The following is a 57,671-nucleotide window of genomic DNA, read 5'->3' on the forward strand; positions in this document are numbered from 1 at the left end:
ACTATGAGTTTGTGTGGCTTGGTGGACATGCCATGGGATGCGCCGCACTAAATTTATTTTTTCAAAGATGTAACGTAAATGTCAAATGGTGCGGATATTTAAATGGTTTTGATAGGTTTGTTTTTAATTATCATCTGCTAGTTTCAAATTCGAGCTCTTATAACGCTTTACAAATTTTTGAATATAGAACATTTACAAATAAATTTGAGGAAGAGAAATTTTTTTCTAGCTTCTCAAGTAAAAAGAAAATTTTAATAAGCTATAAAGATCCTTTTACTATGATTAAAACAATCTTAAATGCTAATATCGTAAAATCTGAATATTATATACAGGATAAAAAATTAAATGCTTCCAATATAACTAAAAATACAATAGATATTCTTCAAAGATATAAAAGAAAATATAATAAATATAATATCAAAGATTTTGATCCGTATTTACTTCAACATCAAATGCTAATACAAGAATTTCTCTTAAAATACTTTAAAAATTCAAAAAAATACTTTTTAGATATGAATGACATCCAGCCAGAAAATGCTTTCATAACATTAGAAAAACTTGCTACATATTTTAATTTTACCAAACCATCAATTCTTGATAAACAATTTTATCAAGAAAAAAAATCACTAGCAACTACATTTTTGCTTCATTACTTTCCTTTGATTCTTGATTTTGATGAGTTTGAAATAGAAATTAATGCTAAGGAATTAAATTATAGTAAAAAAGACGACATAAGTGATTTATTTTTTAAGAAAAAAATATATATTGATAACCATCAAATTCATTTTTACATCAATAAAAATTTAGATTTCGACAAAAAACTTTATATAAAGATAAAAAAGATAATCTTACAATTAATTTATATAATTAAAAAATATATAAATCTCAATCAACCATTGTGTGAAAAAGATATTTTACATTATTTAAGCTTAGATAAAAAATATAGAGATATTTATTTAAAAATTATTAATTATAATTTAACAACATTAAAACAACATCGTCCGGATATAGTAGCTTCTTGGAAATACTATCAAGAATTTGAAAAAATGTGTAAGGAGTTAGATGGATAAAATTACTTGTGTAACTTTTTCTAAAGAATTTGCCTTAGGGGTTAAAAAATTATTTTTAAAACTATAGTTTTGTAGCTTCATTTTTAATTCATATAATAGATTATCTATATCTAAAACTACAGTTCCAAATCCATCTTTATTATAATCAAAATAACCTTGAGTATATATATGCCTAGAAAATAATTCATTTTTATCAAATTGATAATAAATCACGGGCTTTTTTAAAACAGCCATCTCAAAAGCCACACTTGAATAATCCGTTATCATTAAAGATGATTCACAAAAAAGCTTTTGCATACTCATTTCAACAGAAGGTATTATAATATAATTTGGCAACTTAAAACCTTCCAAATAAGGTTTAATTTGTGGATGAGGATTAAAAACTATTTTGTAATTATATTTTTCATGCAATTCTTGTAATTTTTTACTATGTAAAAAAGAACCCCATCTATAAAAATACTCACTCTCATAAAATTTTGGATTAAATCTTCTTTTCATTAATTTTTTACTATAAGAACCTACTATATATTCTCTCCAAGTAGGCATAATAATAATTTGTTTAGTGTTTATTTGATTATTTTTAAGCAAAGCATCCCATCTAGGAAATCCTGTTAATTTTACCTCTTTGGGGGTAAATTTATAACGATTAAAATCTCCTGCTATAGAGTCATACTCATCTTGCATTCCAGTAATAAATAAATCAATTTTTCTTTGATTCAACCAAGAAGATAAATCATCTTTTGTGATCCCATGTTGTAAAAATATGAAATCTTTAGTCTTTAAAGTATTTTCCCCCAAAGCTTCAAAAAAATACCTATCAATATGTGATGAAATGAGTTTATCAGCCTTAAAAACCAAATATTTAAATTTAAAACTTTTCGGATCAACCAGTTTAAAACCTTCTTTTTTTAGCCTTTTATAATCATGAGAATTTTTTCTAAGGACAAAGGTGATATTTTTCTCAGGATGATTTTTCATAACATAACGATATAAATGTTCAGCATTGTCATCAGCCCTAAAAGACATATCAGCAAAAAGCCATAATGATTTATTTTTAGCTCTTCTTTTTTTTAATTTTTTAATCTCATAAAAAATATCATAAAAAGTGCACTTTTTTTCTTGATAGATTATGTCAATCTTTTTATCATTAATAAAACAAATCATATTTTTAGCATTTATAAAAAATTTAAGCCAAATTCTTCTTTCATAAATAAAAACTCGGTTTAAAAAATCATATTGTCTGATTTTTGAACAAATGATTTTAGCCAACCTATCATCAAAAAGCATTTTAACTTCATCGTTAACATCTGCAGTATAAAATTTAATCAAAATTTCATCATTTTTATCATCTATTTGTTCAATAAAAACTTTATCTATGGGTACTTTTTCTTTTTTAAAACAATGTAAAAATCCCATTTTGTATAAAAACAAAAAAGGATTAAAATTAAATTTTATTAAACTCTGCTTATCAATAAAATAAAAAATTTGATCAAGTAAATCAAGATATTTATGAATTTTAGCTTGATTCATAAAAGATAATTTTTCAGGATGATTAACCAGTTCTTGCACCTGCCAAAATAGTTCATACAAAATAACATTTTGTATGAAAATAGGAATTTTATCTTGCTTTGCTACGAAATTTAAAAGCTCCAAATATCCTTTTTCTAAAATTTCCAAATAGTAAAATTTATTTTCATTTTTTTTATCTAAAGTGGAACTTTTATCAAATCTTTTTCTATAAAAATATCTTGCATTTTTTAAAAATACAGATTTTAGATTTAAATTTTTAAATAAATAAATATTAATAAATTTTCCATCTTCAAAATTTAAGATCAAATTTTCATCAAAAAAAGTATCTTTAAGATAATCACATCTTAGAAAACATGATGCAACAGAAAGTTGAATATTTTCATTTAATTTTATATTATCATAAACACTTTTTTGTCTTTTGAATTTAAAATTTAAAGCATGAGTATCTTTATATAAAATCTTTCTTTTTTCTCTATAAAAAATAATATTTGTAGCCACCATAGCTATATTATTTTGTTTTTTTAAAAAACTATCTACCTCATAAAAATAATCCCTATCTAAAAAATCATCAGGATCAGTAAAGGTTACCCAAAGAATATTTAAATCATTTTCTTTTAAATATTTTAAACCTAAATTCCTCGCACTTGCCTGACCGCCATTTTCTTTGTATAGATAGATAATATTTTTTGGGTATTTTTTTTGATATTTTTTAATGATATTAGCTGAATTATCAGTAGAACCATCATCAACGCAAATTAGATGAATATTACTTTTAAAATCCAATTTTTGATTAATTATAGACTTAAAAAAATCATCTAAGTACTTTTCCACATTATAAACCGCTGAAACTATGATATATTTATTATAGGCTTTGTATTTTTTAGGTTTAAATTGTTTTAGAAAATTTTGCAGGGAAATTAGCAAACTTTTAAAGAAGAAAGATATATTTTTTTTATGCTTTGCTTTTAACAACATATCAATTTCTAGCCTTTTTAGCTCTTAAATCCTCAAAAAATCCCTTAGGATTAAAAAACAATTTTCTTGCCAAGCGATAAAATTTAGTATGTGAAATCATAGCACCAAGATACTCTAAACCTAAAATTTTCATCAAAAATGAAAAAGGTCTTACACTCTTAAGCTCATGCAAATAAGGTTTATAAACAAAAGATCTTAAAGGATAAAAGCTTTTATCATGTTTTTGTGCAATCAGCATTTTTTCTTTATCAATGATGATTTGATAAAAAATCCCATCATGCTCAAAACTATAAAGCTCGTTAATCAAATAATAAAGCATTTTATACAAATCATACTTATCATCATTGTTTTGGCTTAAAAAATCCAAGATAACTTTTTTTTCATCCTCCTTTAAAGTTAAGAAATATTCTTTCACTTGATAAAGTTTTTGCTCACTTAAATTTAAATCTTGTTTATAATCTAAATCTAATTTTTTTGCAAAAAACCAAGAATGAGGTAAAATTCCTTTTTGAAAATAAAAAATATCACAATAATCTATACCATTAAATTGTAGTTTTATACTTGCATCCAAAAATATTTTAGTGATTTTTTCTTGTTGTAAAAAATCCAACAAAAGTTCATATTTTAACTCTTTAGCTATAAAAAAATCACTTATATTTTTATAGATAATTTCTCCCACATAAACACTAATATCCTTAAAATCATAATTTTGATCTTTAAAAAGCATTAAAACTTTTTCACCTTTGGCTTTAAAAACTTGCAAAGGCTTTAAATCGTGTTTTTTGATATTTTTTAAATGCTTATAAAAAAGCTGATGATTCTTATCTTTATTTTGCATATAAGCATTTTGATTGGGCTCTATATGATAAAAATGATACATATAAATTCCATAAAAACAAGCCTCATAACCAAGTAATGAAAACCAAGATCTAAAACCTTTAAAGTTAAAAAAATTCCAATTTCTAGCATCATAGCTTAAATTAGTAGGCATTTTTTCAAAACTCACACAAGCTTTTAAAATTCTAGCAAAAAGATCAAAATCTTCATAACCGTGTCCGATAAAATTTTCATCATTTCCACCCAATCTTAAAAACTGATATTTATTTATCACAATACTTGAAGTAGAACTTGGGGCAAAAAATTTTACCCAAGTATTTTTTGCTGTAAATAAATCCTCTTGTATCAAAATATCCCAAAATTTATCATCGTATTGTTTTAATTTTTCATTAGCTTCTTTATTAAGATACACTACGGGTAAAACTATCAAAGCATTGATATTTTGAGAAATATTTTTAATTTGAATTAGTTTTAAAATTTTTCCAAAATTATCCAAAGAAATATAACAATCCACATCCAAAAATAAAAGAACATTTGAATGCGCACAACTTGCTCCTAAATTTCTGCATTCTCCTTGAGAAAAAGCTTTTTGCTCCATATCTTTAAGATAAATATGATGGTTTGCTTGGATAAAATTTTTAAGCTCATGATTTTTAGATGAATATCCTTCAACAAAAATAAATTCTATATTCTCATCACTTTTAAAATATTTTGCTTTCTCAATAACCCTTTCTTCTATATAAGGACGCTCCTTGCTTAAACCAAAAGGGATAATAACAGATAAAAGAGCCATTAAACATTTCCTATGGCATAAAGTTGGATAATCCCTACAACTCTTTCTTCTTTCCCTACTATAATTTCTTTGATTTTATGTTTTAACATGATCTCCTCTGCTTCACTTGCCATAGCATCAGCATCGACTACTTTAGGATTTGTACTCATGATTTCTTTGGCCTTAAAATCAAACCTTGGTTTATCACTTGCTTTTAAAGCACGACGCAAATCCCCATCAGTGATAATACCAACTAATTTTTCATTTTTAAGTACCACACAAAGCCCTAGTTTTCCACTAGTCATCACATCAACAAGATCGTTAAATTCGGTATCAGGATGCACTATAGGAAGGTTACTTGAAACCATAAGATCTTTTACCTTGGTTAAAAGCTTACGCCCCAAACTCCCCCCTGGATGAAAAAGGGCAAAATCATCAGGCTTGAAATTTCTTACCTTCATCAAAGCAGCAGCTAAAGCATCTCCCATAACCAAAGTTGCCGTTGTCGAAGACATAGGAGCAAGCTGCAAAGGACAAGCTTCTTTTTCCACAGCTATATTTAAAAATATATCGCCTTGCTTTACAAGGGTAGAATTTTTTTTACCACACATTACTATAAGTGGAATTTTACGCTTTTTTATAGCTGGAATGATTTTTAAAATTTCTTCAGTTTCTCCTGAATTTGAAATAGCAATTAAAACATCTTCGGGAGTTAACATTCCAAGATCTCCATGCAAAGCCTCTCCTGGATGGATGAAAAAGCTTGGTGTTCCTGTGCTTGCTAAAGTAGCTGCTATCTTAGCACCTATATGACCTGATTTGCCTATACCACTAACTATGCAACGCCCTTTAGTATTTAGCATCAAATTCACAGCTTGATTAAAATTTTCATCTAAATTTTTAGCCAAATCCAAAATAGCTTGCGCTTCTTTTTCAAAAACTTCTTTGGCTATTTCAAGAGTATTCATTTTTAAACCTTAAAGATTAAGCACAACATTGGTTGCGATAGCAATCTGATAAAGAATTTGAGTTAACATTGAAAAAATTTGCAAATTCTCACTATCCACTTTTGGCAATACCAACACAGAATCGCCTGGTTTCATATCTATACCACTATGATATTTTTCAGCTTTTCCATTGCTTCGTATCACCAAAACTTTTGAAGTGTCTGCTCTTTCTCCATAACCTCCTGCAAGATTGATATAATATCTTAAATCTTTTCCCTTATCATACACAAAAGCCCCAGGTAAAGAAACCTCGCCTTGAACTATAACAAGATTATTCTTACTTGGTACATTAATAGTATCACCATCTTCTAAAATAACCGAACTATAAGACTTTGGATTATCGATGACAATTTGGCCTTTTGGTTGTACTTGCTTAGCTCTTTGGATAAATTCTAAAATCGTTTTTGCTTGTTGAGCTCTTATAGCTGCGCCTTGAGCTGTAACAGAACTGCTAGTTAAAGCTAGAGTTTCAAGCTCTTTAAGCTGAGCATTGATAAGCTCTTTTTGAGTTCTAGCTACACTTTTTCTAAATACTTGCAAAGCTTGCATGTTTGATTGTGGATTAGCCTTGATTAGTTTAGAAATATCTTCCAAAGTTGTTCCTTTACCTACAACTAAAGTTTTTAAACCATTATGCTCGCCATTTACACTTATAGTTATATTTTCAGAAACATACTCAGGGTGAAATTCTACCTCATCTCCTGTTCTAAGTAAAACTTTTGAAAATTGCATTTTATTATAAGCACTAACATCAAGTTTATGGTCTTCACCATAACTCTTTACGATAGCATTAGTCACGATAGGTTTAGCACCTGATACTCTAGCTAAGTCAGCTAAAGTTTTAATATCATTTGAAAGTTCAAAACGAAAAGGTCTTTGCACATCACCGTTAACAAAAGCGTAATTTTGAACATTTCCTACTAAGATAACATCTCCACTTCTAAAAGGAAAAAGATCCATTTGCCCCTTTAGTAAAAAATCATATAAATCGATATTTTTTATCACGCTATTATTGCGCAAAATTTGAATATCTCTAAAACTTCCATATTCTAAATTTATACCCCCTGCTTTATCAAGATACTGTATCACTGAATCCGAACTAAGTCCTTGGTAAAGTCCTGGAGCATTAACGCTTCCTGTTACAAAAACACTGACATTTTGATAAGCATTCATATCTGCATAAACAAAAACATTGCTTTTATAGATTTTATTAACACGTGCTTTTATAACACTTACAAGGGCACTATTTTTCACACCTAGTAAATTTACAGCTCCTACTTTAGGGATAAAAATATTTCCTTGAGAATCCACCACTAAAACTTGCGAAAACTCAACAGCTCCCCAAATTTTAAGACTGATTTGATCACCAACTGCGATCTTATAATCTGGGTTATAAACTCTTTGATTGTAATTTTTAAAATTTCCATTAAAAAGATGAGCGCCAAATACTAAAATTTGATGAATTTTTGTAAGATTATTTTCTTTATTTGCTATATCATAATTTGAGCTTAAATTTTGATCTATGCTAGTTGCAGCAGAACCTTGATCCTCTGCTGAAATGATTTGTGAAACATCCACGGCTCCAAAACATAAAATACAACTAAAAAATAAAATTAATATTTTTTTCATTTTAATACTTATGCTCCTCTATTATCATTTTAATAAATTTAACAATCCCAAAAATCAAAGATAATACAATAAATGCTGTTAAAATATCATAAATTCTTTCAGGATATTTTGCGCTTTCTGGAATATCTGGACTTTGAATGATGACAAGTTGTTTTATTTTTCTTAATGCTTCTATTCTAGCACTTTCATAAGCTTTTAAAGCTGCTTCATAAGCTTTTTGCGCAAAAGTAGCTTCTATAGTTAAATCCTGAAATTTAGCAGCCAAATCATTAAGCTTTTGAGAAGAATTGTTAGCTGAAATTTTAGATTTTTCCCTTAAAAGTTGTTTTTTGATTGCTTCAATTTCTGCTTTAAGTGCTACTACTTCAGGTGCTGCATCATTCATATAGCTTTGTAAAGTTAAAAGTTTAGCTTCTTTTTGAGCTAAATTAGCCTCAATTTGCGCAACCAAACTTGCTTTAGTTTCAGCTTGCTTTAAAGGATCAAAAACTCCATATTTATTTTGAAAAGCAATCAAATCATTTTGTGCTTTTTGATATCGTTCTTTGTATTTTTGTACTTCATTTTCAGCAAAAGCCATTTGCTCTCTAGCTGCTTTATGAGAGATTTCATTGATAAATTTTTCGCTTTCTTGCATAATAGTTTGAGCAATCAAATGAGCTGATTTGGGTGTAAAACCCTCTACTTCAACTTTTAAAAGTTTAGTGGTTTCATCCGTATGAACCTTAACTCTTGCTTGGTAGTATTTAAGATAAGATTCTATCGAGCTTGAATCCCAAATTTTAAAAGGCAAATCTATATATTGTTCTTGATAAAGATTTTTAAGTTTGATTTTTTCATCCAAAATCTTTAACATATCACTTGATTCTATATAACCTTTTAGATAATTTAAATCTTCGCTTGCTGTAGAAGTACTACTAAGCAAAGACAAGATTCCAGTTGTTTGAGCACTTTCTCCACTTGTTGATCTAACATCTAAAATCATCGTGCTTACATATCTTGGTGCTGCAATCAATGTATAATAAATCACAACAAAAATCATTATAAACCAAACAATTTTAAAAGAATCAAATATGCTTAAATCTTTGATTTTTTCTAATAAAGTTTTATTTTCTTCCATTAAGCTTTTCCTTGATATACAGCTATTCCTTCATCTACATTATCATAAACCGTAATTTGTCCATTTTTCATATAAATTATTTTATCACACCATTCTTTAATTTCAGCTACATTATGAGATACCATAATTACTTTTGATTTGCTTAATCTTTCTCTATATAATTTCACACTTTTTTCTCTAAAAGCAGGATCTCCAACAGCTCCTGCTTCATCGATCAAATAATAATCAAAATCAAAAGCCATACTAAGTCCAAAAGCTATCCTAGCACTCATTCCCGAAGAATAAGTCTTCATAGGTTCATCAAAAAATTTTCCAAGCTCTGCAAAATCTTCTACGAATTTTACTTTTTCTTGAAGTTCTTTACCCTTATAACCATATACTCTAGCTACAAATTTAGCATTATCTCTAGCAGTTAAAGAACCTTGAAAAGCTCCGTTTAAACCCAAAGGCCAAGATAATTTTTTATTAGTAATTATCTTGCCACTATCAGGAAGCTCTGCCCCGCTTAAAAGTCTCATGAGAGTGGACTTACCTGCACCATTACCCCCCATCAATCCTATACTACAATCTTCAGGAAATTCAAAAGTAAAATTTTTAAAAACATAATGCCTCCCACCGCTAAATAAAGGATAAGATTTAGTTAGATTAATTAGCTTTATCATTCTTTTTTTGCCGCCGTTAAAGCTTGTCTGTTATAGTAATAGACAAAAAGTCCTATAAATAAAACAAGTAAAATCCAAAATATAGCATAAAAATAACTATATTCATCTTGCAAAGGATAATTCTCAAAAAAATTAAATCTTAAAAGCTCCATTATGTGAAGCAAAGGATTATAATAAAATATATCAAGTAAAGGTCTTGGCATAAGCCAAGTAGGAAATATAATCCCAGAACTCCAATAAAACACTATGCTAAAATAAGCTAATAAAGTTCTTAAAGGCTCTACAAAATGCCAAATAATAGCAAAACAAATCCCCAAAGCAAAAGCTGAGCACATAAGTAAAAAAATACAAAATAAAACTCCGAGTAAATGAACTGGGAATACATCAAATCTAAAAAACCATCCTGCAAAAAAAAGCACAGTGATAAAAATCACAAAATAAATACAAAATTCAAGCAAAGTTCTAGCAATAAATACATGTATAGGCTTTACAGGTTTATAAGCAAAAAGAGCCAAATTTGCCTGAGTACCATTCATAAGCTGAGTTACTATACTTCTAAACATAAAATAAGGCATAATACCTGAAATTAAAAACATAAAAATAGAAATTCCTTCAGGCATAACTTGATGATGATATTCTCTTATAATGGTAACAATTACTGTAATAGCAAGTGTTATTGACATTGGCTCTCCAACTACCCAAAGATAACCTAAATGCCTATTAGCACCAAATCTAGTTTTTAACTCCCTAAAAAATAAAGCGTGAATTACATTTAACATTTATTTTCTATACCTAACAATTTACATAAACTATAATCATAACTCATTTTTTTAAATAAAATCATAAAAATTTATTTTTTACAAAATTCAAGCTTTTTACTAAGTCCTAAAGCATTGTTAGTAAATTTAAGCCAAAAAAGCTCTAAAGCATAAATTTTTGCACTTTTATCAAGCTTAGCAAAGGGAAATTTAGAAAAATAAATTTTCATTTGTTCCTTGTTTGCGATTTTAAACTCGGCCTTAGCTTGCACACCTTTTAAAAAAGCTATTTTATTTTCTTTAGTTATATTAAGTGCTATACTTGAATTTTCACTGGCCAATCTTATATGCTTAGTGTCTTCATGAGAAGCAATAATAAAAGCTAAATTCTTTTCATCAAAAGCATAAAAAGCACTAGCCGTATAAACACCTTTTTCATCAATCATAGCCCAAGATAAAAGCTGCTCATTTTTTATAAATTCTAAAATTCTTTCATCCATATTGTAAAAATTATACTAAAATATTTTTAAAAATAACCGATTTTTGATTTAAACTATAAATATAAGGGGAAGAAATGCAAATTGATGCTAGTAAAAACCAAAGTTTTTCGATGGATTATACAACAAAAAGTGGCAAACACTTAGCCTTATCTATGTATGACAATCAAAGCATAAGTTATGCAAATAATGAAGAAGGTAAAACTCTTAATCTTAAGCGTCAGTATGGTTTTAGCTTTACTTTTGAAGGCTCTAAACTCACACAAAATGATCTTGATGAGATTAAAAATGCTATGAAAGAAGTTGAACCTATGATCAAAGATTTTTTAGCAAATTCTAAAGTTGGAAAGTTAAAGCCAAAGGAAATTATCGAATCAGCTATGCAAATGGCAAATGTTCTACCAACTCCAAATGATGAAAACCATCAAAATGCTATTATGAATAATTTTACAAATAAACTCAGTGATTTGCTAAAACAAAATCAAACAAATGATAAAGATATCAATACTTCTATGCTTGAAGATAGCAAAAAACTTCTTGATGAAGTTTTAGAACAAATGAAAAAACAACTTGAAAAACAACAAGAAAAAGCCAAGGAAAATCAAGATAAGACAGATGATAGTTTAAATCTTTACGCTTAAATCATATAATATTAAAAATTATCAAGGAGTTTTAAATGACAAATATCGAAATTTTAGAAAATATGCTCAAACTCCAACAAAAACTTAACGACGAAACAAACGGCTTAAATTGGGAAAATGGCTACACCAAAGAAGGAAAACTGATCAGTTGGAGACGCTGTATTTATATGGAATGTGCAGAACTTATAGACTCTTTTGCATGGAAACATTGGAAAAACATTTCAAGTCCGACAAATTGGGAAAATGTGCGTATAGAGATTGTCGATATTTGGCATTTTATTTTAAGTCTTTTGCTTGAAGAGTATCGCGATAAAAATGGAAAAGATTTGAAAGCTATAGCCACAGAAGTTAATGCTGTAAGTGTGTTTCAGGATTTTTGCAAAGAAGAAGAGCATCCTAATGAGAGTGATATTTATGGTATTTTAAATGATATAGAGCTTATTATCCATAAATGCAGTGGCTTTGGATTTAATCTTGGAGAATTGCTTTCAACCTATTTTACCCTAGCTATTAAATGTGGACTTAATCTTGAAATTCTTTATAAAACCTATATAGGTAAAAATGTTTTAAATATCTTTAGACAAAACAATGGTTACAAAGATGGTAGCTATAAAAAAACTTGGAATGGCAAAGAAGACAATGAAGTTTTAGCTCAAATTTTAGAACAAAATCTTGATTTTGATACTATTTATAAAAAACTAGAAGAATGCTACAAAAAGGCATAATTTGGATATTTTAAAACTTGCAATCAAAGATTTTTTAAGTCTTAAATTTTTAAAATTTGCCTTAATTCCTTTGATTTTTAGCCTTGTGCTGATGCTTTTTTTAGGAGTGCTTGGCTTTTCGGCCTTGCTTGATTATTTCAATTCTTTATTTAGCGTTGGAGAGGATTCGTTTTGGGCGTGGTTTTATGCCCTTCATTTTGTACAAATTTTAATCACCATCATAAGTTTTTTATTTTCAGGTTTTATTGTTGTTTTTGCTTCGGTTTTTTTAGCCCTTTTTATCACTTCTTTTCTTACTCCTTTTATCGCTAAAGAAATCAACCAAAAATATTACCATTATGATAATACAAACGAAGTTTCAACCCTAAAAACTATCTTTGAAATTTTTAAAATATTTATAAAATTTATAGGGATTTTATTGCTTTGCACCTTGGCTTTATTTTTACCTTTTATCAATATTTTTGTATATTATCTTGCTTTTTATTATCTCTTTCACAAACTTTTAATGATTGATGTTACAAGCACGATTTTAGACAAAGAAAGTTTTAAAAATTTTCATTCTGATTTTTCGCCTTTAGAGTTTAAATTTAGCACTCTTTGTTTTTATCTACTCTCATCAGTGCCACTTTTAGGACTTTTTTTGCAAGTATTTTTTGTGATTTTTCTCACACATTTAGGCTATCAAAGAATTTTAAAACTAAAAGCTAAGGCTTGAAATATCGATTTTGTGATTATATAAATAAGCTCTTAAAAGTCTTGGAATTTTAGCTATTCTACACTCTTCTTTAAAATTTTTAGGTAATTTTTGACAAGTTTCATATTCAAAAACAATAGCTTGTTCGTTTTTATATACAAGTGCTATTTTACCACCTAAAACACAATCACCCTTTAAAAACTCTTTTCTTTGCGCTGTGCTTAAAAGTAAACCTTTCATTTTCACCACTCTAGCAATCAAACTTTCATTTTTAGGACAAATAAGAAGTCCTTGAATTTCTTTGATATTTTCAAAATCATAAAGTTTTTTCCTATCTTCACCAAGATAAGAAAAGCTTCTTTTTAAACCCTGGTGAAATTTACCCACAAAGGCATTAGAGAAATTTTTTCTTATATAATTTCTAAAATATTTTTCATTTTCATTGCTTTCATCATGGAAATAAAAAATATCTTTTTCTTTTAAAAAAGATGAAATTTCATCTTTACTTATAAAGAGTAAAGGACGTAAAAGTGTATAATTTGATCGTTTTTCACACTCTTGCATACCTAAAATTTCAGCCAAACCTGCGCCACGAGAAAGTTGCATCAAAAACCATTCAAATTGATCGTTTAAATGATGGGCTAAGATAAGATGATCATAATCTTGCTCAAGACAAATTTTTTCAAAAAAATCATAGCGAAAATCTCTGGCTTTTTTTTCAAAATTACTTTGAAATTTAGGAGCCTGTTTTATGAAAATTTTTTTATGAAATTTCAAAGCAAGTTCTTTGGCTTTTAACTCTTCTAAATCACTATTTTTTCTAGTTTTATAATTTATCATCACAAGATCAAAGTCGATCTTTTCTTGCATTAAAAGATAAAAAAGCGCACTAGAATCACTTCCATAAGAAAAAGCAAGTAAATTCTTGCCCCTTTTTAAAAGGGCTAAAATTTCATCTTTAATTTGCATCTACTTTTCTTAAAGCCTTAGCAAGGAGCTTTTTATCAAGGTTTTGTAAAATTTCACATTCATAAATTTGCCCCATTTCTAAATTTCCACATTCACTTTCATTGATAAGAATTTCTCCATCAATCTCTCTATCCCATCTTAAATCTTTAGCTGCGATAAAAAACTCTCCCTCGCTACTTTCTCCCGTGCAAACTACTAAACGCTTTTGCCCTACTTCTTTTTCAAAACTTTTTTCTATCACTTCATCAACAATTTTTTCTATGATTTTAAGTCTTTTATTGATCACTTTAAAAGGCACTTGCTCCATATCAAAAGCGGCCGTATCTTCTTCCTTAGAATACGCAAAAACGCTTATCCTATCAAAACCAAAGTCTTTAACAAATGCACAAAGTTCTTCAAAATCCGCCTCACTCTCACCTGGATGTCCTACGATAAAGCCCGTGCGCAAAAAGCTATTTGGCGCACTTTTCATTAAATTTAGCATTTCTTTAAGTCTTGTGCTATTTGCCCCACGCTTCATGATTTTAAGCATATTATCACTTATGTGCTGCAAAGGCATATCAAAATAATTTACAAAAATTTCAGAAGCTATAATGCGTTTGATCAAAGCTTCACTCGCACTCGTAGGATAAAGATATAAAATTCTAGCCGCTCTTATACCTTTGATTTTTTCGACCTCATCGATTAAGCGTATAAGTCCATCTTTTTCACCCTTATCAAACAAATAAGAACTCGTATCTTGTGCAATAAAAGAAAAGTCCTTATAACCTCTAGCTACCAAATCTTTAAGCTCAGCTATAATGCTACTTATTTCGCGAGATTTTAACTTGCCTTTAAAACTTGGAATAGCACAAAAAGAGCATTTTTGATTACAACCTTCGGCAATTTTTATAAAAGCATGGGAATTTGAACCTGTGATAATGCGTTTGGAATTTTCACTCTGTAAATAAGTCGAATTTGAAAATAAATTTGTTTTTTTAAGTATCATTTCGTCGATTCTTTCATAATCACCCACACCTGTAAAAAGATCAACCTCAGGAAGTTCTTTCATAAGTTCTTCGCGGTAACGCTGCATCAAACAACCCGTAACCACCAAAAGAGAATCTTTTTTTCTTTGTTCGTGCAAATCCAAAATCGCATTAATACTTTCTTTTTTTGCACTATCGATAAAACCACAGGTATTTACGATTAAAACATCAGCTTTGCTTGGTTCATCGCAAAGCTCATAAGCACTAAGACGTCCTAGCATAATCTCACTATCGACTAAATTTTTATTACAACCTAAAGACGTAAGATAAAGTTTTGACATTTTTTTCCTATATTAAAGTTTTCTTTTGATATAATTTTTGATTTTAAAAATATAATTATAGCAAAGAAATTTTATGGATAATTACGAATTTAGCGAACTTTTAAAAACTTTAAAAAACAAAGTCGGCAACATAGCCTCCATCATCAAGCCTGAAAATATACAAACAAGGCTTAAAGAAATCGAAGAGCTTGAAAATTCTCCTTCTTTTTGGAGCGATGTAAAACAAGCAGGGATCATAGGCAAAGAAAAAACCAAAATCACCAATCTACTTAAAAACTATGAAAATGCTTTTAACGCTCTAAATGACGCAAGCGAACTTTTCGATCTGGCCAATAGCGAAAACGATACAGAAACGCTTGAAGCTTTATTTAATGACGCGCCAAAACTTGAAGATACTATCACAAGTCTTGAAATTTCCATGCTTTTAAGCGGGGAAAATGATGGTAAAAATGCCATTGTTTCCATTCACCCAGGTGCAGGTGGAACGGAAAGTAATGACTGGGCAAGCATGCTTTATAGGATGTATTTAAGATTTTGCGAAAGAGAAGGTTTTAAAGTCGAAACTCTAGACTTTCAAGAAGGCGAAGAAGCAGGACTTAAAGATGTGAGCTTTTTGGTTAAAGGCGAAAATGCTTATGGTTATTTAAAAGCTGAAAATGGCATTCACCGTTTGGTAAGAACTTCTCCTTTTGATAGTGCAGGACGCCGTCATACAAGCTTTTCAAGTGTTATGGTAAGCCCTGAACTTGATGATGATATAGAAATTGAAATCGAAGAAAAAGACATAAGAATAGATTATTACAGAGCAAGCGGTGCAGGCGGACAACATGTCAATAAAACAGAATCAGCTGTAAGAATCACACATTTTCCAACTGGTATAGTTGTACAATGCCAAAATGACAGAAGTCAGCACAAAAACAAAGCCACTGCTTTTAAAATGCTAAAATCTCGCCTTTATGAACTTGAACTCATGAAACAACAAGATAGTGCTAATGTTGGAGAAAAAAGCGAGATAGGCTGGGGGCATCAAATCCGCTCTTATGTGCTTTTCCCTTATCAGCAAGTCAAAGACAATCGCAGTGGAGAAGCTTTTTCTCAAGTGGATAATATCCTTGATGGAGATATTAAGAAAATGATAGAAGGCATTTTGATCGCTTTAAAAGCGGAGTAACAGGCTTAAAAATAAGTAATTTCTGCAAAATGTCGGTATAAAAAATTAGAAAGATAGCGGGATTTTCCCGCTTGTTTTATTATCTTGCATAAAACCTAAGAGCATCCAATAAACTCTTTTCTTAAAATCTTTATCACAATAAACACTCACAACTTTATAGTCTTTTTATCGTTTGGATTTAATAAGAAAACATAGCTTGAGTATGGAGTTTTATCTATTTCTAAATCACGCTTCATTTCTTTAATTTTGCCTTCTGGATTGTTAATATCACTAATTGTTCTGACTGAAGTATAATCATAAAGTTTATGATTTGGATATTTTTTCATAATCTCTTGATTACCTAAATCAAACATAGCTTGATCGTTGCCATTGTTTTTTAACTCGACTAAATCGCCATCGCCACAACCTACAATCAAAGTCATAGCTCCTAAAGCCAAAGCGCTTGTTAAAATCTTTTTCATTATTTTTGCTCCTAGTTTTAAAATTAAATTAATATAACTATACCTAAATTTAAAATTTAAATATCATTTTTGCAATAAATTCTAAAGTAAAAATCACGTAAAAATTTAACTCATAATTATTTCATTCAAACAAATTTTTATGCAAAATTTCTTCTAAAACCACAGTAGCATAAGAGCCTTTTTGCAAGAAAAACTCTATACAAAAATGAGCTTTTTCTTCATCATAACGCCATTTTAACTCTTCTAAATATCCCCACATAAAGCGTCTTGAACCTTGCATTTTGGATTTAAACTCCAAAGCATCTTTAAAAATTTCATTTTCTAAATTTAAAGCCAAACCTTCTCCTGTTTCATAAGCCTTAGCACCGATTAAAAGTCCCATAGCGCTAATGTCTCTTGCTCTAAAACGCTCAAGCTCAGCATTTAAATCCTCGCATAAAAAACACTTTCCAAAAGGATAATGCCCTAAAACCTCGCCTTTTAAAAGTTTAAAAAATTGCTCTTGTTTTTTAAGTTCCTTGGCTTCTTCTTTAGAAATTTTATAAATTTGGATCAATTCTTTTTCGCTAAAATCATTTGCAAAATGTGATAACTCCACTCTTTTACTTAAACAGCGATTAAAAAGCTCACTTTGAAAAGCTGAAATTAAAAACTCTTTCATTTTTACATTTTTCATCTTTTTGCCACGCAAAATTTCAAGCCCTTCTTTATAATTATCCCCAAATTTTCCAAAACGCTGATAACCAAAATAATTCGCAAAACCTTGTTTATCCAAATTCATCAAAGCTTGTTCTAGTTTTAAAGCATCGCTTGGTAAAACTTTTTTTAAGCGTATGAAAAAAGAATTTCCTTTTAAATGCCCTATTCTTAGCTTGTTTTCATGGGTAAAAATTTCTAAAATTTTAAGTTTAGGATGAGAAAAATTTGACAAAAAACTCTCAAATTTTTTAGGCATAGAAAGGTATTGAAAGGTTGATCCTTGCTTGTCTTTAAGCCCTGCATAACCAAAATCTTTTATTTTAACCCCGCTTGCTTCACTTAAAATTTTTAAAGTTTCATTTGTGGTTAAATCTTTTTTATTGATATGTAAAATAAGATGCTCACCCTTACCGCTAAATTCATACAAAGGCTTTTCACGCACTACAAAATCATCGCTATTTTTACTAAAATACGCATTAATAGGACTGTGTTTTAAACTATACAAAGGCTTAAAAATGGTGTTCTCTTCCTCTAAATTCATATTTTCCTTTCACTGCTTTTCCAAAGATATTTAATTTCACGCCGTGTTTTTTGGCTATTGTTTCTATATTTTGCCGTTCTTTTTCATCAAAAGCAAATAAAATTTCATATTCTTCTCCGCTATAAAGCGTATAATCATCAAGTTTTTTAAACCAAGAAATACCACATTTATTTAAAGCTAAAAGCCTTGATAAATCCTTGCTTAAACCATCTGAAATATCCATAGCACAAGAAATTAAAGGTGCGATTTCATAAAAAAAACTAGCTCTTAATTTTGGCTTTATAAATACATGATTTGGTTTTAAAGTGCCCCCATTTTGTAGAATTTCAAGCCCTTTTAAACTTCGTCCTAATTTTCCTGTATAAGCAAGTAAATGTCCCTTTTTTAAACCTTTTCTAAAAACGGCTTTATTATTAATCTTTGAAATGATAGTAAGACTAATGTCTATTTTATCATTGTTTATAGTATCGCCGCCTATGATTTTTATATTAAATTTCCTAGCTGTTTTTAAAAAACCTTTTTGCAAGGCTTTGATCTCATTTTCGCTTAAATTTTTTGGTAGGGCAAGTCCTAAAAGTGCGTATTTTGGTACAGCATTCATTGAAATAGCATCCGAGATATTAACAAGCATTGCTTTTGTAGCGATTTGCTCTAAACTAAGCCACTCTCTTTTAAAATGCACATTTTCAAAAAACAAATCCTTGCTAAAACACCAATCATCGATAATAGCTCCATCATCGCCATTTTTTTCATTTAAAAAAGCTTTGATAATAAAATCTTCTTTGTTCATAATGTGTGATTTTATAAAATTTCCTTTTAAATTCTAGTGAATTTTAGAAAAATTTTATATAATATAGAAATATTTAAGGAAAAACCATGAAAAAATTAGAATTAAGAATTTTTAGATTTGATAAAACCAAGGATTATGAGGCTTATTATAAACCTTATGTTTATGATAATTATGAAAATTTTGCAAGTTTTTATGATTTGCTTTTGCAAGTTCAAGATGATGATATTTATTTTGATTTTAATAAAGATGAAGATACTTACATAGTTGTAAATAAGCAAATCATACCACTTTTTACACCTTTAGAAAAAATAGCAAAAGAATTTGATTTTAATCTTTGCATCGAGCCTTTAAGTACAAAAAGAGCTATTAAAGATCTTATCATTGATAAAAATGATTTTTTAGACAAATACAAATATCTTGAAAAATTTGGCGATGAAGAGGATAAAAAGCTTTATGCAAAATATGATTATTTATATTATGCAAGTGAAATTTTAGACTATCTTCCTGAATATATGGGCGATGGAATGTTTTATTTGGCTTCAAAAATGATAGAAAAATATCCTGAAAAAAAGATAGAAATTTTAAAAACTCTAGCAGATAAAGAAAAGGGTATTTTTTATCACCTTGAAAGCAAAAATGAAATTTTAGAAACAACGATTAAAAACCTACAAAATGAAATTTTAAATTTAGGATTTTTTGATAAAAATATTTTACACTTTGATTTACCTAAAACCAATGCTTTTGATAATGAGATCAAAGAACTTAAGGAAATTAAACATAATTTTAAAGATTTCAATATAGCTTTTTACGGTTTTAATGCTTGCGATACTTTAAAATCCAAACTTGAGGCTAAATTTATTTCCTATGAAAACAGTACAAAAAATAATGGCTTTACTTTGCTGAATTTAAATCCTACACTAAGCTATAAAATGGCTGCAGATATTGTTTTGGACGCTTATGATAGCGGGGCTGATTTTATGGTAGTAAAAGAAGAAAAGGATTTTTATCTTTTTGATACTTGTGCTAAAAAACTTATGCAAACAAGCAAAAGAGATTTTGAAGACTTTTATATTTTAAGTCGTTTTGAGTTTTTAGCCCTTATCCAAGGCATACAAGCTCCATCATTAAAAAATCACACTTTAAAGGTTAATTTGATATGAAAATCTCTTTAGAATGTAAAGATCTCATCATAGAAAAAACTTTAGAACTTTTTTTAAAAGATCATTTGGTAATGAAAAAAGATTGTGATTTTATCATTAGTGATGAAAAAATTCACACCGCAAAACCCTTATTTATCATCTCTAAGAACTCTCCATTTTTAAGCGTGCCATTTAGCAAAGAAGCCTTGTTTGAGTCTTTAAATGAATTTGACAATGCCTTAAAAGCAGCAGCTTTGCAACTTGCGCTTGAACAAAAAAGACTGCTTGAAGAAAAAATTGACGCTATTGCTTTGGAATTTAAAAAAGATTATGAAAATAAAATCGATCTTGCCATAAAAGATCTTAAAAACAAACTCGTAAAAGCACTTAATGATGAATGATGAATTTATAAGCGTTAAAGACTTTTTTAATCACAATAAAAAAAGAAAAAAATTTCTTCAAAAACAAGAAATTACTTCTCCTAAAGAAAAAATAAAAAAAATCAAAGAAACAAAGCTTTATACAAATATAGAAAGTGGTAAATACAAAGGAAAAAAACTACTTTTACCTAGTCTTACAACAACAAGAAGCACTAAAAGTATAGTAAAAAGTTGTGTTTTTAATGTAATAAGGGAAGATTTAAGAGATAAAATTTTCATTGAAGCCTTTGGCGGAAGTGCTTTGATGGCGGCCGAAGCACTAAGCAATTATGCTTTAAAAGCTTATGCTATAGAACTTGATGTAAAAGCCTATAAAATTGCTTTAGAAAATGCTAAAAACATAGATCCAAATTTAGAAGTGATCCACGCAAATACTTTTGAAATTTTACCCCAACTCATAGAAAATTCAAAAAATGAAATCATCTTATATCTTGACCCGCCTTTTGATATCAGAGAAGGTTTTAGCGATATTTATGAAAAAATTTATCATTTTTTAGAAAATTTAGATTTAAAGACTTTAAATTTAATCATTTTTGAACACCACTCAACCATAAAAACTCCCGAAAAAATCCAAAATTTTCAAAAAATTAAAGAAAAGAAATTTGGATCAACTAGCTTAAGCTTTTACACTTCTTAACTTACTTGGAACACTTCTTGCTTGATCTATCATCAACAATAGATTAAAGGAAGAATCCATGAGAGTTTTAACGATATTTTTACTCTTTATGACAAGCATTTTTGCAGTGCAAATCAAGGATGTAGCAAACACTGTAGGTGTAAGAGATAACCAACTTATAGGTTATGGACTTGTTGTAGGGCTTAATGGAAGCGGCGATGGAACAAGCTCTAAATTTACACTACAATCCATCTCAAACCTTTTGCAAGGTATGAATATCAAAGTAGATCCTAACGATATCAAATCAAAAAATACCGCAGCTGTTATGGTTACAGCCAAACTTCCGGCCTTTGCAAAAAGCGGAGATAAACTTGATATTACCGTTTCATCTATGGGTGATGCAAAATCTTTACAAGGCGGAACACTTTTACTGACTGCACTTCGTGGGATTGATGGTGAAATTTATGCTATAGCACAAGGCTCTATCTCAACAGGAGGTTTAACACCTAGACCAGGAGGAGCAGGTTCTCACTCAACTGCTGCAACCGTAATGGGCGGAGCTAATGTAGAAAGAGAAATTCCACAAAATTTTAGTCAAAATAATGATCTAACCTTAAGCTTAAAAGTAGCGGACTTTAAAACCGCAAATGATATAGAAAGAGTTTTAAATACTGTCTTTGGCGAAGAAGTGGCTAAAGCCATCGACTCTCGCACAGTAAAACTCAAAAAACCTGAAGATCTTTCAAATGTTGATTTTATGGCAAGAGTTTTAGAACAAGATATAGCCTATAAACCACAAAGCAAAGTTATCATTGATGAAAGAACAGGAACAGTGATTGCTGGAGTTGATGTAGAGGTAGAACCTGTTTTAATCACTCATAAAGATATCACCATAAAAATAGATCCAAACAATAACGCAGTAGCTAATCAAAATGAAATCGATATGAAAGATGGTGGTTTTGTAGATCCAAGTTCAAATACCTTAAGAATCAACAATGCAAAAAGTACAGTTGCAAATATAGCTAGAATGCTTAACAAACTTGGAGCAACCCCAAATGACATTATCGCTATTATGGAAAATTTAAAGCGCGCAGGTGCAATTAACGCGGATTTGGAGATCATCTAATGAAAATCGATAATTTTTTAAATACTTATAGTATGAATAGTGCTTTACTTGATCGTGCAGCTAAAGCAAGAAGTTTAGAATCAAGCATCAAAATAAATGATAATGATATAATTACAAAGAGCAAAGAAGATGAAGCCTTAAAAGAACAAACGGATGCTTTTGAGGCATTTTTTTTAAAGCAAGTTTTAGACGTATCTTTAAAAAGTCAAAATTCACTCTTTGGAAAAGATGCCAGTGATGAAATATACTCTTCCATGTATAACGATACCATGAGTAAAGCTTTAAGTGGAGGTATGGGTTTTTCAAAATTATTATACGATTTTTTAAAAGAAAGGGGTTAAGTTTTTTAAATTTGGGTCGATATGGTTTGTAGAGGATTATAACTAAGATCAAGGAGGCAGAAATGATCAATCCTATACAACAAAGTTATGTGGCAAATACCACATTAAATACAAATAGAATAGATAAAGAAACTAAAACAAACGATACTCAAAAAACGGAAAATGATAAAGCGAGCAAAATCGCAGAGCAGATTAAAAACGGTACTTATAAAATCGATACAAAAGCTACAGCTGCTGCGATTGCTGACTCTTTAATCTAAAACTTTCATTCTCCTTTTTTTGAGAGAGAAAAGGAGAAAATATGCTTAAACAAAGACTTGATGAAGTAAATGCTATCTTAGCAAAACTTATTGCTTTAACCGAAGAAGATATAGAAAATATCAAAGTGGCTAAACATGAGAGTGTAACGCCAAGTGTAGAAGAAAAAAACAAACTTATCGCCGAATTTATTACAGCTAAAAAACAACTTGATGTTGCCTTGGTTGAGCTAAATAATAGCTCTACAAAAGGGCTTAGTGAACTCTTAGATGATGAAGATAAACAAAAACTAGATCTACTTAAAAAAAATCTTCAAAACCTTCATAGTAAAAACAAAGAGTATGCTAAATTTGTTCTTATTGTCAAAGATTTTCTTGATGGCTTAGTAAATAAAATGTTTGATATCAATGATGGAACAAATAATGCTTATGGAGATAAAAAGACAAATCCAGAGTCAATTTTCAAGATCAATGTATAAGGATTTATAATGGGTATTTTTGGAACATTATACACAGGTGTTACAGGCTTAAAGGCAAGCGAAGTTCAAATCGCAACAACTGGAAATAATATCTCAAATGCTAATGCAACTTTTTATACACGCCAAAGAGTAGTGCAAACTACAAATGGGTATATTACCACAGGTGGAGTTCAAGTAGGCACAGGAACTGCTATAGAAAGTATAGTGCGTTTGCATGATGAGTATTCTTACTATAAATTAAAAGGTGCATCAAACCAACTAGAATACACTAAATATATGGCTTCAACCTTACAAGAAATCGCTCAGCGTTTTCCAGACTTACAAAATACAGGGATTTTGCAAGATTTAGAAAATTATAACAAAGCTTGGAATGATTTTGCATCTAACCCCAATGAAAATGCCACAAAAATAGCCCTTGTAAAAGCTTCTCAAACCTTAACAGAAAGCGTTAATAATACCTTTGCAACCTTGGATAAAATCCAAAAAAAAGTAAATGATGATATTAAAAATACGGTTGATGAGATTAATAAAATCGGCGAAGAAATTGCTACTATAAATAAACAAATTTACGGACAAGAAGCTCTACCAACAGAACACGCAAATGAGCTTAGGGATAGAAGAGATGAACTTGAGCTTACTCTTTCAAAGCTAGTTAGCGCAGTTGCAAGCAAAAATGAAATCAATCAAGACAATCGCCTTGATACAACCATCACTGATCCAGGACATCAATACAATCTAAGTATAGAAGGTTTTAGTATAGTAGATGGGATAAATTTTCATCCTTTAAAGCTTGATTATGATGATAAAAATAAATCTTATAGCATTTATTATGAAACTCCTGATGAAAAAGTTCGCGATCTTACTGCAAAGATTAGCGGTGGACAACTAGGTGCCCAACTTGATCTACGCGGTAGAAACTATAGTAAAAGCGAAGGAAAATATAAAGATGGAATTATCCAAGGTTATATGGATTCTTTAGATACTTTTGCTAAAACCATGATCAATGAAACTAACAATCTTTATGCAAGTTCTGCGAAAAGTTCTGTCACTTCTGATTATCTATCTGGGCTTAAGGGAGATATTCCTTTAGTTAATTACGATAGAACCATACAACCAGGAAGTTTTGATATAGTCATTTATGATGATAAAGGCGATAAAAAACTCACCAAAACCATCACCATAGATGTAAATACAACCATGAATGATATCATGCGTCAAATCAATGCTAATACAGATGATAATGACAATAAAAATTCAAACGATGATGTTGATGATCATATCAATGCAAGTTTTAGCTACGATGCAAAAACTGGAGATGGTTTATTTCAAATCAATGCAAAACCAGGTTTTAAGGTAGCCATTGAAGATAAGGGTACAAATTTCGCAGGTGCGTTTAGCATAGGTGGTTTTTTCAGCGGAACTGATGCAAGCGATATGAAAGTAAAAGATTCTATCTTAAATGATCCGAGCACAGTAAGAGCAAGCTCAAATGGGGTTGATAGTGGTAATGACATGGCAAATAAAATCATCCAACTTCAATATGAAAAAGTTAATTTTTATAATGAAGATGGCACCATTGATAATCTTACTATGGAAGAATATTACCGCAAACTTACAGGTAAAATAGCTTCAGATGGCGAGAATAATAATATTGTAAACGCAAGCAATGAAACTCTTTATAATTCTGTTTATAGTGAGTACCAATCTAAAAGTGGTGTAAATACAAATGAAGAATTAGCCGCTCTTATACAATATCAATCAAGTTACGGTGCTGCAGCAAAAATCGTCTCAACCGTAGATCAAATGCTTGATACCTTACTAGGACTTAAATCTTAAGCTCTAGTAATATCAAGTGAAAAATTTTATCCATCTTAAAGCTAAGCTTGATTTTTTAGCTAATCAAAAAAATACCAATCATTCCCTTTTTGAAACTCCAGATCCTTTGCAAATTGCTAAAATTCACAATGATGAATTTATTGCCTTAATTTGTGCTTTATTTGCCTATGGAAATGCTAAAAATATAGTAAATTTTCTAAAAAAACTTGATTTTTCTTTATTAAACCTTCAAGAAAAACAAATAAAAAAAGAACTTAAAAATTTAAAATACCGCTTCCAAAACGAAAGAGATATACAAGAAATTTTTATCACTCTTTCAAGACTGAAAAATGAAATTTCACTCTACGAACTTTTTCACCAAGCCTATCAAAAAAGAGAAAATACCACAGATGCCATCTTAGCTTTTATGCAAAAAATCAAAACCTTAAATTCATATTCAAGTTATGGGTATGATTTTTTCTTTGGAAAAATTTGGCAAAGCGTCCCTACTTCACCTCTTAAACGTTATAATATGTATCTAAGATGGATGGTTAGAAAAGATGAACTTGATCTTGGACTTTTTACCAAAATTCACACCAAAGATCTTTTAATCCCACTTGATACACATACACATAAAATTTCCTTGACTTTAGGACTTCTAAAGCGTAAAATATATGATTATAAAAGTGTTTTAGAACTCACGCAAAATTTAAAAAAATTAGATGCAAATGATCCCATAAAATATGACTTTGCACTCTATCGTTTAGGACAAAGTAAAGAAATTGACAAATTTAAGGAGTGAAAATGGGCTTTGAACACTTAGATACGATTTATTATTTCATACTTTTTTTTGTAGCTATTTTTGCTGGTTTTATAGATTCTATTGTAGGTGGAGGGGGACTTATTACTCTACCAGCACTCATAGCCTGTGGAATTCCTGCGCATTTATCCCTAGCAACAAACAAACTCCAAAGTGTTTTTGGTTCTTTTACAGCTACTTTAACTTATTTTAAATCTACCACTCTACCTCATCTTGTTTGGGGTGTTTTTTTTACAGCCTTAGGAGCAGCTATAGGAAGTTATAGCGTTCTTTTTGTAAAAGATGAGCAATTAAAGCTTATTATCTTAATCTTTTTAACTCTTACTTTCTTATATACAGCCTTACGTCCTAACTTAGGCAAACACGAAAGCAAACCTAAAATAAAAAATATCAAAATTTTTCATTTAATTTGTGGCTTAACTTTAGGCTTTTATGATGGATTTTTAGGACCTGGAACGGGTTCATTTTGGATTTTTGCCTGTGTAATGCTACTAGGATTTAACATGAAAAAAGCAAGTATTAATACCAAAATTTTAAATTTTACAAGCAATATCATCGCTCTTATTATATTTTTATGGCAATATGAACTTTTATGGATTTTAGGCTTACTTATGGGTATAGGGCAAGTTTTAGGGGCCTATCTAGGCTCAAAACTTGTATTAAAAACCAATGGAAAATTTATAAAAACTTTATTTTTAATCGTTGTAGGAGCTACTATTATTAAAGTAGCTTGGGATTATTTTTATTAAAAATTTATACCTGAACTAAGCTCCCACATAGGTAAAAATATACCTAAAGCCAAAAACAAAACTAAAAGCGCCACAAATAAAGTCATCATAGGCTCTAAAAAAATCAAAAATCTATCCATTAAATTTTCGCTTTTTTGTTGATAATATTTGGCAATTTCTTCACTTAACACTTCAAGTCTTCCGCTTTTCATCGCAACACTAAGCATAGAAAATACCAAAGAATCAAAAATATCAATCTTTTTAAAAGCCTAACTTAACTCAAGACCAGAATCTATAAAACTAAAAAGTTTTTTATACTGAAAAATTAAAAATTTATTTTCAAGCCCTATAATAGCTAAATCAAAAGCTTTGGATATTGAAATTCCATTTTTTAAAAGCAAAGAAAAAACCATAAAAAAATAATAATTTTGATTATAAATAATCAAACGAGAAATCAAAGGTATTTTTAAAAATAAAAAATCGCAAGAAAAAGCAAAAGAATGAAAATTTTTATAAGCTAAAATAAGCATAACAATAAAAATAACAAACAAAAATATGCAAAAAATTCCATAGTCATCTAAAAAATTATAAATTTCTAACATTACATGCGTGATAAAAGGCAAACTCGTGCCTAAATTTTCAAATAAATCTTTAAAATTAGGCACTACAAAAAGCATTAAAAACAAAAATGCTCCGATAATACTTAAAAAAACCAAAGTAGGATATCTAAAAGCCTTTTTTAATTGTTTTTGACTCTCTAAGCTTTTTTCTCGAAGTTTAGAAATTTGACTAAACACTTCGCTGATTTTTCCTGTCTTTTCAGCCGTTTTAATCAAAGCTAACTCCGCACGATTTAATCCAAAATTAGCATTTTCAAAAGCTTGATTTAGATTTTGAGCTAAAATTAAATTGTCTAATATTTTTTTCATAATCTTGCAAGAATGCATAAGATATAATTCTCTAATCGCTTCTTGAACACTTAATCCAACTTCACACAACAAAGCCAGCTCTTTAAAAAAGAGTATAAAATTTTCATCTTTTAATCTCTGAAAATTAGATTTTTGAATTTCTTTTATATCAATGATTTTCCAATTCTTTGATAAGGCTTTTGCTTGTGCTGTATTTAAATTTTCAGCTTTTATAGTTTTTGTATAATTTTGATTGTTTTTAAGAAATTCTACTTCATAAAATTTCATCTTACAACCCTTAAAAGCTCATCTATACTTGTAAGACCTTCTTTGGCTTTTTTTAAACCTTGTTCAAACATAGTTTGAAAGCCATATTTTTTTGCAAGCTCCATTAAAATCGTTTTATCTTGATTTTCCCTAATTGCACAAGCTAAATCTTCATTGATCTCTAAGCATTCAGCGATTAATTCTCTGCCAAAAAATCCACTATGATGACAACGCTCACATCCTTTTGGTTCAAAAAATTCACCTTCAAATTCAATATAATGTTTTTTACTTTTTTGTTTGCACCAAGGACAAAGTTTTCTAACCAAACGCTGTGCTATAACAAGACTCAAAGCCGATGCTATCAAGTAACTTTTTGCTTGCATATCCAAAAGCCTATCAATGGTACTAAGAGCATCATTAGTATGCAAGGTGCTTAAAAGCAAATGACCTGTTAAAGAAGCTTTAAGTGCAATATCTAAACTTTCTTCATCGCGAATTTCTCCTATCATGATAATATCAGGATCTTGCCTTAAAATTACTCTTAAAATACTATTAAACTCGACTCCAACTTTTGAATTAAGCAAAATTTGCTGCACTAAAGGAATTTTATATTCTATAGGATCTTCTGCTGAAATAATCTTTTTTTCAATACTTTTCAACTCATTTAAACACGCGTATAAAGTTGTACTTTTACCACTACCAGTAGGGCCGGTTAATAAAATCACTCCATTGGGACGATGTAAAATCTTTTTTAAAATTTCTAAATTTTTATCTCCAAGATTTAGTTTATACAAATCCAAAATTTCTTTATCATGTTTTAAAATTCTTATAGCAACACTTTCGCCATAAATCAAAGGCAAACATGAAACACGAAAATCATATCTTTCATTTTCAAAATCTAATTCAAAACTTCCATCTTGTGTTTTTCTTGATTCAGCTAAATTCAAACAAGCTAAAAATTTGACATGAAAAACCAAAGCTTCATAAACATCCTTCTCAAAAATAGCAAATTCACGCAAAATTCCATCAACCCTAAACCTAATCAAAGCGTCATCATTCCTTGCTTCTATATGAATATCACTCGCATGAAAAGATAAAATTTCATGTAATAAAAAATCAAAAATTTGACTGATGCAACTTTGATCATCTCTTTTTTGATTTTCTTGCCATTCAAGTCTAAGCTTAATACTTAATCTTTTAATCTCCTCTTGAATGCGAATTTGATTTAAAATTTTAGCTATCTTTAATTCATCGGCAATTGCAGTGTCGATTTTTTCACAAATCATAAAAGTCTTAACTTGCTCTAAAAGCTCTAAAGAACAAGGTTTAGATCTAATAATCATAAAGCCGTCATTGTTTTTAATAAGCAGAAATTTAAATTTTAAAAGTAAAGAAAAAGGTATACCTTCATAAATAAAATCATTATCTTCATCTAAATCAACAAAATGTAAATTACAAAAATTTGCTAATTTTTTAAAAAAATCCCAAGAAGTGATATTAAATTTAGCGCAAATTTCATCAAGACTTATTTCATTATCAATATAAGCTTGAAAAATTTTATCCATTCTACTTTCCATCTAATTCCATTAAACCATAATAATTTATATAAGCATCTAAAGCACTTTGAGCTTCTTTTTCTTCACCTAAAGCTCTTTTAGCCTGAGCAAAAATCAGCCAAGAATCTTGTTTTTGCTTGTCAAGTTCATTGGCTTTTAAAGCCCAAGATATTGTCTTTTGATAAGCTTTAATATCAAAATACTTCTTAGCTAAATTTAAAGCCTTTTCATAGCTTGGATTTTGATAAAAAGATTTTTTTAAATCAGAAATATTTAAAATTTTAGAATCAATTCTATCTTACTAATATGTGTATTTTCCTGCACCGCTTTAACTTCTTCTAGTTCTTTATATAACTTTTCCCTAGAAATCTTATTTTTTTCTTGTAAAATTTGCGCTTGAAAAATCTTTTGCTCTAAATGCTTTTTATGTTCAATAGCTTGCAAATAAATATTTTTTTGCTTATTATATTTTTGCATTAGCACAAAAAAACAAAATGCTATCACTAAGATTAAAACAATTAAAAATAAATATTTTAAATATTTTTTAAGTAAAAAATATTTATACCTAAGCTCAAGTTCTTTAATTCTTTCTTGCATACCTTACCTTAATAAGCCATTCTCTAAAGCACTAAGCTTTAAAATATACTCTTGACTTTTGTTTGTATCAAAAAAACTATTTATCTCATAAAAACTTTTTAAAGTTTTATCAATATATCTTAAATTTCCTTGAGAAATTTTTTGTAAAAACTTAAGACATTTATTTGAAAAATTCATTCCGAATTTCAATTTAATATAATTATCAAGCTCTAAAAGACTAATATTTTTCAATTCAAAACAAGCACTTAAACGACTTTTAAAATACTCTTTTTTAAGTATATTTAACTTTTTATGAGAACTTAAAACAAAACTTATAGAATCACTATAAATCCTGATGCTTTCTAGCATTGCATAATCATACATTCCTGCTTCATCAAGAATGATTAAACTCTGACCTTGTGAAATCAAAAACTCAATTTTTTCTTTTAAGAAACTCTGATCTTTAAAATTTTCATTAATAAAATCAACATTATATTTTTTTGCCAATCTTTGCAACAATACACTTTTACCACTACCGCTTTTTCCCCATAAAAAAATAAAAGCTTTTTGGCTTTCTAAAATTTGATTGATTTGATGAAAAATTTCTTCTCTAAATGGAATAATTTTACTCATAATGCTTAAATCCTAGATCTTTAAGACTTGGAGCGTTTACACTATCTACTATACTTGGAGTGATAATAAAAACAATTTCGGTTGCTTTAGAATTTAAAACTTCTCCTTTAAACAAAGAACCTAGGATTGGAATTTTTGATAGAAAATTGATAGAATTTTTTTCATTAGATTTATCGTGAGAAATCAATCCACCTAAAATTAAAGTTTGATTATTCTCTACTTGCACAACACTAGAAAGCTTTTTTTGTATGGTATCAGGAGCAATAGTTCTTGGTTCTTTTTGTCGTTTATTATCTTCTGGATACTTAAAATCACTTAAGCTTGGATTAATTCTAAGCATTATTTTTCCATCATCAGAAATTTCAGGCAAGATATTGAGTAAAATGCCTACAAAAATAGAATAATTGTTATAACTTTCACTAACAGTAGTCCCATTTTCAGTACCTTTAGAACTTTCTTTGACTTGATAATTTATAGTATCGCCTACAGAAATAATGGCTTGTTGGTTGTTTAAAGCCATAAGCTTTGGATTAGAAAGCACGCTAGTTTTTCCATTTTGAGAAAGAAAGTTAATAATAGAATCAAAATTTAAATTTGCCCTTAAACCCAAATTCTTAACAAAACCTTGCCCATTTTGAAACTGAATAAAAGAATTTTCATTATTTACTTGTGAATTTAAACCTATATTAAAATTTTGCCAATTAATCCCACTAGAATGGCTTTCATTTAAACTCACAGCAAGTATGCTAACATCGATAATAACTTGTTTTTTAAGACGATTTTCTAGTTTTTGCAAATAATTTTTCACACTTTTTAACTAAGAATTTGTTCCAGTTACTATAATAAGACCTGCATTGGGATTTATAATGGGAGTTTTAGCCTCATAATCTTCATGAGAATTTTTTAATAATACAATAATCTCTTTTTCTATATTTTGCCAAAAATCAAATTTTTCCATACTTTTAATCATATTGTCTTCTGCGTCATCAAAACTACCGCTATATTCACTTTGCCTTGGTTTAGCGTCTACAGACGCTTTAGTTATGCTTTGTCCTTCTCTGATAGAAGTGATATAACTTATCTTAAAAATCTTCGTATTAATGCCTGAAATTCTTAAAATTTTACCATCAAAATCATAGCTAAGATCATGCTCTTTGATAAAAAAATTAAAAATTTCGTCTAAATTCATTTGATGAATATTGACAGAATTTTGCAATGTTTCTAATTTTTCTTTGGCAATTTTATCTTTAACAATAATACTAAAAGAACAATATTTTGCAAGCTCATCAAGACTTTCTTGTATGCTTAATTTTTCATTAATACTGATATCAAAAAGACGCTTTTGACAATCTAAAGCATAAAGATAATGACAAAAAAGAATGTTAATTAATATTAATCTTATCATTTTTATTTATTTGGATTGCAATTTCTAAATTATCATATTGGAATTTAATCTCTTTAGTATTTATTTCATGTATTATAGCATCATCAATCATATCACCTTTTTTATACCATCGATCATAAATTTTTACTTTATCAAGCATAATTGCAGTAATTTTAATATGTCTTAATTTTTCAAAAGTAGGATTCACAAATGGGTTTTGAAGAGTATTAAAATTTATGCGATTTTCTTTATCTATAAGTTTAAAATACTCTTCAAAATTATCTTGTGCAAACAAAGTGCTAAAACACAATGTAGCACTAAAAATATATTTTATCAGCTTTCAACCTCATTACTATAATCAGCCATAGCGATACGCTTAAGCTGTCTATAGCGACGTTGAGCGTCTTTTTTATTGCGTTCAAAAAGCTCAGCAGCATGTTCAGGATTTGCTTTTTTAAGTGAATTATAACGCACTTCATTCATCAAAAATTGCTCATATAAATCCCAATCAGGCTCTTTTCCTGTTAAAGTTAAAGGATTTTTTCCTTGTTCTTCTAAACGAGGATCAAAGGTATAAAGTGGCCAATAACCACACTTTGTAGCAAGCTCACCTTGCTCTCCTGAGTAACCCAGCCCACCTTTAATACCATGAGCTATACAAGGAGAATAACAAATCACCAAAGATGGTCCATCATAAGCTTCAGCTGCAGTGATAGCTTTGATAAGATGAGTATAATTTGCCGTTGAATTTACTTGTGCTACAAAAATATAACCATAAGTCATAGCAATTTGACCCAAGTCTTTTTTCTGTATAGGTTTGCCTGCTGCTGCAAACTGTGCTACAGCTCCTGTTCTAGAAGATTTTGAACTTTGACCGCCTGTATTAGAATAAACTTCTGTATCAAGCACTAAAATATTTACATTTTCTCCACTTGCTAAAACATGATCAAGTCCGCCATAGCCTATATCATAAGCCCAACCATCACCACCAAAAATCCAGTGAGATTTTTTACTTAAATACTGTTTAAGCTCTAATATATCTTGCACCGCTTTAATATTTTTATTTTGCTCTAAAATAGGGATCATTTTATCTTTAATTTCCACAGACATAGCACCATTGTCTTTATTTGCAATCCAATCTTTAAAAAGAGCTGATAAAGCATTTGGAACTTCTTGCATACTTTCATTCATGATATATTCAATGCGGTGTCTTGTATTTTCAGTTGCAATTTTCATACCCAAACCAAACTCAGCATTGTCTTCAAAAAGTGAATTTCCCCAAGCAGGGCCGTGTCCATTTTTCACACTTTTTCTATAAGGAGTTGATGGAGCTGAACCCCCATAAATCGAACTACATCCTGTCGCATTAGCTACAATCATTCTTTCGCCAAACAATCTTGTAATTAAAGTAATATAAGGAGTTTCCCCACATCCAGGACATGCCCCATGGAATTCAAATAAAGGTTGGGCAAATTGCGCTCCTTTTGTGGTTTCTTTATTTAAAATATCATCTTTATAAGTAATTTCTTTAAATAAATAATCCGCATTCTCTTGCTCACCAAAATCCATCTCTTCTTGAAGTGGTACCATAACCAAAGATTTTTCTTTAGTAGGACACTCATGAACACAAAGCTCACAGCCCGTACAATCAAGCGGAGAAACTTGAATTTTAAAGCTTAATTTTTCTCCTTTGGTCCCTTTAGCTTCTAAAGCATGATCTTTTACACCACGAGGTGCATTTGCCATTTCTTCATCATTAATCAAAAATGGCCTGATAACAGCATGTGGACAAACTGAAGCACATTGATTACATTGGATACAATTTGCTTCTATCCATCTTGGTACCATAACCCCAACACCGCGTTTTTCGTATTCGGTTGTGCCGTGTTCAAAACTTCCATCTTCATAACCTAAAAAGGCTGAAACAGGTAAATCATCACCCTTGGCTGCGTTCATAGGTTTTACGATTTTTTCAACAAATTCAGTGCCTTTATAGGCATTGGTTTGTTCTTTTTCTTTAAGCTCTAAATTTTTCCAATTTGGATCCACTTCAACTTTTACAAGTCCATCAGCACCCACATCAATAGCTTTGTAATTCATTTCTACAATAGCATCGCCTTTTTTGCTATAAGATTTATACGCAAGCTCTTTCATGTATTTTTGTGCGTCTTCATAAGGAATGATTTTTGCAAGTTTAAAAAAGGCTGATTGCATAATGGTATTTGTACGATTTCCCAAACCTATATCACGAGCTAATTTGGTCGCATTGATGATATAAAAATTTACTTCTTTTTCAGCTAAAGTTTTCTTTACTGCATCTGGAAGTTGTCTTATGGTTTCTTCAGCATTCCAAATACTATTTAAAAGGAAAGTTCCACCTTTACGAATTCCTGCTAAAACATCATAAATTTCCAAATAAGCCGTTACTGAACAAGCGATAAAATGCGGAGTTGAAACAAGATAAGTTGAACGGATAGGTTTTTTAGAAAATCTTAAATGGCTTCTTGTATAACCCCCTGATTTTTTAGAATCATAAGCAAAATAAGCTTGAGCGTAAAAATCCGTTTTATCCCCGATAATTTTAATCGAGTTTTTATTTGCACCCACAGTTCCATCAGCACCAAGTCCGTAAAATAAACATTCGATCGTACTTTCATCTCCAAGTGAAATTTTCTCTCCAGTACTCAGTGAAGTATGAGTTACATCATCAACTATACCTACAGTAAAGCCATCTTTTGGATTATCAAGTTTAAGATTTTCAAATACTGCTATCATTTGAGCAGGATCAACATCCTTTGAAGAAAGTCCGTATCTTCCACCCACTATAACAGGAGCATTTTCTCTTCCATAGAAAGCTGATTTTACATCAAGATAAAGTGGCTCCCCAAGACTTCCTGGTTCTTTAGTTCTATCTAAAACTGCGATTTTTTTCACTGATTTTGGCATAACATCAAAGAAATATTTTAAACTAAATGGGCGATAAAGATAAACTTTTAAAATCCCTACCTTTTCACCCTTGGCATTAAGATAGTCCACTACCTCTTCAAGTGCTTGAGTTACAGAACCCATAGCAACAATCACACGCTCTGGTTCTTTGTGTCCATAATAAGTAAATGGTTTATATTCTCTACCTGTGATTTTTGAAATTTCTTGCATATATTCATTAACAACATCAGGCAAAGCATCATAAAAACGATTGCTTACTTCTCTAGTTTGAAAATAAATATCATCATTTTGTGCCGTTCCGCGTGTTTTTGGATTTTCTGGATTTAAAGCATTATTTCTAAATTCAAGCAAAGCTTCTCTATCCAATAATCTATCAAAATGCGCATAATCCATCACTTCAACTTTTTGAATTTCATGACTTGTTCTAAAACCATCAAAAAAATGTAAAAATGGCACTCTTCCCTTAATTGCAGCTAAATGTGCTACACCAGCTAAGTCCATGGTTTCTTGCACAGAATGCGAACAAAGCATAGCAAAACCAATTTGTCTTGCCGCATAAATATCTTGATGATCACCAAAGATAGACAAAGCTTGAGCAGCCAAAGAACGCGCTGCTACGTGGATTACACAGGGGAGTAATTGACCTGCTATTTTATACATATTTGGAATTTTAAGGAGTAATCCTTGAGAAGCTGTATAAGTTGTAGTCAAAGCCCCAGCCTGTAAAGATCCATGCACACTACCTGCAGCTCCTGCTTCACTTTGCATTTCTACGATTTTTACAGGAACTCCAAAAAGATTTTTTTTACCTGCAGCTGCCCACATATCGGTATAATCAGCCATAGGAGAACTAGGTGTAATAGGATAAATTCCAGCAACTTCAGTAAAAGCATACGCAGCGTATGCAGCAGCCTCATTTCCGTCCATAGTTTTCATAATTTTACCCATTGAGACCTTCCTTTATATTGATAATTTTTATAATTTTTTAGCTATCAATTTACTATAAATTCTCTTAAAAGGCGTTTAACGAAAACTTGAAATTAGTTTAATCTAGCTATATAATTAACAGCCTCATATGCATTTAAAAATACCATAGAATAGGCTTTTAATTCATTTTCATTGCCATAGCCACAAGCTAAGGCCAAAGGAGTGATATTAGCAGAAATTGCAGCTTGAATATCTAGTATTGTATCGCCTATCATATAGGCATTTTCTTTAGTTTTATTGAGTCTTTTTAAGGCTAAAATTATAGGTTCGGAACTTGGCTTTGGATTTGTGATATCTTCAAGAGTAATTAAAGTTTTAAAGAATTTTTTAACTCCCAAATAATCAAGCAGAATCGGAGTAAATTTACCTCCTTTTGTTGTAACTATACCAAGATCTGCAATTTCGCTTCCAAGTTCTAATGCTTCTTTTGCTTTAGGCAAAAGAGTGGTTTGTTCTAAATAAATTTGTGCATAAATTTCACGATAAGCTAATACAAATTCTTTACTTAAATTTACTTTATCTGGATAAAGCATTCTAAACATTTGCTCTAAAGGATGACCTATGAGATTTTTGATTTCTTCATTATTTTTAGAAGTTAATCCAAGGGCTTTAAAAGCTCCTTGGAAAGAATTTAAAATAGCATCAGTAGAATCAATTAAAGTGCCATCTAAATCAAATAAAATAGTTTTATTCATTATCTTAAAATAAATTTAGCATCCACTCTTCTATTATCCGCTCTACCTTCTTTAGTGTCATTGCTTGAGCGAGGATTATCTTGACCATAACCTACTGTTTTGATGCGACTTTTTTCTACACCATATTTTTCAAGTTCATTAGCAACACTTTTAGCACGTCTTTCAGAAAGCTTTTGATTATAAGCTCTTGAACCGATATTATCTGTATGTCCTTCAAGAATAGTATCATATCTTTCATTTTCATCTAAAACTTTTGCAATTTCTTTGATTTTTTCTTGAAAAGTTGGATTTATAGTAGTTTTATCAAAACCAAAATGACCTTCCAAAGAAATAGTTTTTTCGCAACCATTTTCATCTAACAAAGCACCTTCTCTTGGTTCAACAGGACATTTTGCTTGTGGAGCTGGACGAGTATCAGCAACTTCTTCTACGGCTTTTTCCTTTTTGCCACCAAAACCAAAACTAATACCTAAAGTTGAAACCCAATTATGGTTTGCATGATTAAAATTAATTTGATCTCTAGTTTCAAGTCTTAAAGCCAAAGAATCACTAAGACGGAATTTTACACCCGCGCCATAATGTCCAAATCCACCGCTTTTATTATCATAAGCAGCATTTGAAAAATCTTCATATCCTCCACCTGCTAAACCATAGAAATAAAATTTCTCACCCACATCAATACCTTTAATAGCACTCAAATAAGTTCTTGTAATATCTGTGGTTTTATTTGTATTTGTATATTTAACATCAGAATAATGCTCTAACCCAAATTCTAATTGATCAAGCCAAAAATCGTCAAAATGATAACCAAGTCTAATCCCTGGTGCATAACGATTATCCATATCTAAATTACCTTCAAAGTAATTATAGTTTAAAGTTGGAGTGATTTCAAATTTTACATTGTTATCAGCACCGAATAAAACACTTGCCAAACCTAAACATAAGAATATTTTTTTCATAGAAAAAACCTTTCATTGTGTTATAAAATAAAAATTTAAATTTTGCAATTATATCATAAATGACAGAAAAAAGGATGAGTTTTATAAAAAATTGTAGAAAGGTGGGAAAATCCCACCAAAAAATATTAACGTTTAGAGAATTGTGGGCTTCTTCTTGCTTTGCGGCGTCCATATTTTTTACGCTCAACAGTTCTACTATCTCTAGTAAGAAGTCCTTTAGGTTTTAATAAGGCTCTAAAATCAGCATCCATAGCTGCTAAAGCTCTTGAAATTCCATGTCTTAAAGCTTCAGCTTGAGCACTATAGCCCCCGCCTAAAGTGGTTGCTTTAATATCCATTGAAGTTTCTTGTTTAGTCACAAGTAAAGGTTGAACCACTTTAAGCTTAATCGCCTCGTGTCCACCAAGCCAAGTGTTTAAATCAACACCATTAACACTAATTTTACCACTACCTGGTTTTACCCATACCTTTGCGATAGCAGTTTTTCTCTTACCTGTTGCGTATGTTGTTGCCATGATTATTTTCCTTCTTTAGCAATTTGCGCAGTGTGTGGGTGCTCACTACCCGCATAGATTTTTAATTTTTTAAGCATAGCTCTGCCCAAATTTGTTTTAGGAAGCATACCTCTAACTGCTAATTTATATAATTTTGCAGGATTTTTTTCAAGTAAATCACCAAATTTTTCGCTTTTTACACTTCCAAAATATCCTGAATGTCTATGATAAAGCTTATCTTCTGCTTTATTAGCACCTGTAAATACAGCTTTTGAAGCATTGATGATAATTACATAATCACCACAATCAACATTTGGAGTAAAGCAAGGCTTGTTTTTACCTCTCAAAATTGTTGCTACTTCAGTTAAAAGACGACCAAAGCGTTTGCCTTCTGCGTCTAAAACAATCCATTCTCGTTTTACTTCGTTTGGCTTTGTTATCTTTGTCATAATTTTTACCTTTGCCAAAAATTTAAAATGTGATTGTATAAAAAATAATATTAATTTTTACTTAATTTAAGTAAAAATAAAGTTTATATTTCCAAAATTTGAATTTCATTTTCCAAGCAATAAACTATAAAAGCACATACTTTATCTTTTTTCAAAATTTCACTAATGGCGATCTTATAAGTTCTTACCTGCTCTTTATGTTTATCTTGCATAGCAAGACCTGTTTTATAATCAATTATGAAAGCTTCTTCATCTTTTAAGGCAAGTAAGTCTAATTGTTTAATTTCTCCATTAAAACTCAAAGCTTGTTCTTTTAAAAGCTTTCCATTACCAATCAAATTTTGAAATTGAGTATTTTTAAGTAAAATTTCAATTCTTTTAAAAAGCTTTTCAAAATCACTCTCATCCAAAAAATGTCTAAATTTGCTCTTGCATCTTTGAGTAAGCATGTGAAAATTTTCACCCTTAGGGAGTTTTAAATTTTGCATAAAAAAGTGAAAAGCATTTCCAAAATATAATTCTTTACTATCAAGTCTTTCTTCGCTTTGAACTTCTTGTAGGCTAATTTTTTCAAATTTTTGTAAAGCTTGAATACTTTCTTTTTTAACGCTTAAAATTTGTTCTTTGCTTTCTAAAAAACCTCTCTCTTGAGAATGTATATTTAAAAATCCCCCCTTAAAATAACTTGGATAATTTCCATTTACACTTTCTTCATTTCTTTTTATGATGATCAAACTTTCCTTAGCTCTTGTAAAAGCCACATAAAGTTTATTAATATCATCTTCATAATTTGCTCTTGTAATATTTTCTTTAAAAAGAGTATAAATAGGCTCTTTAGTAAGCTCTCGAATTTTATCTTTAATATGGAGTTGCCAACCTTGATTGATATCATATTCAAGCATGATATCTTCATTGTTTGAATTGTTTTTAGATAAACTATCAAGCAAAATCACATGATCAAATTCCAAACCCTTAGATTTATGCACACTCATAATACTAATACCCATATTTTGTTCGCTTACTATTTTCAAAGTACAAGGCTCAAATAAAAGCTTTAAAAAATTTTCCTTAGTTTTAGCATATTCGATGAATTGCATTAAAGCGATATCATTTAAATCAAGTTTTAATTCTTTTATTAAAAAAAGTACATTTTCCATAGCATTTTTTGAAAAATCAAGGGCGATTTTTCTGGGCTCAAAACCTAAAAGTTCTTTTAAAAATACCAAGTAAAACTCATCGCCAAAAATACAATATTTAGCATATTCTAAAACAAGTCTTACGCTTGCTTTATTTTCAAGCAAAACATTACTTTGAGTAAATGCGGGAATTTTTTGCTCTCTTAAAAAATCCAAAACCATATCTGCATCGCTATTTTTCCAACACAAAATACAAATATCATCATAAGAAATATTTTTAGATCTTAAAAAATTAATTTGCTCAAATAAAGTTTCTAAAGTCTTTTCCTTGATTTCTTGGGCTTGGTTTTTAACCTTTTGTTCTTTAGATTCCACAATACGCACAAAACCGCCTTTTTTACTTTCTAAGGCAAATTGCTCTTTATAATCTTTGATTTTTTCTTTAAAAGTTTCATTAACAAAATCAACCAAAAGCTCTTTAGAACGATAATTAGTATTTAAACTATCACTTTTAATTTGATCAAATTCTTGTTTTAACAAATCAAATAATTCTTTTTTTCCTTTACGAAAGCGATAAATACTTTGTTTTTTATCTCCTACATAAAAAAAAGTGCGATTTTTCTTAACCCCTTCTCCTGAAACAAGCTCAGCGATCAAAGGGCGTAAAATTTGATATTGGATCACGCTTGTATCTTGAAATTCATCAATAAGCAAATGCGAAATAAAACCATCTAAACGAAAATAAATCATATCCTTAAATTCACTGGTTATTAACTCATAAACTTTTTTACTCACATCTTGGAAATTTAAGGTATTTTTATCTTTATGAAATATATTTTTAGCTTCACTATAATGATTTAAAAGATTCATTAAATTAGCAATTTTATAATTTTCAAGCTCTATGGCATAGGTATTTAAAGCATTTATAAGCTCCATTCTTTTTGCACTAAAATGCAAGTTAGTACTTTCTAAATCTTGTAAATATTTTGTACTTTCAAATTTTGTCATAAAACTTGATTGCATAAACACGGATAAATCTAAAACTTCGCTTTTAAAATTGTCACACAAATTTTTATAATTTTTTACATGAGTAAGACCCAAACAATAACTTCTTAATTCACTATAAGCTTTATTGATATAAGCTTTAGATGGATTTAGAATTTTAGGACGATTTTGAAAATAAGCATTCTCATAAAATTTTTCAAGCTCGTTAAAAAAATTTTCTTTCTCATCAACTAAATTAATATAATAAGCCAAATCTTTTAATTCATCTTTTTTAAGAAGTTTTAAAAAAATCTCTCTTACATCAAGTCTCTCTTCACTCATTGTAAAATCACTACTTAAGCCCAAATTTAAAGCAAAAAAACGCAAAATTTTTCCGAAAAGAGCATCAAAAGTACTGATTTTTAACTCTGTTCTTAAAAATTCTTCTTTTTTAGCATCTCTTAAAGAAATAAGCTCTTCTTTATCTTTACCTAAAAGCTTGCAAAGTTCATTGCATTCACTGGTTTTATTTTCTTTTTCTAAATTTAAAAAAGTCTCAATAATTCTTTTTTGCATTTCATTAGCAGCTTTTTTAGTAAAAGTCAAAGCTAAAATTTCATTAATCCTAGCTCCTTTTAAAATAAGTGCTACAAAACGCACGCTCAAAGCAAAGGTTTTTCCACTTCCCGCACTCGCTTCTAATGCCAAAAAAGGCTCAAATTGACTCATTTTAATTCCTTTTTATAAATGAGTTTATAAGGACAGTACTCATCTTGTTCATTTTCAAACTCTATTTCTTCCTTGCTCATAAGAACTAAGTCTTTAAGTCTTTCTTTCAGCTCATCTAAACTTTTAGCTTTTTGGTGCAATATTTGCATACTATTTAAATCATAAAAACCCACGCTTGCATTTTCATCATATAAAGCTTGGTAAAAAGCAAGTTGATAAGAATTGCTTGGTACTTTTCCACTTTTATAATCAATGATCAAATTACCTTCTTTTGAACTATCGATACGATCTATAGTGCCCTTAAGTTTTATACTATCTACTCCAAGCTTTAAAATATTGTTTAACTCAAGCTCTGTATGTGCGACATAAAAGCCTTTTGAAAAATGCTCTTTTTCATTTTTAGCAAATTGTATAAATTTTAATTTAAATACTTCAAGATCAAGTTCACTGATATTGTATTTTTGATATTCTTTATTCAATAAATTTGCAAAAACTTTTATATCAAAATCATTATTTACATAATTTTTATAATAAATTTCAAGCATTTTATGGATGAAATTTCCTTGATTTTTCGCTTTACTTTCCTCGCTTAAAACCCTAGGTTCTGCTAAATTTAAAATATAACGATAATAATAAGTTCTTTTTTGATTTTCCAATAAATTAAAACGACTAAAAGAAAGCGGGAACTCGAAAGGATTATGCTTTAAAATAGGAGCTTTTATAGGAGTTAGATTAGGTTTTATGCCTTCATAGTCTAATTTTAAAGCATTAAGATAAGCTTTTTGATGGATATGGGTTTCATAAAAAAAGTCAAAATCAAGCTCATCTAAAAAACGTGATTTGCTTTTTTCTTCATTTTCCACAAAGCAAATACTTACTTCTAAAGCATTCTTCATCAAGCTTTCATAATAAAATCTTTGTAAATTTTCTCTTCTATCATAGCTAATCAATCCTGCTTTTTTACGCACTTCATTGTTTAAAAAAAGCTCATTAACACTTCTTTTAGGAATAAATTCTTCATTAAAATCAACCAAAATCACCCCATCAAAACAAAGCCCACGACTTTCTAAAAGTCCCATTACCGTAACCTTACCTCCACCTACATCACTAAGGGAAAGTTGCGAAATTTGCATGAAAAAAAGATGGATCAACTCTTTAAGAGTTAAAGACTGATTTTTCAATAAATCTTTAATAAAATAAAGTTCTTTTCGTATCAAATAAATAAGCTCTTGTTTTTCATTTTCTAAAAATAAAGCAAGTAATTTTTCAAAATATTCAAAATCACATTTCTCATCAAAATACTTTTTAAACTCTATAAAATCAAGCTTTAAAGAATGTAAAAGCGTATTATGATAATCAAAAATCATCTGCGTGTCTTCAAAATAATCCTCTTGATTTTTATAAACAAAAGAAGCACTACTAGCACTTTCATAAAGTGCTTGAAATTTTTGATAAAACAAACTTTCTTTAATACTAATCCCACTTGCAAAATTAAGCATATTGTCTTTATCAAAAAGTCTTAAAAACTCACAAAAACTTTCATCTGGAGTTATAACTACAATATTTTCAGGCTTTAAACCTTTGCGTACAAAATGTGAAATTTCATCCATAACAAAGGCGCATTGCAAAGCCCTTAATTCAAAAGATTTGAGTTTAATTTTTGAATTTTTTGTTTTAAAAATTTCTTCTTTTAAAATCTCTTGTTTTGAAAGATTGATTTCATAATGAGTGTTTATTTTTAAATCAAATGTTTTTAAAAAATCAAGTTTTAAAAGATATTCAAGATTAAATTTACTTGTTTTAAAACTTAAAACCACTTCTTTAATCTGAGAAATTTCACTTAATAAATTTTCTTCAAATTTACTCAAAAAACCTTGCAAATCATAAACTATAGCTTCATACTCATCTAAAAAATCTTTATTAAGAGTGTAATTTTTAGGCAAAGAAAGATCATCATAAAAAGAATTCTTTTCAAGCAAAGCAAGATAATTCTTATATATCTCATCTAAAATTTCCAAATGTTCATTATAGGTGGCATAATAATCATTATTTTTAAGATCTTCTATGCTTTTTTTTTCTAAACTAAGTTCTTTGAAAAAAGAAAAAAGATATTCGTTATTTTTCAAAAAAGCAAAAAATTCTACCGAAATTCCTAGTTTTTTTTCTAAATCCTTGCTTTTTAGACAAGCTTCTTGCATTAAAAGTAAGCTTTCATAAGAACTTGCCTTATGAAAATTGCTCAAACAAACTTTATCTAAAAATTCACCTATATGAATAGCACTATCTAATAAAGCATTTTGCTGTTTTTTTTGATTATAATACTCTCTAATTTGTCTTGAAGAACTAAAAATTCTTAATTTCATTGAGCATTTAATTCGTAGCTAAAAAAACCCACTGTTTCTTGATTTGCATAAAACTTTAGCTTAAGCTCCCATCTACCTTTATCTAATTTAGGTAAAGCGATACTTAAAATTCCATTTTCAACTTGTCCTTCTAACTTTTGATCAAAATTTTTAGTGAATGGTCTTGTAAGAAGAGCTTGAACTTTTAAATCATCAGAATTTATATTTTGTAATGCAGAAATTTTAAAATTTGCAACATAAGAATTTTGATCCACTTCATAACTAGGAATTTTTCTTTTACCTATAAAAGTGATTTTATCATTTTGAAAATTTACTTTAAAAAATTTATCAAAATTTACTTGTTGTTTTTGTATTTGATTGTAATTATTTTCAACATTTTGATAAGAGTCAAAATAAAAATCATCCTCATACACAGGATGGTGACTTGCTATAAAAATCGTTACAATACAAGCAATAATTATAGCCAAAAGTGAAAGCAAAATACCATAAGGCCAAAAACTTTTTTTAGTTTCTAACATTTTTTTTCCTCTTTATTCTTCTTTGTGCATAGTATAACAATGCAAAGCAAATAAATCCATAGATAAGTATTCTTAAGATATTGATAGTATCACGATTTGCATTGCCTATAGAATGTTCTAATTGTAATCCCAAGGATTTTGCCACACGATCTACAATATCTGCATAACCATTAAGTATAGCAGCATTATAAATATCACCTTTATTTGTAGCTAATATCGGCAAAATAGATCCTGTTCCAGGATAAGGACTAAGCACAGCTTCTTTATCAATCAAAGCTAAAGCACCTTTTGAGCCCACTATATCAACTTTGTGAGAATTTTTCGACAAAAGAAGCAATATATAAGATTGAGGAAGTTCTTTTTGTTTATTTAATAAAGTTTCAATTTCAGTTTTATCACCAACCATAACACCGATAAAAATATTACTTTTTTGGTAAAGCTCTTTTCCTATAAGATTAATCTCATTACTTACTTTTTGACTTAAAATATTTTCATTAAAAAGTACAGCATCAAGAGCAAAAACCCTAGAAGGCAATAAAACAAAGAAGAAGATGGCTAAAAAAAAGCCATCTTGTAATATTTTTTTCATCCTATATGAAGATGATTTACGGTCAAAACCGACCAAGCGGTGATTGCAGCAGCAACAACTAAACCAATAACAATTAAATATTCCAAAGCCTTACTCATTGTGCTTCCTTTATACTTCTATGATCTTGTTCTTTTGAACCAAACATCTTTACACTTTGTACATCTTTAAGACTATATGGCTTTTGCATCACTTCTTGCTGAGCTTTAAGACCCCAAATAGTTAAAACTACTAAGATAGCAAGTAACAAAACCGTAGCAATTAACATACCTGTAACACCTGAAAGAGAAAACACGCATCTATTATTATTTTCCATCATTCACCCCTTGAAAGAGAAATTACATACTCGCCAACAGCTTCTTTTTGAATATCATTAAGTGTTGGAAAACTCGGCATTGTTCCTATAAAACCAGCCTTACCACTATGTAAAACATCTACTACAAAAGCTGCAGAACCGTATTTTGTAAGATCTGGAAACATTCCATCTTGACCTTTTCCATCTTCTCCATGGCATGCTGCACAAGTTGCATAAGCTTCTTTACCTTTTGCTACTAAATTTTCATTTGCAGTTTTCTTAATAGCTGAAAGATCTTTTGCTACATAAGCAGCAATAGCAGGGATATCTTCTTCTGCCACACCTAAATCAGCAGCACCAAGCATTTCTCCACCTGGAAAATTCATACCTTTTGAACCATGTTTAATTACATTGATTATACCTTCTTCGCTACCCCAAATATTTAAATTTTGAGCTTTACCATTGATACCATCGCCTGTAATTCCATGACAAGCTGAACACTGAACTAAAAAGATATTTTGACCCATCGCTATTTTATCTTCAGGAGATAAATTTTTAAATTTTTCTTCGAATTTTGTATTATGAGTTGCTACTTCTTCATTGTATTGACCTATACTTGAAAAAGAATTTAAAGGATATCCCCATAGAAAATACCAAATAGCCCAAACAATAGTCAGGAAAAATACCACAGCCCAACCAGTAGGAACAGCATTTTTATACTCTCCTATTCCATCCCAACTATGTTCACTAAGCTCTGACTCGCCTTTTTTTTCTTTCATTTGCTTAAACATTCTACCCACAATAACTAGTGTGATTAAAATGATAAGAATAGCTCCAATTAAAGATAAGAGATTAACATTATCTTCTAAATTTAACCATTGCATTAAGCACTCCTTTTACTTTCTAATACACTATCATCAATATCATCTTCTAAGGCAAGATTTGCATAATTTTCATAATTTCTCTCGCCCTTTTTTTCTGTTCTATATAAATGATACCAATACGCATATAATACTATTGACAAAAACATCACGAGTACAAAAAAACCATAACCTTGGAAAATCTCCCACTCATGTTTTTGAACTGTTGCTAAATCAAATGTGATTAAATTTTTAATCACATCAAAAACTATTGATAAATGTTCCATCATCTTACTTTAAGCTATTTAAATAAGCGATCAAAGCAACTATTTCTTTGATTTCACCTTTAGCAAAAGCATCTTTTACTTCTTGATTTTTCATTTGATCAACTATAGCCTGAGCTTCAGCTTTTACTTCAGCTTGCGCATCTTCCCAAGAACCAAGTTTTGTTCCATTTTCTGTATCATAAGGAACATTGAAAACTTTTTTCACAGTTAAAGCCTCAGCATAAGCAGTTTCAATATCTGCATTATTTTTAAACATATGCTTATATGAAGGCATAATAGAATCTGGAACAACAGAAGTAGGATCCCACATATGATTTTCATGCCAATCAGCTGTTCTATAATTTCCTACACGAGCAAGATCAGGTCCTGTTCTTTTTGAGCCCCAAAGAAAAGGTCTATCATAAGCAAATTCACCACTTACAGAATACATACCATAACGATCTGTTTCTGATTTAAATGGACGAATAAGCTGTGAATGACAAGCATTACAACTATCTTTAATATATACTGCACGCCCTGCAAGTTGTAAAACCGTATAAGGTTTTTTACCTTCAATTGGTCTTGCATTTTCTGCAAAATTTGGTAAAACTTCAACTATACCTGCATAAGCAATCACTACAAAAACAGCTACAGCAAAAAAGAATGGATTTTTTTCTAACCAACTAAACATATTTTCTCCTTTTTATGCTGCCATAGGCGAAGCGCTTTTTGGTTCTTTATCAAGCACTCTTCCACAAGCAATTGTTTTGTAAATATTATAAGTAAACATAAAGAAACCGATAAGATACAACAATCCACCAATCGCTCTAATCCAATAATAAGGAACAATAGCCACAACAGTATCAATAAAGCTATAAAGCAAGTTACCATACTCATCTGTCGCTCTCCACATCATACCTTGAGTAATACCCGCAATCCACATTGAAGCAAAATAAAGAACTATGCCTGTGGTTTGGATCCAAAATTGAGCTTCCATTAAAGATTTGCTATAAAGCTCTCTTTTGAAAACTCTAGGAGTCATATGATAAAGCGCAGCCATAGTCATAAATCCTACCCAACCTAATGTTCCATCATGAACATGTCCTGGAATCCAATCTGTAAAGTGTGCTAAAGCATTAACAGATTTAATTGAAAGAATTGGCCCTTCAAGTGTTGAGAACATATAGAAAGTTGATGCCAAAATCATAAATTTAATCAACGGACTCTCGCGAAGCTGACTCCACTCACCTTTCATAGTAAGCAAGATATTAATCGCTGAACCCCAAGAAGGTAAAATCAATACTACAGAGAAAACCGAACCCATAGTTTGCATCCAATCAGGTACAGTTGAATAAATCAAATGGTGACCACCTGCCCAAAGATAAACAAACATTAAGCCCCAAAATGCAAATAAAGAGAGTTTATAAGAGAAAATCGGCTGACCACTTTCTTTTGGCAAGAAGTAATAAATTTGAGCAATAATACCCACAGTAAATACAAATGCCACAGCATTATGTCCATACCACCATTGTACTAAAGCATCATTTGTTCCTGCATACATTGATACACTATGCCACCATTTACCCATTCCAGTAACAAAATAAGTTGGTACTTCCATGTTGTTAAAAAGATAAAGCATAGCTATACCTAAAAATGTAGCTATATAATACCATAGAGAAATATAAAGGGTTTTTTCACGGCGAATTCCAATAAGTCCAAAAATACTTACACCCCATAAAACCCAAACAAGAACAACAAGAATATCTAAAGGCCACTCAAGCTCTGCATATTCTTTAGATGTAGTCACACCCATAAACAAAGATATAACAGCTAAAACCATAGTAAGCATATAAAGCCAAAAATGAAGCTTACCAACAGCCATTAAAAATCTTGACTCAGCCATACTCACTTTAAGAACACGCTGACCTATATAATACCAAGTTGCCCAAATCCCTGAAAGCATAAAACCAAAAATCACACCTGAAGTATGAAGTGGTCTAAGTCTTGAAAAAGTGGCATATTCTCCTGCTAAATAATTTAAATTAGGATATGCCATTTGAAAAGCTATAAGAGTTCCTATAGCCATACCAACAATGCCGAACAATATGGTCGCAAACATAAAATATCTTGCAACCGTATAGTCGTAATTTAATACATTACCTGGATGCATCGACTTTCTCCTTAAAATTTTTGATAACAAGAGAATATTATAGAATATTAATTATACATTTTTTCTTAAAAATGATAATTTTGTTAATCATTTGTTATGCTTTATATTTTAAGGCTAAACCAGTCTTATTTATTGATATTTATCTTATAACCTAAACTTGGCACATTTTTTATAAAATCTTCACCCACTTTATCTCTTACTCTTTTTATAAATGTTCGAACAGCAGTATCGCTCACATGCTCACCTATCCAAACATTTTTCTTAATATCTTCATGCAAAACCAAAACCCCAGGTTGTTTTAAAAGCAAAGAAATAAAAGCCAATTCTTTTTTAGTTAAAACAATCTCTTTACCATTATGAATCAAAGTTCGTTTAGTTTTGTTAAATTGATATTCTTCGGAAATTTTTACAAGCATGTTTGCTTCAATTTTTTCACCTACTAAACAATCTAAGACTTTGAATAATTCTTCTATATCAACAGGTTTAATTAAATATTTATCTATACCGATATCAATGGAACGCAAAAGTCTCTCTTTCTCTGAATACGCACTAAGAACAACAATTGGGACATCATCTGAAATTTCTTTAATCTCTCTTGCCATATCCAGTCCATCCATAATAGGCATAGCAATATCTGTGATAACTAAATCCGGTTTAAATTTTTTAAATTTTTTAAGCCCTTCATCTCCATTTTGAGCTCCGATTACTTTACTAAAGCGTTCGCTTAATACATTAATCAATGATTCTCTAGTCTTAATTTCATCTTCAACTACTAATATTATCAATTCTTTACATTCTTGTGACATTTTTACTCTACCCTCTCTTTTAGCTTTAAAAATACTTCAAAACAAGCCCCATCTTTTCCATTCTTAACTTTTATTTTTCCTTGGAAACTTTCGATAATTTGTCTACTTATATAAAGTCCTACTCCTATACCCTGACTAGGATGTTTTGTTGTAAAATAAGGTTGAAAAATTTTATCTAAGTTTTCTTTATCAATCCCACCAGCATTATCTTTTATTGTAATTTTCAGATAATTTTTTCCAAATTTTGAAAAAGTTATTGTTATGATTTTTCTTTTTTTGTTTTTAAATGCTTCTATTGAATTTAAAATCAAGTTAAGAAAAACTCTTATTAAACCATTCTCATATGCCAAAACTTCATAATCACTTTTCGAAACAATATTGATATTTACATGATTTTTTTCTATAGTTTCAAAAGCAATTTCTAAGGCTTTATTTAAAGTCTCTTTTATAAATACACACTGCTCTACTCCTTTGTTAAACAAAGTTCTAAACACATCAATTGTTTCTGACATATTTTTAATCATATCTTTTGATTGTGAATAAATCTCAGCAAATCCTTTTTCATCTTTAAGATTTTGTTTCATTTGAAACATAGCAATACCAAGCTCATTTAACGGTTGCCTCCATTGATGAGCTATATCACTAATCATTTGCTCTAATGAAGATTTCAAAATCTCTTCATAGACTATTTTAATATCTTTTTCATTTTTTTCCAAGGCAATTTGCATTTTTTTCTCAAATTTTTTACCTAACTGTATAAATTCCTGTTGGTGATTTTTAACTGTATTTTCAAGATTAATACTTAATTCTCTTAATTTAGCGTGATTTAGAGCAAGCTCTTCATTAAGCTTAAAAGAATTACTAACATCATGAGAGAATGCTACTATTTCTATTAATTCATTATTTTTATCCAATATGGGGATTAATAAAGTTTCAAGATAGAAAGTTTTGCCTAATTTATCAATATTTTTAAAAATAACTTGATAAGGTTTTTTATATGAAAGTTTTTTTAAAAGTTCTTCAATATAACATTCCTCAACATCTGGATGTTTAAATATTGAATGTTTTTTTCCTATAAGCTCTTTTTTACTATATCCACTTATTTGACAAAGCTTATCACTGACAAAAATTAAATTTCCTTGAACATCAGCTCTTGAAAAAATTGTATTTTTTTCAAGAGCTTTAAAAAACTGATCTTTAAAAAAATCTTTCATTGAAAAGCCTTAAAACCTATATAGGCAAGATTCATACCGTAACAAACAATAACGCCATACGATAAATAATTAAACAAATTTTTCAAAAAATCACTAAAAAACTGTGAAATTTTAGAAAAAAATAACATCGCAGGTAAAGTTGATATCCCAAAAATCATCATTACCAAAATACCTTCAAAAATATTTTGCTTACTCATTGCATTGGCTATAAAAAAATACACCAATCCACAAGGAACAAAACCATTGGAAAATCCTAAAAATATGGCTGATTTTAATCCTTTAAAATTTTTAGATTTTTTAATAATTTTCTTTACAAAACTATCAAAAAAAACATTATTTTCAATAAAAGATAACATATTGCCTCTAAAAATAAGAGCAAAACCCAAAATCATCATAAATATACCAAGAATAAAAAATGACAAACTTTGAACCTTAGCATTGATTGCTAAGATATTCCCAAAAGTTCCAAAAATTATCCCTAAAGCAATATAAGCAAAAATTCTAAACAAATGATAAATAAAAGTTAATAAAAATAAATTATTGCTTTTTGAATTCAAATTTATAAAAAGTAAATTAAAACCACCACACATAGAATAGCAGTGTCCAAAACTAGATAAAAAAGCAACACTGATAATAGCTAAAAAATCTATACTCACATCAAATTCATAAATTCTTTAAAAATATACTTGCTTTCATGAGGACCTGAAGAACTTTCTGGGTGATGTTGCACTGAAATAATAGGATAGTCTTTATATCTTACTCCTTCAACATTGTCGCCAAATAAATTTCTATGAGTGATATGAGCCACTTGAGCTAATTCTTCTGGAACATTATAATTATGATTTTGTGCGGTAATTTCTACCGTTTTTGTATCAAGATTGATCACAGGATGATTTGCTCCATGTTGTCCAAATTTCATTTTATAAGTTTCATATCCAAAAGCATTACTTAAAAGCTGGTGACCTAAGCAAATTCCAAGCATGGGAATTTTAGCTTCTGCAAGTTTTTTAATCTCTGCAATCTCTTGTTTTAAAATCCTTGGCTCACCTGGACCATTAGAAAGAAATACGCCTTGGATTTCACCTTTTTTATACAGAGTAATCAACTCATCTGCTTTAACATTATATGGATAAACTTCTACTTCAAAACCTACTTCTACAAGTTCATTTAGGATATTTGTTTTAACACCATAGTCTATAACAGCAACTTTTTTCTCACTTCTTTTAGCATTATTAAATTTTTGAAAACTAGCGTTCCAAACACCTTGTTTATGAGAATAATTTTTCTTAGTGCTAACTTCTTTTACAAAATTTACTTCATCAATTTTTGCTGATTTTTCTAAGGCGATTTTTAAATCTTCTTTATTTGAAATTTCAGTTGAAATTATAGCTCTTAAATTGCCATTATTTCTTATCATTTTTACTAGATATCTCGTATCAAGTTCATAAATTCCTATTTTTCCATGCTTTTCAAGATAATCTTGCAGACTTTCTTTAGCACGAAAATTTGAAAAACTAGAACTTAATTCACGCATTAAAACGCCACTTGCAAAAATTTCCTTACTTTCATTATCATTTTCATTGGTTCCCACTATACCAATTTCTGGCATGGAAAATACGATAAATTGCCCTGCATAAGAAGGATCTGAAATAATTTCTTGATACCCTGTTAAAGAAGTGTTAAACACAAGCTCTCCAAAAAAAGTACCGCTCTTTCCAAAAGCCTTAGCACTTAAAAAAATATCATTTTCTAAATAAATATAAGCCTTCATTAAAACATACCTTTTTTTCTAAGCTCTTCTTGATAGAGTTTTTCAAAGATAAGATCGTATTCTTCACTACCTGGAATAGGTTTTGTTTTATAATTGCTAATTTTCTCATAAACCTCATCTTCAAGTTTTTCATAAATTTTAAGATAAGACTCTATGCTTGAAAAGATTAAATTTTTAACTCTATTTTCACTCACTATAAAATTAATATAATCATTCTCTACAAGTTCTTCCAAAATTTGATGCGCTAGATGATTATGTCTATCTTCAGAATCTAAAATCACATTAAATTCAGGAGCTAACTTTTTCTTCACAAGCCAAAACATATTTTTACGATCTACTTGCATAAGCTCCATTTCATCTTCTTGTTGCTCTAAAAGCTCTTTTACTCTTTCATCTAATTTTCTTTCATTTAGAATATCTTTCTCTAAAACTTCTATTATACATACCTTAAGCTTTTCTAATTGATCTTTAATTTCTACAAAAGAAGAATTAGCTATATCTAACATCATTTTATTTGCGATATAAGGAATATGTGGTAATTTTATACGCATCTTGAAAACCTTTTATTTAATAATGTTTGAAATAATAGCTTATTTTTGGTAAAAGAATGTTAAAAATGAAAAATTTTCATTCTTTTAATCACCTAATTACTAGCATTATTATCTAAATTTTTCAAAAGCAAAGTAAGCTCGCTAGCTTTTTTTGGATCCATTTTAGATAAAACACCTGAAATTTTACGCGATTCCAAAGAAAGCATTATTTTACTTGCATCCTCTGCATCCATTTGACTTAAAACATCTGCAATGGCTGCATCTTTCATTTGGGAATAAATTTCTTTAACCCTACCTTGAGTTTTATCATTGATTGAATTTAAAATCTTTTGTTGTTCTTCTACAAGCCTTGCGTTTTCAAGCTTTAATTCTTCAATTTTTGCCAAAGTTGCATTAACCTCAGCCTCTTTTTTTTCTAAATTTTCAAGCCTTTCTTTTTGCAAAGCTTCAAAAGAGGCTTTATAAGCTTCTAAAGATTGTCTTGCTTCATCAAATTCTCTAGTTTGCAATTCAATTTGAGCTTTTCTAGCTTCAAAATACTGCTCACAATCTTGTTCAGCTCCAAAAACTACACTTGAAATAAAAACTAACAATATAAATTTTTTAATCATCTTTTTCCCCTTTGAAAAAACGACTGATTGCAATTTCATCTAAAAATTTTTCTTCAGCCTTCGCAAGTTCTTTTTGTTTTTGTTTAATTTCTTCAGTTTCCAAAGCCTTCATTTTTTCATAATCTAAATGCGCTTTTTGATATAAAAACTGATAATGGTTCATTTCTTTTTTAGAAAGTTCTACTTTCTCCTTAGCTCTTGCCAAAGCCTCGCGTCCTACTTGCGCCATACTTAAATTTGATCTTAACTCTGCTATAGATCCTGATTTTGGCAATACGCCTAAACTTTCACACTCTTGGCGTGAAAGTTCATAAGCTTTTTCATGTTCAAGCTGTCTTTGTTTGGCTTGATTAAGATTTGATTCTGCTTTATCAAGTTGTTGTTTTCTTACTTTTACAACAGAATTATATTTACTTTTCATAAGATGATAGTATCATCTCTTTCAGGGCTAGTGGAAATATACTTTACTTTAACCCCTGCAAGCTCTTCAAGTCTTGCTATATATTTTTTAGCATTTTCTGGCAATAAATCATAATCTTTTATACCAAAAACTTTATCCCAACCATCCATTTCTTCATAAATAGGTTGAACATTTTCTAAATCACTTGGTATATAGTCGATTTCCATACCCTTATATTCATAAGCACGACAAATTTTTATCTTTTCAAAACCATCTAAAACATCAAGCTTCATCAAAGATAAAGCATCAAGACCATTAAGCCTTGCTGTATATCTTACAGCAACCGCATCAAACCATCCACAGCGTCTTTTACGTCCCGTGCTTACGCCAATTTCTTTTCCAATTTGCGCAATTTTTTCTCCATCTTCGCCCTTATCCTCAGTAGGAAAAGCTCCATTTCCCACACGCGTTGCATAAGCTTTTACAATACCTATAATATTTCCCGCTTCTTTAGGATTTAACCCAAGTCCTGTTAAAGCGCCTGCTGAAATAGTACTTGAACTTGTAACATAAGGATAAGTTCCATGATCAATATCAAGCATAGAACCCTGAGCTCCTTCTAAAAGCACTCTTTTATCTTCATCTAAAGCCTTCCAAAGCATTCTTGTAGTATCTGTAATATAAGGAGTTAAAATTTCATTAAAGCGTTTTAAATCAGCAAGCAATTCTTCAGCACTTGGAATTTCAATTTCAAGCATTTCAAAAAAAGTTTTATTAGCTTCAAAATCTTTCATCAAAGCCTTACAAAGTCTTTGTGGTTCTAAAAGCTCACCAACTCTATGTCCTGTACGATTAATCTTATCTGCATAAGAAGGTCCTATACCCTTACCTGTTGTTCCTATGGCATTTTTGCCTTTGAGTTTTTCTTTTGCAATGTCTATTAAAGAATGATGTTTTAAATTTAAATGAGCTCTATCACTGATATATAATCTACCTTTTAAATTTTCAAATTGAGCCATTTCAGCAATCAATACTTCAGGAGAAACCACAACTCCATTTCCGATAATATTAATACATCTTGGATGCAAAACTCCACTTGGCATAAGATGAAGCGCATATCTTACACCATTTACCCAAATCGTATGTCCTGCATTGTGTCCACCTGCACTTCTGCAAACAAAATCATAATTTTCACATAATTTATCAACTACCTTACCTTTTCCTTCATCGCCCCATTGAATGCCGACAATAATATCTGCTTTGCTCATAAAAATTTCCTTGATTTTACTTAATATTGGCGAGAAGATGAGAGAATCGAACTCCCCAAAGAATAGTCAACTATCCTTTCATCTGATTTGAAGTCAGTGGCGATCACCAGATACGCTAATCTTCCAAAGTGATAATTATAGCGATTTTTAATGAAAAACAAAATAAATTTATCAATATTCTTTTTGACTTCATATTAAATTTAAGCTATAATCTCACTCTTTTTTTAGCATCAAGTTTTGATGATTACATTTTTAGGATCTTTCTTTGAATTCTTTTAAACAAAAATATTTAATCAATTTTTGGGACAATTCCCGTTCTATGATTGCACTTGGAATTTTAAGTGCAGTGTATTTTGGGATTTTTGGTGGCGTTTGGGCTGTTACTGGAGAAATGACGCGTTGGGGTGGTGAATTTTTAGAACTTTTAGGTATGAATTTAGATGGGTATTCTTATTACCAAAAGCAAAATTTAAATGGAACCCCTTTAACAAGAACTGATGGTATTATGCTCATAGGTATGTTTATAGGTTGTTTAGTAGCCGCACTTTTAGCTAACAAAGTCAAATTTCGTCTACCTGCTAGCAATATAAGAATTTTTCAAGCAATAGTAGGTGGAATTCTTTCAGGATATGGAGCAAGACTTGCATTTGGATGCAATTTAGCTAATTTTTTTACAGGTTTACCTTATTTTTCTTTACACACTTGGCTTTTTACTGTTTTTATGGTTTTAGGAATTTATCTAGGAGTGAAAATTTGCAACACTTCCTTTTTTAAACCTAAAGCTAAATTAGAACGGGTAAATAAAGAAAACTTGCCGCTAAACAAGCAAAGTTTGCGTACAAAACTATATTTTAACTTAGGCATATTGCTTTTCATAGCCTTTTTAGTTTGGGTGTTTTATCTTGTTTTTACAAATGGCAATATCAGCACACAAAACAAACAAAGTCTTCTAGCTTTAGCGCTGATTTTTGGTTTTGTTTTTGGTTTTGTTATTTCTAGAGGACAAATTTGTTTTACTTCTTGCTTTAGAGATTTGTTTTTATTTGGTAGAGATAATGCTATAAAAGGCGCATTAATTGGCATGATTATCGCTTCTTTAATCGCTTTTGCTTTTATCTTGCAAGGTCATACTAGCAAACTCATAGAACTTTCTCCTACTGTAGCTGTGGGAGCATTTTTGTTTGGTTTTGGCATAGTTTTTGCCGGAGGTTGCGAGTGTGGTTGGACTTATCGTGCCTTTGAAGGACAAAGTCATTTTATGATAGTAGGAATTGCAAATATAATAGGAACTATGATTTTAGCTTTAAGTTATGACTTTTTACCAAAAGCTTTTAAAGAAGGTATAAAAATCAATCTTTTAACTGAATTTGGCAATTTAAATGGATTTTTTATCAATCTTATTTTATTCATCTTAATGTTTGTTTTTGTAGTATTTTACAAAAAACACTTCTTTAAAAATCAACTTAAAGGATAAACAATGAAAATTACTTATAGTTTAAATTTACAAGGTGAGGCTTGTCCTTATCCTGCTATAGCAACACTTGATGTCTTACCTAAGCTTCAAAGCGGAGAAATTTTGGAAGTGCTTTGTGATTGCCCACAAAGCATCAATTCCATACCCCAAGATGCAAAAAACCGTGGGTTTAAAGTGCTTGAAATCGATCAAAGTGGACCCACACTAAGATTTTTAATCCAAAAGCCTTAAAAAAGGCTTTTGTTCTCAAAGCTCTTTTAACATCTTTTCATAAGCTGCCTTAGCTCCAGATCTTACATTTGTAAACAAACTTGCAATAATAATCACCACCGAAGCTGCTAAAAACCCTGGAACTATTTCATAAAGATCTGAATTTGCAAAATTCTTCCAAAGCACCACAGTAGCAGCTCCTGTTATCATACCTAAAATCGCTCCTACTCTTGTCATCCTACTCCAAAATAAAGAAAAAAGCATTACAGAACCAAAAGAAGCTCCAAATCCAGCCCATGCATAAGAAACTATACTCAAAACACTTGAGTTTTTATCAGTAGAAATCAAAAACGCTATTACAGCTACCAATAAAACACCTAATTTACCTAAATTTAATACAACATGACTTGGCGCATCTTCTCTAAAAATCTTTTTATAAAAATCTTCCGCTATAGTAGAACTTGAAACCAGCAATTGTGAACTTGCCGTACTCATAATAGCCGCTAAAATAGCACTGAGTAAAATACCTGCTATCCAAGGATTAAATAAAAGTTGCGACATCACAATGAAAATCTTTTCAGGATCTTGCAAACTTAATTCAAATTTATGCACATAAGCTATGCCCAAAATACCTATCATACAAGCACTTAAAAGACAAACCACCATCCAAGCAATACCTATAAAAGTGGCCATAGGAATATCTTTAGTAGAACGAATCGACATAAAACGCACTAAAATATGTGGTTGACCAAAATAACCCAAACCCCAAGCAAGTGCAGATATAATGCTTATAACCCCTACTCCTTCGCCCATAGATAAAGCTTGTGGCTTTATTTCTCTTACTATATTCATCGCTTCACCAAAGCCACCTAAATGATAAAGCATAACCAAAGGCACAATGATTAAAGCCATCATCATTAAAAGCCCTTGTATCATATCCGTCCAACAAACTGCCTTATATCCACCTAAAAAAGTATAAGCAACAAT

The 57,671-nt window shown here is 29.8% G+C and carries 57 protein-coding genes, 1 tRNA gene and 3 pseudogenes (1 of these 61 running past the window's edge); 17 read left to right on the plus strand and 44 right to left on the minus strand.

Annotation, left to right across the window (positions count from 1 at the left end):
• Positions 1-278: 278 nt before the first annotated feature.
• On the plus strand, positions 279-1,070 hold the full coding sequence (locus FBE93_RS06005; protein WP_165434268.1) for a DUF2972 domain-containing protein: 792 nt from the start codon (positions 279-281) through the stop codon (positions 1,068-1,070).
• Here the strand turns inward: FBE93_RS06005 and FBE93_RS06010 are convergent.
• From FBE93_RS06010 to FBE93_RS06045, 8 genes are all read right to left on the minus strand, one after another.
• Positions 1,059-3,575: a CDP-glycerol glycerophosphotransferase family protein gene (locus FBE93_RS06010; RefSeq protein ID WP_002932228.1), complete on the minus strand. Its 2,517-nt coding sequence runs from the start codon at positions 3,573-3,575 to the stop codon at positions 1,059-1,061. The two genes, FBE93_RS06005 and FBE93_RS06010, sit on opposite strands and share 12 nt — an antisense overlap.
• A gap of 1 nt (position 3,576) precedes the next feature.
• Entirely contained in the window at positions 3,577-5,205 is a 1,629-nt protein-coding gene (locus FBE93_RS06015; protein WP_165434269.1) for a galactosyltransferase-related protein, read from the minus strand.
• Positions 5,205-6,152: a KpsF/GutQ family sugar-phosphate isomerase gene (locus tag FBE93_RS06020; protein ID WP_002932241.1), complete on the minus strand. Its 948-nt coding sequence runs from the start codon at positions 6,150-6,152 to the stop codon at positions 5,205-5,207. Before FBE93_RS06020 ends, FBE93_RS06015 begins: the two co-directional genes overlap by 1 nt.
• 9 nt (positions 6,153-6,161) lie before the next feature.
• Positions 6,162-7,820 (minus strand): polysaccharide biosynthesis/export family protein, encoded by a 1,659-nt coding sequence (locus FBE93_RS06025; RefSeq protein WP_002932245.1) that lies wholly within the window; start codon positions 7,818-7,820, stop codon positions 6,162-6,164.
• A gap of 1 nt (position 7,821) precedes the next feature.
• The gene (locus tag FBE93_RS06030; RefSeq protein WP_002932247.1) at positions 7,822-8,940 is read right to left on the minus strand and encodes a capsule polysaccharide transporter; all 1,119 of its coding nucleotides are present in this window, start codon (positions 8,938-8,940) and stop codon (positions 7,822-7,824) included.
• On the minus strand, positions 8,940-9,602 hold the full coding sequence (locus FBE93_RS06035; protein WP_002932251.1) for an ABC transporter ATP-binding protein: 663 nt from the start codon (positions 9,600-9,602) through the stop codon (positions 8,940-8,942). The genes FBE93_RS06030 and FBE93_RS06035 overlap by 1 nt, the downstream gene beginning before the upstream one ends.
• Entirely contained in the window at positions 9,599-10,381 is a 783-nt protein-coding gene (locus FBE93_RS06040) for an ABC transporter permease (RefSeq protein WP_002932253.1), read from the minus strand. The genes FBE93_RS06035 and FBE93_RS06040 overlap by 4 nt, the downstream gene beginning before the upstream one ends.
• Before the next feature lie 71 nt (positions 10,382-10,452).
• Entirely contained in the window at positions 10,453-10,860 is a 408-nt protein-coding gene (locus tag FBE93_RS06045; protein ID WP_002932263.1) for a hypothetical protein, read from the minus strand.
• 74 nt (positions 10,861-10,934) lie between these two features.
• Here FBE93_RS06045 and ciaI point away from each other — a divergent pair, with 74 nt between their 5' ends.
• Genes ciaI through FBE93_RS06060 form a run of 3 tightly spaced genes read left to right on the plus strand, consistent with a single transcriptional unit; the run spans position 10,935 to position 12,938 of the window.
• Positions 10,935-11,498, plus strand: coding sequence for an intracellular survival protein CiaI (gene ciaI, locus FBE93_RS06050; RefSeq protein ID WP_002932268.1), 564 nt, complete (start codon positions 10,935-10,937; stop codon positions 11,496-11,498).
• 35 nt (positions 11,499-11,533) lie between these two features.
• Complete coding sequence (dut, locus tag FBE93_RS06055; RefSeq protein WP_002932269.1) at positions 11,534-12,223, plus strand: dUTPase; 690 nt, start codon at positions 11,534-11,536, stop codon at positions 12,221-12,223.
• A 1-nt stretch (position 12,224) separates the two neighbouring features.
• The gene (locus FBE93_RS06060; RefSeq protein WP_002932270.1) at positions 12,225-12,938 is read left to right on the plus strand and encodes an EI24 domain-containing protein; all 714 of its coding nucleotides are present in this window, start codon (positions 12,225-12,227) and stop codon (positions 12,936-12,938) included.
• On the opposite strand, the gene tilS is transcribed toward FBE93_RS06060, so the two are convergent.
• Together tilS and rimO are read right to left on the minus strand one after the other, a co-directional pair.
• The gene (tilS, locus tag FBE93_RS06065) at positions 12,921-13,886 is read right to left on the minus strand and encodes a tRNA lysidine(34) synthetase TilS (RefSeq protein ID WP_002932271.1); all 966 of its coding nucleotides are present in this window, start codon (positions 13,884-13,886) and stop codon (positions 12,921-12,923) included. The genes FBE93_RS06060 and tilS overlap by 18 nt on opposite strands.
• Positions 13,876-15,195: a 30S ribosomal protein S12 methylthiotransferase RimO gene (rimO, locus tag FBE93_RS06070; protein WP_002932282.1), complete on the minus strand. Its 1,320-nt coding sequence runs from the start codon at positions 15,193-15,195 to the stop codon at positions 13,876-13,878. Before rimO ends, tilS begins: the two co-directional genes overlap by 11 nt.
• Before the next feature lie 73 nt (positions 15,196-15,268).
• On the opposite strand from rimO, the gene prfB reads away from it, so the two are divergent.
• A complete protein-coding gene (gene prfB, locus FBE93_RS06075) occupies positions 15,269-16,366 on the plus strand; it encodes a peptide chain release factor 2 (protein WP_165434270.1) in 1,098 nt (365 codons plus the stop codon).
• A 146-nt stretch (positions 16,367-16,512) separates the two neighbouring features.
• Here prfB and FBE93_RS06080 read toward each other — a convergent pair whose 3' ends face one another.
• From FBE93_RS06080 to FBE93_RS06090, 3 genes are all read right to left on the minus strand, one after another.
• On the minus strand, positions 16,513-16,827 hold the full coding sequence (locus tag FBE93_RS06080; RefSeq protein WP_002932284.1) for a hypothetical protein: 315 nt from the start codon (positions 16,825-16,827) through the stop codon (positions 16,513-16,515).
• Positions 16,828-16,948: 121 nt separating this feature from the next.
• On the minus strand, positions 16,949-18,067 hold the full coding sequence (gene truD / locus FBE93_RS06085; protein WP_165434271.1) for a tRNA pseudouridine(13) synthase TruD: 1,119 nt from the start codon (positions 18,065-18,067) through the stop codon (positions 16,949-16,951).
• On the minus strand, positions 18,036-18,857 hold the full coding sequence (locus FBE93_RS06090; protein WP_002932288.1) for a thiamine-phosphate kinase: 822 nt from the start codon (positions 18,855-18,857) through the stop codon (positions 18,036-18,038). The genes truD and FBE93_RS06090 overlap by 32 nt, the downstream gene beginning before the upstream one ends.
• Positions 18,858-18,943: 86 nt before the next feature.
• Here FBE93_RS06090 and FBE93_RS06095 point away from each other — a divergent pair, with 86 nt between their 5' ends.
• The 10 genes from FBE93_RS06095 (at position 18,944) to FBE93_RS06140 (ending at position 26,639) form a co-directional block, all read left to right on the plus strand.
• Complete coding sequence (locus FBE93_RS06095) at positions 18,944-20,017, plus strand: DUF5644 domain-containing protein (protein ID WP_165434272.1); 1,074 nt, start codon at positions 18,944-18,946, stop codon at positions 20,015-20,017.
• The gene (locus FBE93_RS06100; RefSeq protein ID WP_002870895.1) at positions 20,014-20,397 is read left to right on the plus strand and encodes a hypothetical protein; all 384 of its coding nucleotides are present in this window, start codon (positions 20,014-20,016) and stop codon (positions 20,395-20,397) included. Before FBE93_RS06095 ends, FBE93_RS06100 begins: the two co-directional genes overlap by 4 nt.
• Complete coding sequence (rsmD, locus tag FBE93_RS06105; RefSeq protein WP_165434284.1) at positions 20,390-21,073, plus strand: 16S rRNA (guanine(966)-N(2))-methyltransferase RsmD; 684 nt, start codon at positions 20,390-20,392, stop codon at positions 21,071-21,073. Before FBE93_RS06100 ends, rsmD begins: the two co-directional genes overlap by 8 nt.
• Positions 21,074-21,131: 58 nt before the next feature.
• On the plus strand, positions 21,132-22,178 hold the full coding sequence (locus FBE93_RS06110; protein ID WP_002826014.1) for a flagellar basal body P-ring protein FlgI: 1,047 nt from the start codon (positions 21,132-21,134) through the stop codon (positions 22,176-22,178).
• Complete coding sequence (locus tag FBE93_RS06115) at positions 22,178-22,519, plus strand: hypothetical protein (protein ID WP_002932295.1); 342 nt, start codon at positions 22,178-22,180, stop codon at positions 22,517-22,519. Before FBE93_RS06110 ends, FBE93_RS06115 begins: the two co-directional genes overlap by 1 nt.
• Positions 22,520-22,581: 62 nt before the next feature.
• Entirely contained in the window at positions 22,582-22,779 is a 198-nt protein-coding gene (gene flgM, locus FBE93_RS06120) for a flagellar biosynthesis anti-sigma factor FlgM (RefSeq protein ID WP_002792053.1), read from the plus strand.
• A gap of 41 nt (positions 22,780-22,820) precedes the next feature.
• Positions 22,821-23,255, plus strand: coding sequence for a flagellar protein FlgN (locus tag FBE93_RS06125; RefSeq protein ID WP_002779263.1), 435 nt, complete (start codon positions 22,821-22,823; stop codon positions 23,253-23,255).
• Between the two features lie 9 nt (positions 23,256-23,264).
• Positions 23,265-25,091, plus strand: coding sequence for a flagellar hook-associated protein FlgK (gene flgK / locus FBE93_RS06130; protein WP_165434273.1), 1,827 nt, complete (start codon positions 23,265-23,267; stop codon positions 25,089-25,091).
• A 16-nt stretch (positions 25,092-25,107) separates the two neighbouring features.
• The gene (locus tag FBE93_RS06135; RefSeq protein ID WP_002932297.1) at positions 25,108-25,872 is read left to right on the plus strand and encodes a TIGR02757 family protein; all 765 of its coding nucleotides are present in this window, start codon (positions 25,108-25,110) and stop codon (positions 25,870-25,872) included.
• 2 nt (positions 25,873-25,874) lie between these two features.
• A complete protein-coding gene (locus FBE93_RS06140) occupies positions 25,875-26,639 on the plus strand; it encodes a TSUP family transporter (RefSeq protein WP_002932298.1) in 765 nt (254 codons plus the stop codon).
• Here the strand turns inward: FBE93_RS06140 and FBE93_RS06145 are convergent.
• The 30 genes and pseudogenes from FBE93_RS06145 to FBE93_RS06290 form a co-directional block, all read right to left on the minus strand.
• A pseudogene (locus tag FBE93_RS06145) lies at positions 26,636-27,814 on the minus strand (type II secretion system F family protein). The gene FBE93_RS06140 and the pseudogene FBE93_RS06145 overlap by 4 nt on opposite strands.
• Positions 27,811-29,370 (minus strand): GspE/PulE family protein, encoded by a 1,560-nt coding sequence (locus tag FBE93_RS06150; protein WP_165434274.1) that lies wholly within the window; start codon positions 29,368-29,370, stop codon positions 27,811-27,813. The pseudogene FBE93_RS06145 and the gene FBE93_RS06150 overlap by 4 nt, the downstream one beginning before the upstream one ends.
• Positions 29,360-29,946: pseudogene (locus FBE93_RS06155) on the minus strand (transformation system protein). The gene FBE93_RS06150 and the pseudogene FBE93_RS06155 overlap by 11 nt, the downstream one beginning before the upstream one ends.
• Before the next feature lie 3 nt (positions 29,947-29,949).
• Entirely contained in the window at positions 29,950-30,558 is a 609-nt protein-coding gene (locus tag FBE93_RS06160) for an ATP-binding protein (protein WP_002932308.1), read from the minus strand.
• Positions 30,551-31,963 (minus strand): annotated as a pseudogene (gene mshL / locus FBE93_RS06165) (pilus (MSHA type) biogenesis protein MshL). The gene FBE93_RS06160 and the pseudogene mshL overlap by 8 nt, the downstream one beginning before the upstream one ends.
• Positions 31,941-32,252 (minus strand): hypothetical protein, encoded by a 312-nt coding sequence (locus FBE93_RS06170; protein ID WP_002862131.1) that lies wholly within the window; start codon positions 32,250-32,252, stop codon positions 31,941-31,943. Before FBE93_RS06170 ends, mshL begins: the two are co-directional and overlap by 23 nt.
• A 23-nt stretch (positions 32,253-32,275) precedes the next feature.
• On the minus strand, positions 32,276-35,836 hold the full coding sequence (gene nifJ, locus FBE93_RS06175; RefSeq protein ID WP_002932311.1) for a pyruvate:ferredoxin (flavodoxin) oxidoreductase: 3,561 nt from the start codon (positions 35,834-35,836) through the stop codon (positions 32,276-32,278).
• Between the two features lie 92 nt (positions 35,837-35,928).
• Positions 35,929-36,570 (minus strand): HAD family hydrolase, encoded by a 642-nt coding sequence (locus tag FBE93_RS06180; RefSeq protein WP_002932313.1) that lies wholly within the window; start codon positions 36,568-36,570, stop codon positions 35,929-35,931.
• A complete protein-coding gene (cadF, locus tag FBE93_RS06185) occupies positions 36,570-37,529 on the minus strand; it encodes a fibronectin-binding outer membrane protein CadF (protein ID WP_002932315.1) in 960 nt (319 codons plus the stop codon). The genes FBE93_RS06180 and cadF overlap by 1 nt, the downstream gene beginning before the upstream one ends.
• 125 nt (positions 37,530-37,654) lie before the next feature.
• Positions 37,655-38,044 carry a 30S ribosomal protein S9 gene (gene rpsI, locus FBE93_RS06190; RefSeq protein ID WP_002851459.1) on the minus strand — a complete coding sequence of 130 codons (390 nt, stop codon included), beginning with the start codon at positions 38,042-38,044 and terminating at the stop codon, positions 37,655-37,657.
• Positions 38,045-38,046: 2 nt separating this feature from the next.
• Complete coding sequence (gene rplM, locus FBE93_RS06195) at positions 38,047-38,472, minus strand: 50S ribosomal protein L13 (protein ID WP_002779321.1); 426 nt, start codon at positions 38,470-38,472, stop codon at positions 38,047-38,049.
• Between the two features lie 83 nt (positions 38,473-38,555).
• Positions 38,556-41,321: a RecB-like helicase gene (locus FBE93_RS06200; protein WP_165434275.1), complete on the minus strand. Its 2,766-nt coding sequence runs from the start codon at positions 41,319-41,321 to the stop codon at positions 38,556-38,558.
• Positions 41,318-43,684: a PD-(D/E)XK nuclease family protein gene (locus FBE93_RS06205; protein WP_165434276.1), complete on the minus strand. Its 2,367-nt coding sequence runs from the start codon at positions 43,682-43,684 to the stop codon at positions 41,318-41,320. The genes FBE93_RS06200 and FBE93_RS06205 overlap by 4 nt, the downstream gene beginning before the upstream one ends.
• Positions 43,681-44,202, minus strand: a complete 522-nt coding sequence (locus FBE93_RS06210) for a FixH family protein (RefSeq protein WP_165434277.1) — start codon at positions 44,200-44,202, stop codon at positions 43,681-43,683. Before FBE93_RS06210 ends, FBE93_RS06205 begins: the two co-directional genes overlap by 4 nt.
• A complete protein-coding gene (locus FBE93_RS06215) occupies positions 44,189-44,791 on the minus strand; it encodes a hypothetical protein (protein ID WP_002851454.1) in 603 nt (200 codons plus the stop codon). Before FBE93_RS06215 ends, FBE93_RS06210 begins: the two co-directional genes overlap by 14 nt.
• Positions 44,788-44,889 carry a hypothetical protein gene (locus tag FBE93_RS06220; protein WP_002858872.1) on the minus strand — a complete coding sequence of 34 codons (102 nt, stop codon included), beginning with the start codon at positions 44,887-44,889 and terminating at the stop codon, positions 44,788-44,790. Before FBE93_RS06220 ends, FBE93_RS06215 begins: the two co-directional genes overlap by 4 nt.
• On the minus strand, positions 44,886-45,107 hold the full coding sequence (locus tag FBE93_RS06225; RefSeq protein ID WP_072224426.1) for a DUF4006 family protein: 222 nt from the start codon (positions 45,105-45,107) through the stop codon (positions 44,886-44,888). The genes FBE93_RS06220 and FBE93_RS06225 overlap by 4 nt, the downstream gene beginning before the upstream one ends.
• Positions 45,104-45,967, minus strand: a complete 864-nt coding sequence (locus FBE93_RS06230) for a cbb3-type cytochrome c oxidase N-terminal domain-containing protein (RefSeq protein WP_002851306.1) — start codon at positions 45,965-45,967, stop codon at positions 45,104-45,106. The genes FBE93_RS06225 and FBE93_RS06230 overlap by 4 nt, the downstream gene beginning before the upstream one ends.
• Positions 45,967-46,230, minus strand: a complete 264-nt coding sequence (locus tag FBE93_RS06235; protein ID WP_002869792.1) for a cytochrome c oxidase, cbb3-type, CcoQ subunit — start codon at positions 46,228-46,230, stop codon at positions 45,967-45,969. The genes FBE93_RS06230 and FBE93_RS06235 overlap by 1 nt, the downstream gene beginning before the upstream one ends.
• 4 nt (positions 46,231-46,234) lie before the next feature.
• Entirely contained in the window at positions 46,235-46,900 is a 666-nt protein-coding gene (gene ccoO, locus FBE93_RS06240; protein ID WP_002855439.1) for a cytochrome-c oxidase, cbb3-type subunit II, read from the minus strand.
• A 12-nt stretch (positions 46,901-46,912) separates the two neighbouring features.
• On the minus strand, positions 46,913-48,379 hold the full coding sequence (ccoN, locus tag FBE93_RS06245) for a cytochrome-c oxidase, cbb3-type subunit I (RefSeq protein WP_002851405.1): 1,467 nt from the start codon (positions 48,377-48,379) through the stop codon (positions 46,913-46,915).
• A gap of 125 nt (positions 48,380-48,504) precedes the next feature.
• Complete coding sequence (gene bumR, locus FBE93_RS06250) at positions 48,505-49,185, minus strand: butyrate response regulator transcription factor BumR (RefSeq protein WP_002855907.1); 681 nt, start codon at positions 49,183-49,185, stop codon at positions 48,505-48,507.
• 2 nt (positions 49,186-49,187) lie between these two features.
• Positions 49,188-50,399 carry a butyrate sensor histidiine kinase-like phosphatase BumS gene (gene bumS, locus FBE93_RS06255; protein WP_002932343.1) on the minus strand — a complete coding sequence of 404 codons (1,212 nt, stop codon included), beginning with the start codon at positions 50,397-50,399 and terminating at the stop codon, positions 49,188-49,190.
• Positions 50,396-51,055 (minus strand): sulfite exporter TauE/SafE family protein, encoded by a 660-nt coding sequence (locus FBE93_RS06260; RefSeq protein WP_044306264.1) that lies wholly within the window; start codon positions 51,053-51,055, stop codon positions 50,396-50,398. Before FBE93_RS06260 ends, bumS begins: the two co-directional genes overlap by 4 nt.
• Entirely contained in the window at positions 51,052-52,170 is a 1,119-nt protein-coding gene (gene carA, locus FBE93_RS06265; protein ID WP_165434278.1) for a glutamine-hydrolyzing carbamoyl-phosphate synthase small subunit, read from the minus strand. The genes FBE93_RS06260 and carA overlap by 4 nt, the downstream gene beginning before the upstream one ends.
• Positions 52,170-52,721 (minus strand): DUF507 family protein, encoded by a 552-nt coding sequence (locus FBE93_RS06270; RefSeq protein WP_002851269.1) that lies wholly within the window; start codon positions 52,719-52,721, stop codon positions 52,170-52,172. The genes carA and FBE93_RS06270 overlap by 1 nt, the downstream gene beginning before the upstream one ends.
• Positions 52,722-52,813: 92 nt before the next feature.
• A complete protein-coding gene (locus FBE93_RS06275; RefSeq protein WP_002851265.1) occupies positions 52,814-53,332 on the minus strand; it encodes a MotE family protein in 519 nt (172 codons plus the stop codon).
• Positions 53,325-53,753 carry a flagellar export protein FliJ gene (locus FBE93_RS06280; RefSeq protein WP_002880459.1) on the minus strand — a complete coding sequence of 143 codons (429 nt, stop codon included), beginning with the start codon at positions 53,751-53,753 and terminating at the stop codon, positions 53,325-53,327. Before FBE93_RS06280 ends, FBE93_RS06275 begins: the two co-directional genes overlap by 8 nt.
• On the minus strand, positions 53,750-55,000 hold the full coding sequence (locus FBE93_RS06285) for an adenylosuccinate synthase (RefSeq protein ID WP_002932361.1): 1,251 nt from the start codon (positions 54,998-55,000) through the stop codon (positions 53,750-53,752). Before FBE93_RS06285 ends, FBE93_RS06280 begins: the two co-directional genes overlap by 4 nt.
• A gap of 27 nt (positions 55,001-55,027) precedes the next feature.
• A tRNA-Sec gene (locus FBE93_RS06290) sits at positions 55,028-55,125 on the minus strand.
• A gap of 140 nt (positions 55,126-55,265) precedes the next feature.
• Here FBE93_RS06290 and yedE point away from each other — a divergent pair.
• A complete protein-coding gene (yedE, locus tag FBE93_RS06295) occupies positions 55,266-56,474 on the plus strand; it encodes a selenium metabolism membrane protein YedE/FdhT (RefSeq protein ID WP_165434279.1) in 1,209 nt (402 codons plus the stop codon).
• 3 nt (positions 56,475-56,477) lie between these two features.
• Entirely contained in the window at positions 56,478-56,705 is a 228-nt protein-coding gene (yedF, locus tag FBE93_RS06300) for a sulfurtransferase-like selenium metabolism protein YedF (RefSeq protein ID WP_002867050.1), read from the plus strand.
• 15 nt (positions 56,706-56,720) lie between these two features.
• Here the strand turns inward: yedF and putP are convergent, their stop codons facing one another.
• Positions 56,721-57,671, minus strand: partial view of a sodium/proline symporter PutP gene (gene putP / locus FBE93_RS06305; RefSeq protein ID WP_207307204.1) — the 3' portion only. Its footprint extends 519 nt past the window's final position; only the last 951 of its 1,470 coding nucleotides appear in the window; its start codon lies off the right edge, out of view; its stop codon occupies positions 56,721-56,723.

Source organism: Campylobacter sp. CFSAN093229 (assembly GCF_011068225.1).
Classification (GTDB): Bacteria; Campylobacterota; Campylobacteria; order Campylobacterales; family Campylobacteraceae; genus Campylobacter_D; species Campylobacter_D jejuni.

Coding starts and splice junctions, on each gene's coding strand:
- FBE93_RS06005 (WP_165434268.1), top strand. CDS start 279: ATGATTAAAACAATCTTAAATGCTAATATCGTAAAATCTGAATATTAT.
- FBE93_RS06010 (WP_002932228.1), bottom strand. CDS start 3,575: ATGTTGTTAAAAGCAAAGCATAAAAAAAATATATCTTTCTTCTTTAAA.
- FBE93_RS06015 (WP_165434269.1), bottom strand. CDS start 5,205: ATGGCTCTTTTATCTGTTATTATCCCTTTTGGTTTAAGCAAGGAGCGT.
- FBE93_RS06020 (WP_002932241.1), bottom strand. CDS start 6,152: ATGAATACTCTTGAAATAGCCAAAGAAGTTTTTGAAAAAGAAGCGCAA.
- FBE93_RS06025 (WP_002932245.1), bottom strand. CDS start 7,820: ATGAAAAAAATATTAATTTTATTTTTTAGTTGTATTTTATGTTTTGGA.
- FBE93_RS06030 (WP_002932247.1), bottom strand. CDS start 8,940: ATGGAAGAAAATAAAACTTTATTAGAAAAAATCAAAGATTTAAGCATA.
- FBE93_RS06035 (WP_002932251.1), bottom strand. CDS start 9,602: ATGATAAAGCTAATTAATCTAACTAAATCTTATCCTTTATTTAGCGGT.
- FBE93_RS06040 (WP_002932253.1), bottom strand. CDS start 10,381: ATGTTAAATGTAATTCACGCTTTATTTTTTAGGGAGTTAAAAACTAGA.
- FBE93_RS06045 (WP_002932263.1), bottom strand. CDS start 10,860: ATGGATGAAAGAATTTTAGAATTTATAAAAAATGAGCAGCTTTTATCT.
- ciaI (WP_002932268.1), top strand. CDS start 10,935: ATGCAAATTGATGCTAGTAAAAACCAAAGTTTTTCGATGGATTATACA.
- dut (WP_002932269.1), top strand. CDS start 11,534: ATGACAAATATCGAAATTTTAGAAAATATGCTCAAACTCCAACAAAAA.
- tilS (WP_002932271.1), bottom strand. CDS start 13,886: ATGCAAATTAAAGATGAAATTTTAGCCCTTTTAAAAAGGGGCAAGAAT.
- rimO (WP_002932282.1), bottom strand. CDS start 15,195: ATGTCAAAACTTTATCTTACGTCTTTAGGTTGTAATAAAAATTTAGTC.
- prfB (WP_165434270.1), top strand. CDS start 15,269: ATGGATAATTACGAATTTAGCGAACTTTTAAAAACTTTAAAAAACAAA.
- FBE93_RS06080 (WP_002932284.1), bottom strand. CDS start 16,827: ATGAAAAAGATTTTAACAAGCGCTTTGGCTTTAGGAGCTATGACTTTG.
- truD (WP_165434271.1), bottom strand. CDS start 18,067: ATGAATTTAGAGGAAGAGAACACCATTTTTAAGCCTTTGTATAGTTTA.
- FBE93_RS06090 (WP_002932288.1), bottom strand. CDS start 18,857: ATGAACAAAGAAGATTTTATTATCAAAGCTTTTTTAAATGAAAAAAAT.
- FBE93_RS06095 (WP_165434272.1), top strand. CDS start 18,944: ATGAAAAAATTAGAATTAAGAATTTTTAGATTTGATAAAACCAAGGAT.
- FBE93_RS06100 (WP_002870895.1), top strand. CDS start 20,014: ATGAAAATCTCTTTAGAATGTAAAGATCTCATCATAGAAAAAACTTTA.
- rsmD (WP_165434284.1), top strand. CDS start 20,390: ATGAATGATGAATTTATAAGCGTTAAAGACTTTTTTAATCACAATAAA.
- FBE93_RS06110 (WP_002826014.1), top strand. CDS start 21,132: ATGAGAGTTTTAACGATATTTTTACTCTTTATGACAAGCATTTTTGCA.
- FBE93_RS06115 (WP_002932295.1), top strand. CDS start 22,178: ATGAAAATCGATAATTTTTTAAATACTTATAGTATGAATAGTGCTTTA.
- flgM (WP_002792053.1), top strand. CDS start 22,582: ATGATCAATCCTATACAACAAAGTTATGTGGCAAATACCACATTAAAT.
- FBE93_RS06125 (WP_002779263.1), top strand. CDS start 22,821: ATGCTTAAACAAAGACTTGATGAAGTAAATGCTATCTTAGCAAAACTT.
- flgK (WP_165434273.1), top strand. CDS start 23,265: ATGGGTATTTTTGGAACATTATACACAGGTGTTACAGGCTTAAAGGCA.
- FBE93_RS06140 (WP_002932298.1), top strand. CDS start 25,875: ATGGGCTTTGAACACTTAGATACGATTTATTATTTCATACTTTTTTTT.
- FBE93_RS06150 (WP_165434274.1), bottom strand. CDS start 29,370: ATGGAAAGTAGAATGGATAAAATTTTTCAAGCTTATATTGATAATGAA.
- FBE93_RS06160 (WP_002932308.1), bottom strand. CDS start 30,558: ATGAGTAAAATTATTCCATTTAGAGAAGAAATTTTTCATCAAATCAAT.
- nifJ (WP_002932311.1), bottom strand. CDS start 35,836: ATGGGTAAAATTATGAAAACTATGGACGGAAATGAGGCTGCTGCATAC.
- FBE93_RS06180 (WP_002932313.1), bottom strand. CDS start 36,570: ATGAATAAAACTATTTTATTTGATTTAGATGGCACTTTAATTGATTCT.
- cadF (WP_002932315.1), bottom strand. CDS start 37,529: ATGAAAAAAATATTCTTATGTTTAGGTTTGGCAAGTGTTTTATTCGGT.
- rpsI (WP_002851459.1), bottom strand. CDS start 38,044: ATGGCAACAACATACGCAACAGGTAAGAGAAAAACTGCTATCGCAAAG.
- rplM (WP_002779321.1), bottom strand. CDS start 38,472: ATGACAAAGATAACAAAGCCAAACGAAGTAAAACGAGAATGGATTGTT.
- FBE93_RS06200 (WP_165434275.1), bottom strand. CDS start 41,321: ATGAGTCAATTTGAGCCTTTTTTGGCATTAGAAGCGAGTGCGGGAAGT.
- FBE93_RS06205 (WP_165434276.1), bottom strand. CDS start 43,684: ATGAAATTAAGAATTTTTAGTTCTTCAAGACAAATTAGAGAGTATTAT.
- FBE93_RS06210 (WP_165434277.1), bottom strand. CDS start 44,202: ATGTTAGAAACTAAAAAAAGTTTTTGGCCTTATGGTATTTTGCTTTCA.
- FBE93_RS06215 (WP_002851454.1), bottom strand. CDS start 44,791: ATGAAAAAAATATTACAAGATGGCTTTTTTTTAGCCATCTTCTTCTTT.
- FBE93_RS06220 (WP_002858872.1), bottom strand. CDS start 44,889: ATGAGTAAGGCTTTGGAATATTTAATTGTTATTGGTTTAGTTGTTGCT.
- FBE93_RS06225 (WP_072224426.1), bottom strand. CDS start 45,107: ATGATGGAAAATAATAATAGATGCGTGTTTTCTCTTTCAGGTGTTACA.
- FBE93_RS06230 (WP_002851306.1), bottom strand. CDS start 45,967: ATGCAATGGTTAAATTTAGAAGATAATGTTAATCTCTTATCTTTAATT.
- FBE93_RS06235 (WP_002869792.1), bottom strand. CDS start 46,230: ATGGAACATTTATCAATAGTTTTTGATGTGATTAAAAATTTAATCACA.
- ccoO (WP_002855439.1), bottom strand. CDS start 46,900: ATGTTTAGTTGGTTAGAAAAAAATCCATTCTTTTTTGCTGTAGCTGTT.
- ccoN (WP_002851405.1), bottom strand. CDS start 48,379: ATGCATCCAGGTAATGTATTAAATTACGACTATACGGTTGCAAGATAT.
- bumR (WP_002855907.1), bottom strand. CDS start 49,185: ATGTCACAAGAATGTAAAGAATTGATAATATTAGTAGTTGAAGATGAA.
- bumS (WP_002932343.1), bottom strand. CDS start 50,399: ATGAAAGATTTTTTTAAAGATCAGTTTTTTAAAGCTCTTGAAAAAAAT.
- carA (WP_165434278.1), bottom strand. CDS start 52,170: ATGAAGGCTTATATTTATTTAGAAAATGATATTTTTTTAAGTGCTAAG.
- FBE93_RS06270 (WP_002851269.1), bottom strand. CDS start 52,721: ATGCGTATAAAATTACCACATATTCCTTATATCGCAAATAAAATGATG.
- FBE93_RS06275 (WP_002851265.1), bottom strand. CDS start 53,332: ATGATTAAAAAATTTATATTGTTAGTTTTTATTTCAAGTGTAGTTTTT.
- FBE93_RS06280 (WP_002880459.1), bottom strand. CDS start 53,753: ATGAAAAGTAAATATAATTCTGTTGTAAAAGTAAGAAAACAACAACTT.
- FBE93_RS06285 (WP_002932361.1), bottom strand. CDS start 55,000: ATGAGCAAAGCAGATATTATTGTCGGCATTCAATGGGGCGATGAAGGA.
- yedF (WP_002867050.1), top strand. CDS start 56,478: ATGAAAATTACTTATAGTTTAAATTTACAAGGTGAGGCTTGTCCTTAT.